Genomic DNA, 57,671 nt, shown 5'->3' on the forward strand with positions numbered 1-57,671 from the left:
GACCACTCGTCGTTAAAATCCGAACGGCTTCGCGTTTGAATTCTTCTGTAAATTCTCGCTGCTTCAATTCTAAGTCTCCTGTCAGTCTTGTCTAACAGAAGCCCTCCACTTTTGAAGGGGAAGTCCACTTCGTGCTCGAGCAGATACTGAAAAAGGTTGCGATCGACGAGATAGAGCTTGATGGAGATGAATGGCTCCAGCTGGCAATCTCGCTCTGTGACATTGCGTCCGGTGCTGCCGCACTCGAAGCCTTCGAGCTACTCCTTTCCGGCACGGCCTCGCGTTTCGCGGATGAGATCGGTGAAGGCCCGTATCGAGCCGAGTTCGCGGCCGCACGGCAAGAACCTGGTTTCTTGGCCGACATTCTCTGGCATCTCTTGGGCGATGACGACGCGTATGTCAGGTGGTCGGTGGCACGCTCTCTCTCTACCGCTGTCGAGCTGGGTTTGCATCAGGAGCTGGAATTGCTGCTCGATCAGTTCGACGTTCGCGAGGTGCCGGCGCTCGCTACGACTGACAAGTCGCTGCCCTTCCAGAACTCACAGGAGTGGCTTCTCATCGGTTTCGCCCGGGCCGCAAAAAGGCACGGCAGCACTCTCGCATTCTTGCGCCCCAAACTGCTGGCGCTCGCCCAGCGGGCTGATGTCCATGTGATGCACAAGGTGCATATCGCACGCTGCCTCGAGAATATCGGTAATGGGGGGCGTCCTGACAAAGTGCTTGCGATCTTGCGTGCGCAAATCGACACGCCTCCGAACCGCACGGTGAAGACAGATGAGTGGCCGGCGCCCGCGGAGGCCACATCCGGTTTTTCCTTTGACTATGAATTCAACAAATCCGAGCTCGCTGACTTGGCGCGTCTCTTTGGCTTGCCTCATGGGACGGTAGCGGACCTTCTTGCGAGCGAGATTGTGGCGCGATGGCCCGAGGCAAAGGACATGAGCTATTTCCCCGGCCATGATCGTTACCGCCGTGATCGCAATGACCAGCACGAGTACTTCAGAGAGCATGTTCAAAAGCACGCACTGTTTAGCGCGGCCACCAAACTGTTCGCTTCCCACCCCGTCGTAGCGAGAACATATGATGACGAAAGTGATAAGTGGCGCGAGTGGCGTGACCGCTACGACATCACCTTCGATGACGGGTCTTGGCTTTCTGATCGCAAGGACGGCACCCCGCAACGGGCGTTTGAGAAACTTCTCGGACCGCGCGAGAAGCAGAAGGAGTCGCTTCAAGCTCCGGACGTTGTGCTAAAAAAGCTCAACATCATCGACCGCGATCCCGCCGACCTTATCCCGCTCTATGGCAGGTGGACATCGCCGGACGGCGTTTCAGTGAATATCACTTCCGCACTGTCGGAGCGGAAAGGAGCAGTTCAACGGTGCACGTCTTTCTCCAAAAAGCCCAGCCACGACTTCTGGCTGCCGGAGTTTTGGGACGGCGGGTACTATGATCGGCACTATCGGCAGGCGAGCCCATTCGAGCCACTAGTTTGGGCACCAGAACATTATCGTCTTGGCATCGATCAAGGCGATGAACTCGCCGCTCACGGAGCGGCGTCAAGGCCGCGACTGGGAATAGATCTAACGAAGCAGCTGTCTTTGACCGAAGGGCCTATAGTCGGCGAGTGGCACGACGCCAGTGGCAGCCTCGCTCTGGAGAGCCAGGTCTGGGGAAAGTGGGAGCCGAACCCTGACCAGCACAAATATCGCCATCAGTCCGGAGGCGAGATCCTATGGGCAACGCCAGCGTGGCTAGAGGCGACGTTGTCGGGCTTGAAGCGTCGTCTGGTCTCGACGATCACACTTTGGAAGTACCGCTCGTCAACATCCTACGACGAAACATCCGGTGCCAAACTCGTCATCGTTGCCTTGAGGGTGGATGATGGCGGCATTCGGTTCTGGCACGCGAAGAAGGCGTCAAGCGTCGACTATTAGCGCAAGTTCCGCGACTTAAGTGGTCATAGAGGTGTGCCTTCTTGTTCATCATCACTTATTCTGCTTAGTACCGCCGCAGCGGCCAAGCGAGGCTCTACCGACATACGTGAGCAGGAAGCCTGAACGATTCCCGTGGCTGCTTCGCTGATGTCGGGGTTGAATGGGGCTGACGTCGCCCTCATTTCGGTCATTGCAGACCTTCCGTCGTTCTGCTTAAAGCGGAGTTAAATGATTTCGCTCGGAGAACTGCAATGCTACCCTTCATTCTACTGGCCGCCTACTGGCCGCGCGGTACTTAGGCGCAGGTAAACTTCCCTTTCCTACATGACATCCCGGAACCGCGTAGGATCGTCACGTTAGAAGCACACTCTTTTATTTTCCGTCGGAACAGCACGTGGGCTGGCACTCGATACAGCCAATCTTATATTTGAAGTGGTGATGAACTGGGGAGTTTAATGGCAGAGCGTAAGGCGATTCCGGCAGCGACAAGATTGCGATTATTTTCCGAGGCATCGGGTCACTGCCAGAAACCGGATTGTCTTGACGCGTTGTTCCCGGTCGAATTGGGTGGAGACAAACACATCGCCGAAATGGCCCACGTAATTCCGCATGGCGAGGCTGGGCCTCGCCATGAAGATCGACCGGCAGGTGACTTCGATCCCGATGCGTTCGAGAACCTAATTTTGCTCTGTCCGACGTGCCACACGAAGATCGATAAGGATCCCGACGGTTTCCCTCGCAACATTCTCTTGGAATGGAAGCAAAATCACCTTGCAAATTTGGCAGCAAAGCAAGGGATTAGGGCCTATGAGGATCGCGCCGAAGTGAGAGCAGCGGTTGTTGGACTGATGGCCGAGAATAAAGCCATCTGGGACAAGTTTGCTCCAGAGCATGGATCGAATTTCGAGTATGATCCAGAGGCCGAAGCCGCAAAGGCGTGGAGCCAGCGAATGCGGAGCGTCATCTTGCCGAACCACTATCGCGTTCAGGCCATCGTTCAGGCGAATTTGGGACTCGCTACTGGTGACGAACGCCGGACATTCGCAGAATATCAGGAGCATGTGCGCGGCTTAGCAGAACGCCATGTTTGCGGTGTGGCCGGCCGTGCGATCCGCTTTCCCGCGGCAATGGAAGGCATATTCTCGTGAACTGGCAGGTCAAATATGCGCTCGCCAACATCGCAGAGCAGCCACCGTTGACCGCAGAGCATGTGGAGGGCGAGCTCATCCGAATTGTAGCTCAGGATCAGCCGGACGTCTTGGCCGTGATATCCGCTGCGCACGAGATCGACGCGGCAACGGCGGCGAGCTACCGGGAAACGTATCCGAAAATAGATTTCCTGTGCGGTTACCGGAAGTCCTGCGTTTGGCATGGTGAGGCAATCGAGTATCTTGAGGGAATCCGTGTAGGCTGGGGAAGTTCCGGAACTTTGATTTCGGCTGCGCTCGACGGAAACGCGAACACGGCTTCCCATAAGACCTACCTGTTCTCTGACCGCTTGCTCCGACAGTATGGTCGGGTGCAGGAGGTAAGCAGGGAGTATGACCGCGTTCATCGGGTTACGCTCAGGGGCGGAACCGTTCTCAGAATCGGTATGATCGCCGACTATGAGCCAACCGCAGACGCCGTTCGCAGCCTCTGGGATGACTTTGGTCCTGTCGATGTGGTTTGGAACATCAATCCCAACGGGAGTCCGTCGCCTGAAGCGATAGAGGCCGGAAATGCGCTTGGGTGCGAGGTGATGAAATGGGAAGAACTGAGGGAACGTTTGAGAACGGCCTGATGACGGCCAGCGAGATTGCCTCGCACCTGCTGGGCAATTGCGGCTCGCTGGAACAGTTCGAAGTCTATATGTTCGGTTCAACACTGCGCGGCATTGGCGAAGATATCGATATTTTAGTTGTTGGTCCCGCCGGCGCCGCGCTTTCCAAACTGAAGCAGGAGTTGCGGGCGGCCAGTGAGTTTCTGCCGCTTCATATCCTCTATATGCAGCCATCCGAGGAACGGCGCACTGAATTTGTGGCGCGAGAACAGTGCGTACACCTCAAAAAGCTGGCGCTCAGAATATGACGCATGCGCGAGGTGACCAAGCAAACGGCGGAATGCTTCATGCACCCGTTCTAGGCTACATACTGCTTCCAGACTAACAGGTTACAACGAAATATGCCCGCCCAATTTAGAGGGCTATAGCGTAGACGTAGTTCTCATCATCACCCGGTGCGGCGCGCCAAATACCGCCGATTTCCCTCTATTGCCGTCGATAAACCGCCGAAACTGCGCCTACGTAACGAACGTGAATAATCGACGGGCGAAAAAGCGTACAAACGGCGGTGTTTGGCAGCGAAAAAGTTCGAATCGCTTCCGGTCGATCGGCCGATTTTTTACTCCTTGCAGGCATCGCATATGGGTTTTGAGTGGCCGCTATGCGCCGCCGTATCGGCTGTTTCAGGATTCGCTGAATCCGACGTTGCGTACAGTCCTGCTGGAGCACTTAGCTGCGCCAATTGCGGACATGTAGCAGCCAATCCAAGAGCCGACCCAACCTCCCCAGATGCGTCAGCGCGAGAGGCCCGCAAGGGAGTGAAAATCCTTTGGAGCCCTCCAGGTCTGCCAACAGCCCGACCCGAAGGGTGAAGCCGTGACTTACCTTCGCTTTTTCCGCCCCTTCCTTCGTTTGCCCAGCGCCGGAATCGATTGTCCACCTCCCCGTCCGGTCCTGTCGGCCCGCAGCTGCAGGGCGACATCTTCAATCTCGCGCGCCGCCGCTGCGACTTCTGCAGCGGCAAGAAAGTGGCCAGCGATCCATCCGTCGATGTACTGACGCACGGCGGCAGTACAGCCGCGCTTGAGGAATGCCAAAACTAGCGCCCAATCCTCCGACCGAAAGCGAATAAGCCGATCCAGAAGTGCGCTTGTTGCCTGCATGCAATGCAGATCAAATTGTCCGAGCTCCTGCCAGAGCCGGTTGAGAAACTCATTCGACACCTCGATATGCGATCGGAGATCGGCGTTTTGAGTTCCGATGAAGTTTGCGACAGCCTTGAAATTTTCCAAGGTGTGTTCGCCCTCCTCACGGATAACCGCGAGCATAGTGTCAGCGGTCAAAGCCAGGTGCCCGTGGCGGCGCCAGGCGAGCTTGACCACGAGATCGACATAGCGGCGCTGATCGATCAGCCCGTTCTCATGCGCGAATGAGAAAATCGCCTGCAACCATACGCTCTTTGCAGCGCAGGCGGCTTCGGCGAACCGGCGATAGTACATGTCCTCGGAGACAAGGAGATGTTCCACGCCCGCCAGGTTAGCGGGATCGAGAACATGACTGCCGAACGACTGGTTGATCAGAACGGCAATGTCGGTTGGATCGTCGGGGGCGACAACGGGCCGAATTTCACAAGCGGCCTCGATCCGCGTGAGTTGCTCAACGATGTAGTCGCGCCGCGCGTCAATGTCCTGCGCCGTGTGCTCCTGGCGGATGTATTGGCCGTCGTGCCAGGTCATCGTCAACGACCGCTCCGCGGTCGTTTCCTGCTCGTCCCTTAGATTCTTGATTTCGTCAATGACGGTTTGCGGAACGATCAGAGTGCCGAAGACGGATTGAAGCACATCGAAGGCATCCATGGTGGATACCGTCCAGGAGGTGTAGGCGTCGAGGACCGCCCCAGCCTGCCGATGAGCCCTAAGCAGCCCACGCGCGGCCAGACGCTCGGATTCCGTGCCTAGGCAGGTGCGAATGTCGAAATCGAGAAAGCGGACATATTCGACGAAGCGAACTGTGTCCCGCCCACCCTTAGCCGTGACGAAGCTGATAGGACAGTTGTGCTTCAGATAGAGGTCGGCGCGATTGCGATTGCTTTCCGCGACACGCCGGACCTGATCCAACGCCGGCTGGATATCGCCATCCTGCATGGTGATCGTGTAGAAGCCCTCGGCGTCCGGGAAGCGGTTCTCGAAGCTCTCCATGACTTCGTGAAGGGCATGAAGATATTTGTGCTTGATCTCGGCAACGCGCCACCGCCGAGTTTCGCCGAAGGCGGCAGGCATCTCGAATTCACCGCCGACACGCAAGCCGATAGCCGCCGCCGCCATCGGATGGGTCGGACTCACGACATTATCCGCCGGACGATCCGGTCCTTCCTCGATGAGAAAGGCATGGCGCTCGTGCCGGTCGGTCTCAAGCCGAACCCATGTATCGACGGCGACAGTTTCCGCAGCCGGGATCAGACCGTCATCAGGGTCCAGCATGATCAGGCCGAAGTAACGGAGAACAGCCTTCTGATCGTTTCGAGCCGATTGGAGCACGGTATAGGCGTACGCCAGCGCCTTCGGCCCCTGACCGATCTTTCGCAGCACCTGGGCCAGAAACATCTTTTGTGCCGGCGACCCCTTGACCGTCGCTAGGTCGATGTCATCCACAATTGCCTTCACCTCGTCGCTGCGATCGAGGCGATGCAGGACAGAAAACAGGGCGATGTAGTTGTCGAGATTGGGCTCAGCCGCAGCGGCCTCCCGCAAGGCGGCTTCAGCTTCCTCCAACGCTCCGCGATTGAAGTGCAGCAGACCTTGGGCATGTAGATAATAGGGAAGCTCCCGCACCGCTTGCGGCAGACGAGCAAAGAAGGCGAGTGCACGCTGGCGAATCGGGCTGTCGTTAACGAAGGCCTGGGCGAGCATACGCAGCTCATTGCTGTCGTGGTCTTCCGAGACTCTGCCATCCAGCAGATCGACGACGACCGCAGCATCGCCACGCCGGTTGGCGTGATATGCGACCATCAGCCGGTCGGCAGCATGGCTATCTTCATCGATGTGCTTCAGGGCTACCTGAAATGCGGCGTCGGCAATGTCCACCAAATCTTCCCTGCGCGCAAAGTCGGCGACGACGACGCTAGCGCGAGGATCGCGCGCCGCGTCTTCGGCAACGATCGCGATCTGCCGCCGACGCTCTTCCGGGTCATCGATGCCGATCCTGATCGCCGCGAGCCTCGCGGTGGTTGTGATGATAGGCTCCTCGGTCGGGGGGATCAGCGACGCATTGTTCTCAAACAGCGCGACGACTTCCGGCCAGTCGGCCCGCGCCGCGTGATAGCGGAATTTCAGCACGACGCTGTCGGCGGTCGCCGGAAGCTTCGGAAGGAGCTCACCTGCAAATGTATCGTCGCCGGCCTCGATGGCGACCATGGTCGCTCGAACCAGAATATCATGATCGTCCGGTGCAAGAGCGAGGCCTTGCCGCGCTACGTCGAGAGCTTTGGAGAACTCGTCGAGCGCCGCCAAGCCCACCACGACGTTGCCGCATAGCGCTGCGTCTTCCGGCCGTAAGGGGCCGTCCGTTCCGCGCTCGCGATCCCATTGGGACGTCAACTTTTCAGTCGCGGCCTCCAGTTTTCGCAGTTCTGGCAAAGACAGAACGCGCATACGTTGGAAGCGCTGGCTGGTCAGGATTTCGTCGAGATCTGCCTCGGCCGCGAATTGAATAGCATGGGTCTCGGTGGGATGCATGGCAAAGGCTGCCCGTGCCGGCTCCCACCATTCTCCTGGCTTTCCGCGGCGCCTGGCGAAATCGACCCAGCCGACTTGCACGGCAGCGGTTCGATGTAACTGTTCAGGAATCAGTTCGAGCGGATCGGACACCGACATGTCGAACCGGGCGGCCTGGACGAGATAGCCGGCAAGCCATTCGTTCGCAGGATCGGCTTCGAGCTGCGCCTTTCCGAACGCGAGGAGCTTTTCCCACTTGCCCTGGAGCAGGAGACCGAAGGCCTTGTTGGCGATCGCCTTCGGTTCGCCGGGCGCATGGTCGAACGATGCGAGCAGCATGGCGGCGGCTTCATCGTCCTTGCCGAGCGCCAGAAGGCAATGGCCGATATTCGCCTTGATACGAAACAGGATGCGACCGGAGGCCGAGGTGCCGACGCGCGCCAGCAGCTTTTCCAGCAGAGGCATGGCGGTCAGCGTCTTGCCGCTGTTGTTGAGCTCGCGATACTCGTCGATTTCGGCATCGAGATGCGCTTCGACGGCGTTTACCTCGACGGTGCTGTCGCCGGGCGGACTGGCAAGCCTGCCGGTCATCTCGGCGAGCATCGACTCCATACGGGCGAACCCGGCGGTGAGATCTTCGCGCGTCGCGCTCTGACCGGCCGTAATCGATTTGGTCTCGGCGAGAATCTCCTCACTGAAGAGCGTGTAGGTCGGATCGAAAGCCTTGCGCGCCGCCGCATCCTCGCTGATCCGCTCCTCAAGCGTGTTCCAGCCCCATACGAAGACGCGCATCACGTTCCGAGCCGCCGCGAGCTCCTTGGTGATCTCGCGCGCGAGCTCCTGCATCGCCACATCGTCCGGCGCAGTGGTGATGATGTAATATTCCTTGAGCGGGGGCTTGAAGGTCAGCGCCTTCGTGACCTCGCCACGAACCTCGTCTTCCGAGAGGGCGTGCCCTTCGCTCTTCAATTTGCACTGGATGCCGACATGCCAGTCCGCATCCCCGTCGCGAATGCCGAAAAGGTCGACGCCATTCTGGCGCTGGCCTCGCCGGCCATTCCGCTGGACCGAGGGATCATTGAGCAGGCCGCGCCATAAGACGACAGACGCGCGCTCGAACGCTTGTTCATCGGCGGGCTTGGGGATTTGGGTGGCGGCGAGCAGCGACATCGGCGACCGTCAGAACAAGAGGCCAGCATCGTCGGGCAACTGCGCCAGCACCGCCGGCACACGGCTGTGGTGCTCGATCCAAGCCCGCGTCCCAGCGCTGATCCAGCCGGCGACCTGCAGGAGCGACGCATAGTCTGCGGCGAGGTGGCGGCCGAAGATCGGCTCGTGATGTGCGATCCGGTTCCGGAAGGTCCGCAGATAGGCGCGAGCGACGAACCTGCCGAACAGACCCGACAACGCGACTTTTACTTCACGAGCTTGCCCAAGCGGTTGTTTGAAGATGAAAGGTGTACCTACGCCGGTCGGCGACAGCAGCGCATCTAGGATCGACCTTGCTCCGTAAGCGGCGCCCGACGTTTGAAGCACCTCGCGAATGCCGGCGTCTTCGATCTCGGAGACGTCCAACTCTATGGTCGCGTCAGGCGCTGGGTCCAGCGATGGCGGAGTAAAGCTGTAGATGAAGGTTCGGCTCATGCATCTGCCAGCTTATAGGCTGACCTGAGAAGGGCGATCGCCTCGTCACGGGTAAAGGGTACGTTGAGAGTTTTCGGGTCGAGAGTTGCGTCGGCCTCAGCCAGATCAAGGAAGCGGCGCATGTCGTCGCGAATTTGATCGGGCAAAGTGATCGATGAATCTCCGGGCAGAAGCTGGGTCAGGCGCAGCACATCATTGCGGTGCTTCTTGATGTTTTTGCTGTCGATCTTCTCCCCGGCTTCGGCTCTTGCGGACAGATCGAGAAATGCCCGCGCTTTGAAAGGAATGAGGAGTGTTTCGTCGATGACGGTCACGCCCTCGATCTTTCGCTTCGCGGACTGCAACGCTTCATAATATCCGTCGTCGAGCAGAATGGCCGAGAGACTGATGATGTCTTCCTCGACCGGGATGGGGGTGAGTTCTGCATTTTCCGGAAGGTCGAGCGTGCCGGGCTTGCGGGAAAACAGCTCGATCATGAAGGGGAAGCCCTGGTCCGAAGGCTTGTGGAAGCGGTAGAATTCCTTTTCGCCAGTGCTACGTTCGCGTGCCTGGTAGCCGCCAGCATCCAGAAATTCTTTGAAAGCAGTGCCGAAGCCGGCATCGACCACCTCAACGCAGAGCACCATGTCGATATCCTTGGTGGCCCTGAAATCGAGGCCAGCTTCATCGAACAGGAGGTCACAGGCCGCGCCACCGATGATGGCGTAGTGGTCCTCATGGCCAGCGAAGTATTTCTGAAATTTATCGATGCCGGTTACCAAGTCAGGTTCTCCAAAAGTCGATCCGCAGCCATGGCGACACGCTCGTCGCGATGACCCCGGAATTGTGCGTACAAGGACAGGACGTCCACTGTATGGGTGTCGGACAAGGCGGCCGGATCGTAGGACCATGTCTCGATGATGCAGTTAGCTTCGTCGCGGTTGGTTTCGGCCAGGTTCGCAGTTTGCGAAATCGCTTTCCAGTCGCTGGCGGCGACGGCGAAAGTGTCGATACGTGGGCTAGCCAGTTCCGTTAGGTGGGATAGTGCCGTTTCCCCGGCCAACTTCAGGTGCGCGTCGGAGGCGTCTCCGCGCACGAATTTCAGGGATCGAACCGGACTGCGCAGAAGTGGCGTGGCTTCCTCCAGGAGGTGTCGCCCTTCTGCCTTGAAGTGAATGCGTCTCTCTTTCCCGTGCCTGACGGTTTCAGCGAGGCCGGCGGCGACCAGATCGTCGAACGCTCGGCCGATCGACATAGCCGAGTAATGCAGACGTTCAGCCAGGAGGGATGGCGTTGTCACGTTCCTGTTGGGGTGCAGGATGTGATAAAAAAGGACGGTTTGGGCGGCAGGGGACAGGTCGTCCGCCTGCCGGTGGCGTGGCGCACGGAAATGCTCGCGCAGATCGAGCGCTAGATCGGGTATGTAGAGCTGGTTGCCGGGAACGATAAAGGGGACACCTTGACCGATGAGCCGCGACCGGTTGTGCGCACTGATAGTCATGGTGGCGAAAGCCACCGTCGCATTGGTGGCATTACGGACGATGTCGATGTGCTTGGCGATGTCGGCGGGAGTGCCCGTGTCTTCGAGCCTCGCGACGATGATGCAATGCCGACCTAGAATGTGGGCTTCATAGAGGGTGTAGGTTCGTCCGATAAAGGATGGCAAGCTGCGCGTGCCCTCGAATGGGCGAACATCGATGCGCTCATGAAGCAGTTCTCCCAGATAGCGCTCCAGCGCTTCCGGAAACTGCGAATCGTTGATGCTGATGTCTCTTTTTAACATTGTCTCGCACACTAACATTGATAGCGTTATTGTGCAATCTTAATGTTATCGGCAGGGGTAGTTGCAAACGTCGAGTTTGGGCCAGGGCACGAGGGGTGACTGTGCCACGGTGGTGGCCAGCATTTTCGATGGTTTGCGTTTGAAAAAAATATGAACGAAGGAAAGCTGACCAATGCCATGACCGGAGAGCTGCAAGCGTCTTTTCCGGCAAAAGGAGGGCCTTAGAGGGCTATGGAGCAGACAAAGTTATCATCATCGCCCGGTGCGGCGCGCCAGATACCGCCGAATGCCCTCTACAACGCGATATCGCCGCCGATCACCGCATACCCACCAACCGGCATGCGAAACCGCCGATTCCACGCTACAGCCCGATAAAGCTTGAAGGCCAGCAAACGGCAACTCCCGACGCCATTGCGGCCGTTCGGGGAGTTTTCGTCGGCACACGAAACCGGTCATCCATCCGAGAGACACGAATGGCGGAATTGGGGCCGGTAGCAGGCTGACCGCTAACTGATCGGCAGACCGCAAGACCGAACGTTGTTGCAGGTCGATCGAGCAACGGCCGGATTTCGCCTGATGTGGACTTGTCCGCCAGCAGCGTGGTAGCCTTATGAAGCTGTCATTCGTCTGCTGACCCAATCCCGGCCAAGCCTGAATACGTTTTGGCGCATACGGTCCGGCGCATTTGAGATGCAGCTTTACGGGATGGCAGGCCATGAACCCTATGCAGCAATCTCGGCCGCAACCGATGAGAAATACGATGGATACGCCGCCAGTGCCGGAAGCATTGCCTCATGCCTACAGACTGTGCGCACCCCGTCTCGGTCACGCACATTGTTCCACAAAACCGACAGGAAGTTTGCCACCACCCGGTCGGCAAAACCCGACTCCATGAAAGCGATAGCGGCTAGATCGCTGTGCCCGTATTTGATTTGCTTCTGGAGCCTAGAGAAGCCGTTGAAGAGGGTTTCGTCCACCGGCTCGGCGAAGTCGGCGAGGGAGGCGGTGATCATCGCCAAGTCATAGGCAAAGGCCCCCTCGCAGAGGGCGACAGCGTCCTCGACGGTTGCATGATCGCCGCTGACCCGGATGCCCAGCGCCGCCATCTTCGCATGGATATGGTGGAAGGGGCGGCCTGCGACCCAATCCGCCAGTGCCTCGGGTAAAAAGCCATCGTCGGACAACGATCGGATGGAGGGGGCCGAGTTCCAGGATATGATCTTCTCGCCCGCCACTTGCAGTAACTGGTCTGCCTGGATCGCCGCGCGAAGCTCAGCCGCATTCTCGGCAAGCCAAGCCTGTAGCTCGGCGATGATCGCTGGCGGCAGCGGCGACTTCCGGATCACCGCTCGCTGGTCGCCGTCCGTATTCGCGGCGATAGCGTCAGCGATCATTTTGAAGACATCGACAAGGGCAGGGCGAACCTCCTCGGGTGCCAGGTGATAGGCCAGCGTGTGCGAGGCGAGGTCTGAAACCCGATCCTGACCTTCCTCTTCCAGAAATGTCATATTCGCGACGAGAAAAGCCGCGATGGCCTGAATCGCCCGTGCCCGGCGTTCGATAAATTTCCGAAATTCAGCCGCGCTTATGAGCGGCTGTATGTTGAGCGCTTCCTGCACCACCACCTCGATCCGGGCCTGGTCCGCGAAAGCCAGGTCGAGCCATTGGGGTTGAATTGGCAGGACCACCGGCGGCGCGTCTTTTTGCCGCTGCTCGTAATCGTCGAACAGGTTGAGGATGCTGCTTTTCGTAGGTTCTGACTTGGAGGTGTCCAGCAGCTCCTTCGCCTCGTTCCAGCGCCAACGGTTTCTATAGTCGTTGCGCTGATCGAATATCGACGGGGTTGCAAAGATCACACTTCCCTCGGTGTGCATTCCGGCGCGGCCCGCGCGACCCATCAGGTTTTGGAAGTCGCGCACCATGATGCTCTCCGCACTTTGGCGTGTGGAGGTGACGATCAGGTACTTAAGAGGGAAATTGACGCCCTGCGCAAGCGTGGAGGTGCAGACCACAAATTTGGCCAGACCCACCTTCATGGCATGCTCGATCGATAGCCGAAGGCCTTGGGGCGTATCCGCGTGATGGGCGAATATCCCGAGGACCGCCGCTTTTGTCGCCACAGCATCGGGTCCAAGATGTGCTTCGGACAGACGTCTGAGTTTCTCGATTTCCGCCGCGTCCGACATATCTATGGGCTTCGGCAAATTTGCGCCGCGATCAAAAATATCGACGGCCCGCCGACAGATGGTCGTCACGCTATCCTTCTTGCCGCAGAAGACCGCGACGCTGCCGTTGCCGACAACATAGAGCCCGAGAAATAAGCCGACTTCGCCGCCCTTCGTTTTGGCAGGAAACCGTTGAACAACCCGTTCGCGCCCGCGAAGGTTCAGGGGAAAGTCGTCAATGATGCGAGGAACCCAGAATTCGCCTTCTTCGGGGTCAGCCGGGCTTACATATTCAAGGCGTCCTCTGGCATCCTGCCAGCTCGCGAAAGCTATGCTTTTCGACGTGGGGAGCAGGCCTGCGCCATCGATGACGGCTTCCAGGTCTCCAACCAGCCATTCCGCAACCGTGTTGGCATTCCCGATCACGGCTGAAATCAAAATGACCTGCGTCGCCTTGGGCAGGGTCAATTTCAGGGACGTAAGGAGAAGCTCATACGTCGGCCCGCGCGTGAGACCATCAAATTGATGGCCTTCGTCGTAGATGACGAGGCCGATGCGATCGACAAGCTCCGGCGCGCGTCGCAGCATGTAAAGCAGCTTCTCCGGCGTCACGATCAGGACCGTATTCACCGCAAGAATTTGCTCTAGCTGGATATCGAATTGAAAAGAGTCCGAAGCCTCGTCCAGACGGATGGGTTCTCCGGCAAATGCCGTCACAAGATCGCCTCTGATGTCGTGACAGAGCGAGCGATAGGGGGCGACGATCACGGCTAACGACGCCCGTTGCGACAAAAAGGCCGAGCGGATGATCAATTCTGTTGCACGGGTTTTACCGGCGCTCGTCGGCATTTGAATGACAGCGGAGCGGCCTTGCAGCAGGCCAGCGGATGCTATTCGTTGCTGAGCAGGCCACAGTTCGATCGGGAAATGAGATTTTCCGAGCGCGGGTTGCCACGCGGCGGCATCGAGACCCGACGCGTCAGGAAGGATCGTGCGCGACGCGTTTCGGAGCTTGGTTGCACAAGCTGCGGCTGCCAAATCCGCGTAGAGCAGCTCGCGGGGCGAGCCGTTTTGATAAGCCACTTCCCGGAGCGCGTCGCAGGCGGCAGACACCTCTGGTACGCCTGATGCGAAGGTCATGAAACCGTTCATGCCGGCGAGGACGGCATTCACCCGATCGGAGCCCGCATCGATCGGCGAAAAGTCGTTGAGCAAAATCTTGTAGACCAGGCGAGCCAACCCAGCGGCAAAGTCCGGCGGTGGTGCATCCATCTTGTTGACGATGACAGTCGCGTTGCCGACGCTGTTGTTGAGATAATAGGCGCTTGCGCAAAGAAGCGAGAATTCGACCGAAATTGTCTCGTCCAGCTTGGCATTAAGGTAGGCGTCGAAGAACGTTGAAGCGAAGCGAAGACCTTCCGATACGGAAAGCTCTTCGCCATCCCAGCTCACCGGCTCGACATCCGGATTGAACCCTTCCACGCCGTCGGCTTTGCGAAACTGATCGGCGGTGACGGCGGCCACGTCACCGAGGATACCCACTGCCAGATCGAATAGCGTCGATGGGTCCTGGTATAGTTCAATGAAATCCTCCGGGGCGACTCGGAACTCGTGCATTTTCGCCCGCGCCCGGGTTGTGGAAAGCACTCTGGTCGCGGTTGCTCTAGGCTTCATTAGCCGCTCTTTCGTAAAGGGCTTGGACAAGTTGCATCAGGGAGGGGCCCTTAATGACGAGCAGCCGCAGGTTTGCTGCGTTCTTGTGCCCGGTCGCGTCGGTCTCCTCCAGCTTCGTTGTCGCGAGGACATCGATGTCCAACACTGCGGCTGCCCCGTTTATGCGACGGAAGGGCCGCTCGGTTTCGTTCTGGAATCGCTGGACGGCCTCAACCTGCGCGGTCTCCCCGCGCACCAGAAGGCGCTGCTTCATCGCATTCAGCGTCATGGCTTCGCGAAGGTGGTCCTTCATCGAGTCCGTGACCGCGTCTTGAAGCCGATTGTTTTTTGTCGCTGACAACCCGGACTTTGACTCGAAGATGTAGAGCTCGTCGTTCGCGTTTTCGCCTTGGTTATTCACAAACTTGAAGCCGACGATATCGCAGCCCTTGGTGGAGTCCTGTCGATTCCAGCGATCCTGATACCGAAGCTCCCGAGGGCACCAATATCCCAATATGAACTCGATAAAGTCGGCGACGAGTATCTCGCTAAAGTCACCTGACCGAAGGCTTGGGCCGGGTGCCACCTTCGCATCGGGAAACAATATCGTGTTTAGAAACTCGGCTTTGCTCTTGCCGGTGCCGTCCACGAGAGCCGGAAGATCAGCGTCAGCGCAGTAATGATGTCGGAAATGTGCCGCCCACGCCGACAGAACGGCTTTGTCGTCAACGGGATCGAGTTCCCAGATTTGGATTTCTTTCCCGCATGCCGTCTGTCGACGTTCAGCCGTGTCCTTGATCCAACCAATGTGCGGCGGCGCAGCCACTTCCTTCAAACCTCAAATCTAGATGCCGAATCATGGCCAGATATTATACAGCAGCTCCGTGGCTGACTAGGATGGAATAGATAGAACAGACAATAGAATTGCGTCGGAATTTTAGATTTATATCCGGATATACCCACGTTGGCCGAGGCGCTTCAGCCGCGCGCAGCGTTGGTACGGATGTGCGGCCTAATTCGCCGGCATCGCGCCACACCTCTATCAGAGCCTTGTCGGTCGAGCGCCCAACATTCTCCAGGCAGTGGAAAGCGAACTGACGATGGTGCTTGGCGAGGGCGCGGCCGCCCTCATGCTTGAAAATCGCCTGCGGTGCATGGTTCGGGCCGATAGGGCCAATGCCGGCGAACGCAGTGAACACCCCGGTAGTTTAAGCGCTCGGGAAATTTCCCTGAACAAGCGTCTGCTTTTGGAAAGCGTGTCAGCGATGCTGGCTGTCCGGACTTGGGGTGCATTCCTGCCGAAGTTCGACGGCCAACTGAACGACAGCTTTTCCAGCTTGGGCGGCCAGAAGCGGACTAGCAGCATGCCACCCCATAGGTGCCATTCGCTCGTGCCTAAATTTAGAGGGCTATAGCGTAGACATAGTTCTCATCATCACCCTGCGCGGCGCGCCAAATTTCCCCGATTATCCTCTGCAGTACGCTATAGCCGTCGGACATACACTTTCTTATCTGGCAGAAGCCGGCCGGCGGGCAAAATGCGTATAAACGGCGGCGTTCGGCAGCGGGGAAAGTTCAACGCCTGGTACGGCAGCAATGCGCCCTTATCCTTGGCATCCACAATGGCGGTAGCCATTCCCATAACCGGCGATCTCTCTAGTCAGTTCTTAAACTCGAGGTGGCCTGCTCCCGACGGCTCACCCGTGTACTGGGTATCAGTCCTTAGGGCCTACCCAGATGTCGAGCGCTCCGGAACAAGTAATAGCGCGTGTAAACCGTTTGAGTTAAAACTATTTGATGCAGCTCCGCGACGACTCACTCCTACTCAGCGCGTCCGATTTGGTCGGACACCTAAACTGCCGCCATCTGACCGGCCTCGACATCGAGCTCGTGCACGGCACACTTTCCAAACCCGCTTTCTGGGATCCGCTATTGCAGATCCTGTGGGAGCGCGGAACACGCCACGAACAGGGCTTCGTCGATCATCTGAAGACAAAAGGATTTAACGTCACCGTGATTGACGGAGTCGGAATCGATGACGGCGCCGTTGCGCAGACCCGTGCGGCCATGATTGAAGGCCATCCCATTATCGTGCAGGGCGCATTCCGGCTTAACGGCTGGGTGGGCCGCACCGACATTCTTCGCCGCATCGAGACGCCAAGCAATCTCGGCGCATGGTCATATGAAGTCATCGACACCAAGCTCGCCCGGGAGACCAAGGGCGGCACCGTCCTGCAACTCTGCCTTTATGCCGAACTCGTGGCATCAGTGCAGGGTCTGACGCCTTCATATTCCTATGTCGTCGCCCCCTGGTCCGACTACGAGCCGCAGATCTTCCGGATGGACGACTATTCGGCCTATTATCGGCGGGTAAGGGACGGGCTCTCTCGCGCGATCGACGAGCACGGCGGGCCGGAGATCTATCCCGACCCGAAAGCTCATTGCGATATCTGCCGCTGGCAGGATATTTGCGATCAGCGGCGGCGCGCCGACGATCATCTTTCTCTCATCGCCGGAATCAGCAAAGTCCAGATCGACGAACTCAAGCGTCAGGGCATCGAGACCGCCGCCAACCTTGCGGTCATGCCTTTACCGCTTGCCTGGAAGCCCACGCGGGGGGGCGCCTATTCCTATGAGCGAGTCCGCGAACAGGCTCGCATCCAGGTGGAAGGCCGCGCGGTCAGCACCATGCTCCACGAATTGCTCCCTGTGGTGCCGGGGTTTGGGCTTGCAAGCCTGCCGGCCCCGTCCTTGGGCGATATCTTCTTCGACCTCGAAGGCGATCCCTTCGCAGGTGAAGGCGGGCTCGAATATCTGTTCGGCTACAGCTTCGCCGACGCGGATGGCACCGCCAGCTACACCGGCGACTGGGCTTTTTCCCGCGAAGACGAGAAGGCGAATTTCGAGTGCTTCATCGACTTCATAATGGCGCGTCTCGAACAGCACCCCGATCTACACATTTACCACTTCGCGCCCTACGAGCCGGCGGCGCTCAAGCGGTTGATGGGCCGCTACGCAAGCCGGGAGGAAGAGATCGACTTCCTGCTGCGCTCCAAGCGCTTCGTCGATCTGTACGGCGTTGTCCGGAACGCCTTGCGGGCGAGCGTCGAGAGCTATTCCATCAAAAAGCTCGAACCGCTGTATGGGTTCACGCGCGACACGAAGTTGTCCGACGCAAACATGGCGCTCGCTAAGGTGCAGGCCTGCCTGGAGCTTGGCGATCTGGAATTCATCGATGATGCCGACCGTACGGTGGTCGCTGGCTATAACAGGGACGATTGCGTTTCGACCTGGCGATTGCGCGACTGGCTTGAGACCCGTCGCGATGAAATGGTCGGAGCGGGCACGGATGTGCCGCGCCCGGAGGCACCGGAAGGCGCGCCGAGCGAGAAGCTCAGCGAGTGGCAGGAGAAGATCAATGCGCTCATCGACCAGCTCACCGGCGATGTGCCGCCCGATCCAGCGGACCGGATACCGGAGCAGCATGCGCGCTGGCTGCTTGCCCATTCGCTCGACTGGCACCGGCGTGAGCAGAAGGCGCTATGGTGGGAGTATTTCCGGTTATCGGAGCTCGGGGCGGAGGACCTGCTCGAAGAGCGGGCGGGCTTGTCCGGCCTTTCCTTCATCGGCGTAACCGGCGGCACTGCCAAGGCGCCGATCCACCGCTACAGCTTCCCGGCGCAGGAGACGGAGCTGCGCGGCGGCGAAAGCCTGCGGAACATGGGAGGTGCCCATTTCGGCACAGTCGAGGAGATATCGCTCGACGAACGTTGGGTCGACATTAAAAAGCGGGGCGACACAGCCGAGGTTCACAGCGAGGCCATCTTCGCTCACAAGGTGATTGATTCCAACGTGCTTGGGAAGGCGCTTGTCCGCATCGGTGAACATGTCGCCGCGAACGGCATGGAGGGCGATGGCCGATACAGGGCAGCCCGCGATCTTCTCATGCGGATGCCGCCGCGGCTCGGCGGGCAGCCGATCCGGCAGGATGGCGAACCCACGCTCGATGCCGCGCTGCGCATCGCACCGCATTTTCAGCCCGGCGTGTTTCCCATCCAAGGGCCTCCCGGTGCGGGCAAGACCCACACCGGCGCCCGCATGATCTGCGCCCTCGTTCAGGCTGGAAAGACCGTCGGCGTGACCGCCAACAGCCACAAGGTGATCCGCAATCTTCTGGATGCCGTCGTGACGGCGGCCGACACGATGGGCGTAGATGTCCAATGTATGCAAAAGCCTGCCGAGAAAGAGGACGACGTCCACCGTTTGCGCTTCACGACCAAGGCACCTGAACTGCTCGGCGCTATCAGCCACGGCGTCCATGTCGGCGGTGGCACCGCGTGGCTCTGGGCGTCCCCCGACGCCGCCGAAGTCGTCGATGTACTCTTTATCGATGAAGCGGCGCAGATGGCGCTTGCCAATGTGCTGGCCGTCTCTCAAGCCGCATCCACCATCGTGCTACTCGGGGATCCGCAACAGCTTGACCAGCCAATGCAGGGTAGCCATCCAGAAGGCACCGATGTCTCATCACTCCATCACATCCTCGGCGGGGAGCAGACCATTGCCGACGACCGCGGGCTATTTCTGGCCGAGACGTGGCGGCTTCACCCGGACATCTGCGCCTATACCTCTGAGCTATTCTACGGCGGACGTCTTCACCCACGGCCAGGGCTGGAAGTGCAGGAGATAAGGTCGGGCGGCCGTGTCTGCGGTGCGGGCCTGCGTTACGTACCCGTGCCGACCGAAGGCAATCAGAGTTCGTCGCCTGAGGAGGCTGACTGCGTGCGCGACTTGGTGGATGAGATCCTTGGTGCGGGGACGACATGGATCGACAAGCACGGGGTCGAAGCGCCTGTTACGCTCAACGAAATCCTCATCATCGCGCCGTACAATGCTCAAGTCTTCGAGTTGCAGGACCGGATCCCCGGCGGCCGCATCGGCACGGTCGACAAATTCCAAGGTCAGGAAGCGCCGATCGTCATATACTCGATGACGACGTCAAGCTATGCAGACGCGCCGCGCGGCGTGGAATTTCTCTACAGCCTCAACCGGCTGAACGTTGCCACCTCCCGCGCTAAATGCATCTGCGTGCTCGTCGCCTCGCCCTCCGTCTTCGAAGCGCAGTGCCGGACGCCGCAGCAGATGCGGCTTGCGAACGCCTTTTGCCGGTATCTAGAGCGAGCAAGCGTGACCTGAGCGGGGTTGCGGGATCGCCTATGAATGTCAATCGGCGCGGAATGTTCCATGCCGAAAAGCAGCCGATTTTAAGGGATACAGTTTATCGAGCTATAGCGTAGACATAGTTCTCATCATCACCCGGCGGCGCGCCAAATTCCGCCAGTTATCCTCTGCAGTACGCTATAGCCGGCGAACATACACTTTTTTATCTGGCAGAAGCCGGCCGGCTGGCAAAAGTGCGTAGAAACGGCAGCGTTAAAGTTCAAGGCCTGGTACGGCGGGAATGCGCCCGCATTCTGATCGTGAGACTGATTTTGCGCCCCGAAAGAAGCGGACGTTACTCATGTTGAGCTGGGATAGCAACGATGCGCCACTAGGCGACATCATAGAGTTCGCAATGAACGGCTTGAACAGTGCAACGAGAGACCGTCAGGCGCTGGTAAGGCAGCAGAAGCGGTCATTGGTTCTGCTTACCCGTCCGCATTAAAGCGACCACATCGACTTGGCCAATTGCGCTTATGGTCACAGTCACCATTTCAACTTTGGCCCAAAACCCTTCGGTCACCGCAATACGACTTCCCGAACAATTGCCTACCAGTATGTGACCTCTTCGTCGCAAACGGCGCGATCATTGCGGCCATTCAAAATGAATAGTCATTGCATTTTCAGATAATAGAATCTGCTTCACTTCTGGCTCGTGTTTTCTCTCTTTTGTAAATCAATAAACGCTAATAAGTCGCTATATTTATAACGAATAGCTTTGCCCACTTTTCGATAAGGTAAGTTCTCAATGCCCTGGACTCGCCAGTTAGCAAGGGTCTTTGGACTTAAACCTAAAACACCAGCGGCTTGCTCAGACGTCAGTAGATGATCAAGCTCATAGTTTGTTGAGGGCAGGGGATGTTCTCGAGCCCTGTCAGTCTGCGTCGTGAGAAAGCTTAATGACATATCGTATTTTCGAACAAGGTGCTCGGTGAGGCTGAGATAGAGCTGCTCAAGGCTAGGCTGCTCATTTTTGCTATCAGGCTTTTTCGCCATATATATGAGCTCACCTAACTTGGATGGTGTACGATTACGAAACGCGATGGAAGTTGTTGTTAACATTACAACAAGAATAGTCGAGTTCGACAATACAGAAATTGAAAAGCATCAATTGTAACGATGTGCAGCTCAGGCGGGTTCTGTATGTTCCCGAACGTTTTTCCACAGGGATTTAATGCTGCTTAACAAGGCAGTTTTGCAGTGCAAATTACGAGTACCGAAGGTGATTGCTATTTGATTGCTAGCGTCAATATGGTGAAAATGAAAACTAGCTACGCCATTGATTTTATGGTGCCGCTTACGTGACTCGAACACGTGACCCCATCATTACGAATGATGTGCTCTACCAACTGAGCTAAAGCGGCCCGGAACTAACGTTCCAAATCCCCGAAGGGATATCGATCAATTATGACCGAACGGTGCGCTGATAACCAATAGCATCAAGGAAAGCAAGGTCCAAAACGCACATTCTGCATGTTTGTCTCAGACCTTTTCAAATGATCCGCTCTCCGTGCATCAATCTTGGGGCAAGGCGCGTCAGGCGCCTTGGCAGATGCGGCTGCGAGCCGCAACATATTCGCGTTCGAGCCGGTCGACGAGTTTGGCTGCAGGCGCGATTTCTTTCACAGCCGCGATTCCCTGTCCGCAGCCCCAGATGTCTTTCCAGGCTTTGGCGCCTTCCTGATGCGCTTTGTCAAAATCCATTTTCGATGGATCGGCTTCGGGAAGATTGTCAGGATCAAGGCCGGAGCCTGCAATTGATGGCTTAAGGTAATTGCCCGAAATACCTGTGAAGTAGTTGGAATAGACAATGTCGGACGAATTGGAATCCACAATCATCTGCTTGTAGCCGTCAGATGCACGGGCTTCTGTGGTCGCGATGAAGGGCGAGCCAATATAAGCGAGGTCCGCTCCCATCGCTTGCGCGGCAAGAATTGCGCCGCCATTGGCAATCGCGCCTGAAAGCAGCAGCGGCCCATCGAACCATTCGCGGATTTCCTGAACGAGTGCGAAAGGAGAAAGTGCACCTGCATGTCCACCTGCGCCAGCGGCGACAGCGATAAGACCGTCTGCGCCTTTACGGATTGCGGAATTGGCGTGGCGGTTGTTGATGACATCGTGAAGCACGATGCCGCCATAGGAATGGATTGCTGCATTGACTTCTGGCACCGCGCCAAGCGACGAGATGACGATCGGCACCTTGTATTTCACGCAAAGGCCAAGGTCATGTTCGAGCCGCTTGTTGGAGCGGTGTACGATCTGGTTGACCGCAAAAGGTGCAGCCGGACGATCCGGATTTTTCGCGTCATGGGCGGCCAGGTCTTCAGTGATTTCGGCCAGCCATTCGTCAAGCTGTGCTTCGGGGCGTGCGTTCAATGCGGGAAACGAGCCGACGACGCCTGCTTTGCATTGTGCAAGCACCAATGCCGGATTGGAAATGATAAACAGTGGCGCTCCGACCACGGGAATGCGCAGCCTGTTTTTCAAAATATCCGGCAATGCCATCTCATCCTCCATAAAATTGACGTTTCCGTAAACGTAATAGTTTTAACATGGCTTTTGCCGACGGCAATATGAAATTAGGAGAGAATCAGACGGAAAATTAAATGTCTGAACCGGTCTCGCAGTCAAAGGTCGGGGGAAAATCACGGTTAAAGTTAAGATTTGGTAACTTTGACAGTTCCTAAGTCTAGCCAAAATGCGGTTCAAACAGCTAAATGCCTTGATTCAGACGTTAATTTCGCTGAGGCTCATGTAAGCATCTGTGTCCGAAAGACCCAGACAGAATACGGAAACCAAGGAAGAGCGGCCCTTTGGAAAGTATCGAACGCGCAATCAGAAATGCATTTGCAAAGGCAGATGCACATAATCCAGCTACCCGCCAACGTATCTACGAGGCTGCGTGGGGGGCGCATGAACGCGCGCTGACGACAAATACTGCACTGAGCGAAGAACAGAAAAAGCAACGTCGCCAGAAAATCAAAGACGCGATTTCCGATATTGAAGCTGAGTTCAAAACAGGGCAGGCCGCGTCTCGGCAGGAACCTAGTCTTAATGCCCCATCTTCGTCTGACCCGCTTCTGGGCGATGATGTCTATCAAGCCGGGCCTGCGCTCGATACCGCTGATATCCGAACCTCTTCCAGGAAGGGCAAGCGAGCTTCGGCTGATCTCGGCTATGAAGCGGGCGTTTCGCGCAAGGATCGCAAGAAGAAGATGCGTTCGCCGCTTGTAAGTGTCGGTATCCCGGTTATGGTTATCGTCATTCTGGGGCTTATTGGCTTTTCGCTCTACAACAGCTTTGCAGATTTCACGCGGGGTAACGGCTCGAGCCCGCTTTTGACCGATAACAGCATGGCACCGATCAAGGAAGGCGAAGACCCGGAAGGGCGCACCTGGATCAATATTTTCACGCCTGCGGATGCGACGCGCATGTCTGTTCAGGGCCGTGCAACAGCTGAGATCAAGCGCGAAGGCACCAACAGTTTCGCGCGGGTTCAGACTTCGGGTGCAAACGACAGTGTGACCTTTGATGTCGGTGAAGGCGTTCTTAATCAGCTTGCTGGCAAGAAAGCGACTTTCGACATTGTTGCGCGCAGCGATGACGGCAAAACCACGCAGATGTCGGTCAATTGCGATTTCGCGGGTCTCGGGGATTGTGGCCGCAGACGCTATGATGTTCGCGATTCTGTCAGTGATTTCCTGTTTGATCAGGAGTTTCAGGCAGGTCAATCAGCTGGACGCGCAGGCAAGATCACGATCAATTCCGATCTGAGCGGTTCCGGCAAGGCCGTGGAAATTTACGCAATCCGCGTCACGACTGCGGTTGCCGAATAATCAACTCAGCAGATTTTCCAGTGTTTCAAGCCGGTCTGCTTCGCGGGGCGGCTTGTCCCAGCGCAGTCGCGAGAAGCGGGGAAAGCGCATTGCGACACCGGATTTGTGTCGGGTTGAGCGGTTGAGCCCTTCAAAGGCGACTTCCACGACCAATCCATGATCCGGCTCCGCGCGAACGGAACGCACCGGACCAAAACGCTCAATCGTGTTTTCGCGCACGAATTTGTCGAGAAGCTTCAATTCCTCGTCGGTAAAACCGAAATAGGCCTTTCCGACGGGTACGAGCATGGGGTCTTCTTCGGGGCCGGTCCAGACCGCGAAAGTGAAGTCCGAATAGTAGCTTGAGCGTTTGCCGTGACCACGCTGTGCATAGACCACCACCGCATCCACTGTGAACGGATCGCGTTTCCATTTGAACCACGGCCCTTTCGGGCGCCCCGGCACATAGGCGCTGTCATGCCGTTTAAGCATAAGGCCTTCGATCACCGGATGTGGTGGGTTAAGACGCAATTTCGCGAGTTCGTCGAAGTCTGAAAACTGAAGGACTGGCGACAAATCAAACCGGCGCTTGTCGAGCTTTTCGACGAATTGAGCGAGACGCGCTCGTCGTTCCGAGAAGGGTAGTGACCGCAAATCTTCGCCCGATTGCTGCGTGCCATCGTGCAGAAGGTCGTATGCGCGGATGAAGGCCGGATATTCGCGCAACTGTTTGGCCGTCACCGTTTTGCGATTAAGCCGCTGCTGCAAATCAGAAAAGGTTGCGGTTTCGATGCCCGTTTCCCCGTGATGGCCTACCAGCAATTCGCCATCAATCGAGCCTTCGAAATCCATGGCCTCCAACACATCGGGAAAAGTGCCGGAAATATCATCGCCAGTGCGCGAATAAAGCCGCCGCACGCCATTTTCTGCAACGGCCTGCACACGAATACCGTCCCATTTCCATTCGGCACTATAGGCTGATGGATCAAGTGCTGGAATTTCGGCCTCATCCAGTGCCGTGGCAAGCATGACGGGCCGGAATGGCGCGTCGGCAGTGGCAGCAGGCTTGGGGCCATGGCCCTCGAGCCATGCAAACAGCGCTGTGAAGGGTTGCGTCTGTCCGTGCCAAAGTTCTTCGATTTCCACGACATCCACGCCACCAAAATCTGCCAGTGCCTGTTTGGCAAGACGAGCGGAAACGCCAATGCGTAAGCCACCTGTGACAAGTTTCAAAAGAGCATAGCGCTCTGATATCCCAAGCAGGTCGAGCCAGCCAGCCACCAGCAACGGCCCCTCACGGCGCGAGGCGTTTTGCAGTTCACGCACGACGACGCTGAGCGGCAGGTTGGCACCCGCCGGGGTTTCGTTCGGGCCAGGCCAGATCAGCGAAATCGTTTCGGCGAGGTCGCCGACATAATCATAGGAATAGGCGAAAAGCGTCGGATCGCTGCGCTCGGCAATCAGCGCCCGCAGCATGGCAGGCTTGACGCTTTGCAATTCCAGATCACGGGTGATGGCGGCAAGTGCAAGGCCACGATCTGGATCGGGTGTGGTACGGAAATAATCGACCAGCAGCCGCAATTTGCCATTGCGCTGCGGCGTGAGGACAAGGCGGTCGAGAAGTTCAGCGAAAGCCCGCATCAATCGCCCTCATCCTCATAGCCGACGAGATGGAGCGGGCGCGCGGGGATGTTTTGCAGTTCGCACCAACGCACGAGTGCTTCTTCACGCCCATGCGTCACCCAGACTTCCGCAGGTTTTATCTCGCTGATCGTTGCGGTCAGCTCATCCCAGTCGCAGTGATCAGATATGATGAGTGGCAACTCGACACCGCGTTGTTTTGCGCGCTGACGGATACGCATCCAGCCAGATGCAAAGGCGGGCAATGGGTCGGGAAAACGCCGTGCCCAGCGGTCGGAAAAGGCCGAGGGCGGCCCAACCACGATCTTTCCAGCAAAATCGGGCGAGGCTTGGCCACGTTCAAGCGTTGCAGGCTCCAGCGGACCAAGATCGATGCCCTGGGTCTGATAATAATCGCAAAGCTTTTGCAGGCCGCCGTGAATATAGATCGGCTCGTCATAGCCCGCATCGCGAATAAGCTTGATAACCCGCTGGGCTTTGCCGAGCGAGTAAGCACCTACCAGATGCTCGCGTTCAGGAAACTGTGAGAGTGACTTCAGCAAAGTCGCAATTTCACGACTTGCTTCCGGATGGCGAAATACCGGAAGCGCAAAGGTCGCTTCGGTGATGAACACATCACAGGCAACCGGCTCAAAGGGCGTGCAGGTCGGATCGGCGGCACGTTTGTAATCACCTGACGCGACAATTCGTGAGCCGTCCTTTTCGACTGCAATTTGGGCTGAACCAAGCACATGGCCTGCCGGGTGGAAGCTGACAGTGACACCGTTTACATTCAGCACCGCGCTTAAATCAGCGGTTTGTGTGCTGCCTGCAAAATCTGCACCATAACGGATAGCCATGATGTCGAGTGTCTGTTGCGTCGCAAGGACATGGGCATGTCCGGCGCGTGCATGATCGGAATGTCCGTGGGTGATCAGCGCGCGATCAACAGGCCGCACCGGATCAATGTAAAAATCGCCGGGCGGGCAGTAAAGACCTTTGGGTGTGGAACGCAGCAACTCGTCAAAACGCATGATTTATTAGATAGGTCAGCAACTTCCTGCTGGAAAGAGTGCGTAAAGTGAACTGCTGACAAAATGAGAACAAAAGTGAACAACCATCTTGGCGACGACCCTTGCCCGCATTAGATTGGGTGTGTGACGCTGAACCTGACACCCACTTCTGAGACCGGTGCCTTTCATCTGCCAGACCGTTTTGTAAAATGGTTTGCAGAAAAGGGCTGGTCGCCGCGCGCCCATCAGCTGGAGCTGCTTTCGCGCGCTGAACAGGGGCAGTCCACGCTGCTGATCGCGCCCACAGGTGCTGGTAAAACACTCGCAGGTTTTCTGCCTGCGTTGGTCGATCTGGAGCGAATGCGTAATAAAGCAATCCCAGGAAAAGTGGGTGCCGGTTCTCCGTCCAGGGTTGCGCCTAAAACAAAACAAGGTGTTCACACTTTGTATATTTCGCCGCTAAAGGCACTCGCGGTCGATATTCATCGAAATCTGACCATACCTGTCGAGGAAATGGGGCTCGACATTACGATTGAGACCCGGACTGGCGATACACCTGCACATAAGCGTCAGCGCCAGAAGCTTGTGCCGCCTGACATTCTGCTGACGACGCCGGAACAGCTTGCACTTCTGATTGCCTCCAAAGGGGCAGATCAGTTTTTCAAGGGCTTGCGTTATGTGGTGCTTGATGAGCTGCACTCGCTGGTCATTTCCAAACGCGGTCATTTGCTGGCGCTGGGGCTTGCGCGTTTGCGCCGCCTGCAACCACAATTGCAAACCATCGGACTGTCGGCAACTGTGGCGCAGCCTGACGAATTGTGTCGCTGGCTGGTCGAACAGGATGGCACAGAGCCGAAATCCGGTCTGGTCACGGTTGTTGGTGGTGCCAAGCCTGAAATTAGCATTCTCGATTCAGAGGAGCGGGTGCCGTGGGCAGGGCATTCCTCCCGCTATGCCATCCCGGATATTTATGAGGCGGTCCGTGCCCATCGCACGACGCTGCTGTTCGTCAATACGCGCAGTCAGGCAGAGATGCTGTTTCGGGAGCTCTGGCGCGTCAACGAGGATACGTTGCCAATCGCCCTGCATCATGGCTCGCTGGATGCCAGTCAGCGCCGCAAGGTGGAACAGGCGATGGCTGCCAACACATTGCGTGCCGTGGTTGCCACCTCGACGCTTGATCTTGGCATCGACTGGGGCGACGTCGATCTGGTCATTCATGTCGGTGCGCCAAAGGGGGCGAGCCGTCTTGCGCAGCGTATCGGTCGCGCCAATCACCGTATGGATGAGCCGAGCCGCGCCATTCTTGTGCCCGCCAATCGTTTCGAGGTGATGGAGTGTCGGGCAGCACTCGACGCAAATTATCTTGGCGCACAGGATACGCCGCCGCTGATCGATGGCGCGCTGGATGTGCTGGCACAGCATGTGCTGGGTATGGCCTGTGCCGAGCCTTTCAACGCCGATCAGCTCTATCGGGAAGTGCAAAGTGCTGCGCCCTATTCAAATCTCTCACGCGAGACCTTTGATCAAATTCTCGATTTTGTGGCCACTGGCGGCTATGCGCTCAAGACCTATGAGCGCTTTGCCAAAATCCGCAAAACTGCCGATGGCACATGGCGGGTTTCTAACCCGCGCATCGCGCAGCAATATCGCCTTAACATCGGCACGATCGTTGAAGCGCCGGAGCTGAATGTCCGGCTCACGCGTGGCGGTAAGGGAGCCAATGCCCGGGCCGTTGGAAGGGGCGGGCGTGTTCTGGGGCGCATCGAGGAATATTTCCTCGAAACGCTGACGCCGGGCGACACATTCCTGTTTGCAGGCAAGGTGCTGCGGTTTGAAGGCATTCGTGAGAACGAATGCATCGCTTCCAATGCTGCGGGACAGGACGCAAAAATTCCGGTTTATGCTGGCGGTAAATTCCCGCTTTCCACCTATCTCGCATCGCAGGTGCGCGCGATGCTGGCAGATCGTTCGCGTTGGCAGTTTCTGCCGCAACAGGTGCGCGAATGGCTGGAAGTGCAGGCATTCAAGTCGGTTCTGCCGCGTGAAGACGAGTTGCTGATTGAGACTTTCCCCAAAGGCGGGCGGTTCTATATGGTCGCCTATCCCTTTGAGGGCAGGCTTGCGCATCAGACGCTTGGCATGTTGCTCACCCGTCGTCTTGAGCGCATGGGCGCGCATCCTCTTGGGTTCGTCGCCACCGATTATTCGCTGGGGCTGTGGGGCCTCAAAGACATGGGCGCGATGATCGGGTCAGGCAAATTAAGCCTTAAGCGGCTGTTCGATGAAGACATGCTCGGCGATGACCTCGAAGCCTGGCTTGATGAAAGCTATCTTCTGAAGCGCACCTTCCGCAATTGTGCCGTGATTTCGGGGCTTATCGAGCGACGGCATCCGGGGCAGGAGAAGACAGGCCGTCAGGTGACGGTCTCGACCGACCTGATCTATGATGTGCTGAGAACCCACGAACCGGACCATATTTTGCTACAGGCAACGCGCGCTGATGCTGCGACCGGGCTTCTGGATATCAAGCGTCTTGGCGACATGCTGGCGCGTGTGAAGGGGCATCTGCTGCATAAGCCGCTGGACCGTATTTCGCCGTTGGCGCTGCCTGTGATGCTTGAAATCGGCCGCGAGCGTGTGGCCGGTGAGGGTGATGAAATGCTGCTTGAAGAAGCAGCCGATGATCTGATCAGAGAAGCAATAGGATGAGCACAGCAGTCTGGGGAAATGGTGAGGCTTATAGTCTGGCGCATGCGGAATTGCGCGGCGTTGCGACGATCTATGATCCGTGTGGTGCGCTTTTCCTGCCGGACCTGCATATGCTGGTCGTTTCCGATTTGCATCTTGAAAAAGGTTCGTCTTTTGCCCGACGTGGCCAGCTCTTACCGCCTTATGATACGGCCGCGACGCTCGATATGCTGGCTGCTGTCATCGCGCGTTATCAGCCGCGAACCGTTATCAGTCTTGGCGACAGTTTTCACGATGCAAAGGCCAGCGAGCGGCTGCCGTCGCTATATGCAATCCGTCTCAAATCGTTGATGGAACGTCGGGACTGGTTCTGGATCACGGGCAATCATGATCCTGATCGGCCTGCTGACTTGCCCGGCGACTGTGTTGAGGAACTTTCAATTGGACCACTGACTTTCCGGCATGAGCCATCGCGCATAGAAGCGAAGGGTGAGGTGGCAGGCCATCTTCACCCGGCAGCGCGCATCGTCCGGCGAGGACGGTCGGTTCGGCGTCCATGTTTTGCAAGCGACGGCGAAAGGCTGATCATGCCTGCGTTTGGTGCTTATACAGGAGCACTCAATGTGCTGGATCGCGCTTTTCGCGGGCTGTTCGTTGATGCAAGCCTGCGCGCCTATATGCTGGGGCAGGGTAAGATTTACCCGATTGCGCATGGTGCGCTGGTTGGCGGCTGAGGCATTTTACGGGCATCGGGTTCCGAAATACGATACCCGCTTTTCGGGATCCGCATTAATCTTTTCTGAAAAGAATACGTCCGGCCCAGCCTGTGAAGACAGCCAGGAACACGGCAAACAAGCCGTAATAGAAGCTGTATTTATGGGCAGCATCATAGATGCTTTGCTCGACACCGGCTTTCACGATTTCGAGGCTTGCATTGGCTTCGCGCAGGAAAACACCATTGCGAAACAACAAAGCCCGCGCCTTGTGACGCCCAACCGGCACATTGGCCGAGAGGTTCAGCGTTGCGCGAAACAGGGTGCGTGAGAGAAACTCAACGCCGCCGATGCGCTGGCTATAAAGCCCTTGTCGCATTTTCATCTCACGCAATTCGTTCCCGAATTTGGGGATGTTGCCTGAGAGGCTGGATGGGTCTTCCGGTCGAAGGTAGAAATTGCGGACACCAACCGAAAGCTGGCGGTATAGCTTTTCTTCTGCGATGTCCTGCAGATTGCGGGTCGATGCGAGTGAGTAGGACAGCGGTACGCCGAGGAAGGTTTCGGAATCCGCATTCACCCAGACACCGAGATAGCGTTCCTTCTTACGCACGACCAGATCGCGCGAAGGGCCTTGCAGCACGACGATAATGTCGTAGCGTCCCTGGCGCTGGATCAATGGATCGGCATTGTCGAGCGCGCCGAAAATCGTGAGATCTGTGCCGCCGAAATTGGAAGTAATGGCAATTGTTTCGGTCGAAAGGCCGATTTCGATTGTTTCTTCAGACGGGTTCTGCAACTGCGGCACGCCGTTGCCATCGCCGCTTGAATTGGTCTGCGCCGATGCTGCCGTTATGCCAAAAAATAATGCAGATAGGAGCGTGAGTTTCCTCATGTCACATATCCGCAATTGAGATCGAGAACAGATTGTCAGGCCGTACGAAAAGGCCGAAAGCGAGACGCAGGCCCACTGCAAGAACCAGCAGTGCCAGCAACAGGCGCAGCTGTTCACCGCGCAGTTTCTGTCCGGCACGCGCACCATATTGCGCACCGATTACGCCGCCAAGCATCAGCAGGAATGCAAGCACAATGTCGATGGACTGGTTGGTCGTTGCCTGCATGACCGTGGTAAAAGCCGTAACGAAAGTGATCTGAAACAGCGACGTGCCGACAACAACATTGGTCGGTACATGCAGCAGATAGATCAGCGCGGGCACCATGATGAAGCCGCCACCGACACCCATCACAGATGATAACAAGCCGATGAAAAAACCGATGCCGAGCACTGGAATGATGCTGACATAGATGGTTGAAGCGCGGAACCGCATCTTGAATGGCAGCTTGTGTATCCACGTATGCTGGCCCGGACGGCGGATTGCGCCTGCCTGTCCTTTTTTCACACGGCGCAGCGCACGTACGCTTTCAACCAGCATCAATCCACCGACCGTGCCCAGAAAGAAGACGTAGAGGATTGAAACAATCAGATCGAGCTGACCGAGATCACGCAGCCACGAGAAAACAAAGATACCGAGCAATGATCCAACGATACCGCCCGCAACCAGAAACAGCCCGAGCTTGATATCAAGCGTTCGTCGTTTGAAATGCGCTAACGCGCCGGAAACCGACGAAGCGATCACCTGATTGGCACCGGTTGCAACGGCAATAGCCGGTGGAATGTTATAAAAGATCAGCAGCGGTGTAATGAGAAATCCGCCGCCCACGCCGAACAATCCCGACAGAAAGCCCACGGCAGCGCCCATGCCGAGCAGAACCAGCATGTTGACCGACAATTCCGCAATGGGAAGGTAAATACCCAATTCCGAACCCGGTTTTCACAACGCACAACACGCAGCCCTTTGCGGTCGCGCTATGCCGCAAGGTCTGTCTCGCTTCCGTCAAAACATGGCCTCATTCAGTTGAATCAGATCATTGCTCTAACAGTTTGATTTGCCGCGCATCTTGTCCGAAAACTATCTCACACATTTCGGAATGCGCTCCTAACGGTCTTGCTCTTTCGGCACGGCGAAGTCAAACCCCGATTGAGATTAGAGTTACTTTGACAAATGATGTGGGATGAAAATGGCACATTGTTGTTTGCGAACAACAAAGTTGTCACCAGGCTTGCCACAAATGCTTCACATTATGGCTGCGAAAACCGCTATTCTATATGTCCCTGACGGTTGCTGAGAATGATCGAAATATGGTCTTTCGGCGTTATGACTGCATAAGTCGATGATGGATAGAATTGCGCTCTTATCGAAATGTGGTTCGATATGTTGTTATCGACAAGGCTACCGTTTTTGATCACATAAAGATAGGAATTGGTGATACTGGCTCCATAAGAACCGGCAAATTTGCTATTCGATGTAAAGCCGAAAGAGCTTGCGCCTTCCGAATAATATTCGCCGTTCGTGACAAGCCAGTCATCGGTCGGATTTGAACGCGACATTGCTGTTTTCTTGCCGTCTGGCGTCGAAAAATTCAGATTGAACGATAGCGCTATGAAAATGTTCTTGAGTTCTGTTGTTCCGGAAAAGACCTTGAACAAGGACTTATAGGGATGGAAATCGTCGGCCTGTATGAATTGTCGTTCCGGCGATGAGATTTCAAAGTCAATCGCGTCGCCTTGAAAGCCTTTGATGTCTTTGTCGAGTGCAAGAGGAATTTTGGCAATAATGCCGTTTTCCATTTCATTATTGACGTGCAGCAACATTATACGGCCCCCGGTTTACTGGTCAGATAATAAACCCTTGGGAATAAATTCAACCTGCTACTTCTCGCAGAACGACGCAACTTCTGTGTATAAAACTGCGCTGGTCCATATTCGTTGTTTGGCAGGGCAGGCATAACGAAAAAGCGCCAGAACATTATTCCGGCGCTCTGATTATCTATTTAACGGCATCTTTAATTGAAAACCGTTTCACAATTTTCGGGATGCGCGTTAATCATTGCTAATAAAGGACTTTGTGAAGTCTATTTGTTCTTTTCAAGAAGAAGCTGCACAAGCTGCTGATTTACTTCACCCGTTGGCTCCTGGCCATTTGCCTTCTGAATTTCAGCGATGGCATTGCGGGTTTTATTTCCCATCACGCCGTCAGCGCTACCCACATCATAGCCATTCTTCTGAAGGATGAGCTGAATGTTACGGACCGCCTTTTTCATATCGACAGGAGCTTGAGCGACTGGTTCGCCATCCGACCAGTTTTGCGGAATGGTGAGCGCGTTGGCAGCCTCATTCATTGGCTTAGCTTTCCAGAGCTCGACCGAGCCCTTCGCACGTTCAAGCTGATCTGGCTTAAGAGCTGCACCAATCTGATCACGCTTGTCAGCCGCATCTTTGTCACCAGCCTTGGCAGCAAGCGCAAACCACTTATAGCTTTCTTCCAGATTAACCGGCGTCCCAAGGCCTTGAGCTGCGAGAATGCCAAGATTGTATTGGCTGTCCTTCACGCCGAGTTCTGCTGCTTCGTTAAACCAGCGAACGGCAGACGTGTTATCAGGTTTACCGTTGGCACCGGAGGCAAACAGTACCGCGAGGTTATGCATCGCGTTTGCATTGCCCTGTTTTGCGGCCTGCTGATACCAGTCGATTGCCTTGTTGAGGTCGCGGGGCATACCAAGCCCCTTCTCATTCATGTTGCCCATGCGGTAAAGCGCAGGTGCAAAACCTTTGCCAGCTGACTGCTCATACCACTTTGCAGCTTCAGCATAGTCTTCTTTGACGCCACGGCCTTCCATGTAGCGATTGCCGATTTCAAACAATGCGCGGGCGTCGCCCGTCATTGCTGCTTCGCGCAAGGGGGCAGGGCCAGCATCATCAGGCACATCGATTGCTGTTGCTTCTGGTTCCTGTGCAGGCGTCGTGTCGGAGATGGCCTCTTCGTGCTGCTCAATTGCAGGCTGCGGAGTAGTCAGGCTGCTTTGCTGCTGCGGCTTGGCAATTGTGGTTTCAGGCACCACAACTTCCGGCATTGGCTGCATTGCTGGGGCCGGTGTCTCAGTTTTCGCGGGTGCGATTGAGGCTGTTGTGCCCTTGTCGATTGCTGGCGTCTCGGTCTTTGCCGTCAATTCTGTCTGCTGGCTTTCTTCGAGGAAGACCGAGCCAACCTGCAAGCCAGCAATGGCAAGCATGATCGCACCGATTGCCAGCAGTATCGGCTTGCGCTGGCGGTTAAAGAGACTGCTGATCGATCCCTTCTTTTTGTCGGTATCGCTTTCGTGCTGCGCTTCAAGCTTGCTGGATTCTTCGGCCGCTTGCTGAGCTGCACGACGTGCCACGCTTATCAAATCCGCCTTGCGGCTGGTTTCTGTCTTGGCTGTGTCCTGCTGGCTTCGCTCTTCACGAACACGCTTCATAATCGTGTTCAGATCAAGCACGCTGTCATTGTCCGGCTGCACGGAATCGAGCGAAGCGCTGAGTTCCGGTTCCTGGCGTGCTTTTGGCGTAAGCTTTGCAAGCTTTTCGCTTGCCACCGGCGCATCGATTGCCGGGCTGGCTGGCTTGTCTTTCTTCTCTACTGCCACAGATGGGAAAGACTGTGGTGCCGCTGAAAACGGATTAACAACCGGCTTTGTCTTGGCGACTACTGGCTGAGGCAGATGAGGCTGTGTTTCGATCTGCTGTTCCAGATTGGACAGGCGATCAACGACTTTGACCAGCGTTTCATGAACAGCTTCAAAAGTCTTACCGTTACGCTCATCGGCATTGCGGGCAAGCGCTTCGAGTGACTTGATATCATTGGCAAGTTGCGCAGCAATCGCCGTGTCGTTCTGCGAACCATGCTTGAGCACATGTGCAACGGCTGTTTCTGCCGCTTCGCGTGCTGCATCAAGAACGGTTTCACGATTGTCAGCGATGGAGCGCTCAATGGAATCCAGACGCGGCTTCAATTCGGCCAGTTCGGCTGAAGGCTTGTTGAGCTGGCGCGCGATGTTTGCAATCTGGTTTTCCAGACCGCGAATGGCTTCGCGCTCAGCGTGGGCAACTTCTTCAGTCTGTGGCGTCTGCAGCAGGCTCAATGAAATTTGCTGCGAGATGTCGTCAAGACGACCTTCAATCGCATGGAGCATACCGCCTTCGGCGTAATGGCTCGCATATTGCGCATCAAGGCGCTTGGTCAGTTCCTTGAAGCGATTGTCGATCTTATCAAGAACAGCGGGATTTGGTTCATGCGCGAGCTTTTCTGCTGCTGCCAGCTTCTGATCGATAGCGGACAGACGGACTTCAACACTGTGATAGTCCGACTGGCTCAAATTCTCCATAACCTTGCCGACCTGATGGGCAAGGAGGTTGATCTGCTGTGCGAGCTGATCAATGGCCTGCTCAGGCAACTGCGATCCTTCGCTCAGTGCATCGATGCGTTGCGAGAGCTCGCCAAGGCGGCGAAACAGTGTGTCCGCATTCTGTTCGGCGACCGAATTATCCAGTTGATGTGTCAGTTCGGTCAGGCGCTGTTCGATGCGTTCAAGACGTAGTGTTTCTTCGCGATCTGAATGCGGATGACGATTGGCAGCGATCACAGCCCGGCTTATTTCATCAAGACGGCTGTCGATCTGGCGCAATGTATTGTTTTCCGACCGCGGCGCGCGTGGCTCTTCGCGCATTTCAGCGAAACGAGGAGCAAGGGGCAGAGATGGACGGGCATCGTATTGTTCAGCCCGGTTCTGCTCTTCTGTGAGGCGGCGCAGATGTTCTGCAATCTCCGCAAGGCCGGTGATGTGCTTTTCAGCCTTTGGCTCAGGCGAGCGTGGACGGGGCGCAGCGTTTCCAATATGACCGAGACGCTTTTCCAGTTCCGCCAAAGTATTGTGCAATTCGTTCATGGCGCTCGACTTCGGCGCGATAGGCGCATGGCGCTCGCGCAAGGCGTTCAGCTCGTCAATGATGGAACGTGAACCGGATGCCTGGTGGTCGTTTGCCATGTGAAATCACTTTTCCAAAAATAGAAACAGCCGAGAGCCGAATTCACCAATGAGTCGAAGCCATATTTGCTGAGGCTATATTCTTACAAACGTGGTAAACAAGTTATTAAAATCTATCATCGATTGCATAAAAACAGCCTCCTTTGGGGAGGCTGCGATTGTTTTAAGTTTCAGAAAAATAGGGATTATTCGACGACAAGTACCGTGCGTGGACGCAAGGTAAGTGCAAGCGCGAGAAACAGCAGGCAGGCAACCGTGACGAAGACCGGGAGGCCGTGTGTCAAATATTGCTGCGCGATGCCTGCAAAGAGCGGGCCGATCAGTGCGCCGACGCCCCACATGAGGCCCATGCTGGCATAAATGCCCACAAGCTGCGCGCCTTTGAACTGACTGCCGACAACGCTCAGCATGATTGTGTAAATGCCGACAAATGCGCCACCCCACACAAACAGCAACGTGTAGGTGAGCCATGGCAGGGTGAGGGCCCATGGCCAGATCGCGGCTCCTGCAGCAGACAAGCCTGCAAGGATGATCAGGAGTGTCTGGCGGCTCATGCGGTCGCCCAGAAAGCCGATTGGAATCTGCAATACAATCGCACCGAACATCATCACCGACATAAGCTGTGTCGCCTGATTTTCGCTCCAGCCAAGATCGACGGCATAAAGCGGCAGGAACGACAGGCCTGCAGATTCAATCGCTGCATTGAGTACGGTTGCCGCCAGCGCGACAGGTGCAAGTGCCAGATAATGCAGCGGGCTTCCGTGCGGTTTGTCGGTGATCGGCGGCGCACTAACCTTTGGGTTGGCGATCAATAGCGCTGCAAGAAGGGCAAGGACTGAACCAACGAGATAAGGCAGGAAACCGCTTGAGCCGACAATCGAGAGAATGAGCGGTCCAAGCGCAAAGCCAAGCGACAATGCCGCTGTATAGATGCCCATGGTCTTAGAGCGGTTCTCATCGGTGCTCAGCGAGTTGAGCCAGGTTTCAGAAACCACGAACAGGGTTTCAGATGCGGCGCCTAACAGAATACGCAGCGGAAACCACAGCCAGATCAATGGAACTGCGGGAAATAGGCCCAGCAGGACTGCAGCCGCAGCAAGTGCGACAATCACCAGCGACCGCATTCCAAGCCACGCGCTCAGTCGCGGCAAAAGGAATGCCATGCAGAGCACGCCGACGGCGTGCATGGCCGCGTTGGCGCCAATGATTGCTTCGCTGAAGCCCATCTCATCGAGATCAAGAGCGATAAGTGCAGCGCTTAGGCTGTAAGTCAGACCGAAGATCATCGCAGTGCTGGTGACTGCAGTGCGCGAGAGCATAACGTTGGAAGGAGCGTGTTCTGTGGTCACTGTGATGATCCGGACGAGCTTGATACTGAAAATACTTAGATATCAAGAAGAGTGGGAACTCAACTACTTAGGAAAAATCTTTCAGCATCGTCATGAATATTGTTGAATCAATCGTTCTTGGGCTAAAGCTCATATCTGTCGCCAGAGGAGATAAATGTGAGCCAACTAGCCTATACCACTGTAGCCCGCCGCCCATCGGTGGAGGAATATTTGCATCTTCGTGCGGTGGCTGGCCTTAGTCCCTTCACGAAAGCCGCCGCTGCCAAAGGGCTCGAAGGCACGGTCTATTCTGTACTTGTTTTGCACGATGGCTCTGCAATCGGAATGGGTCGGTTGATCGGGGATGGCGGTTGCTTTTTTCAGGTGGTGGATATCGCCGTTGGGCCGCAACATCAGGGGCGAGGCTTGGGCAAAGCCATCATGAGCGCCATCATGAACTATGTTAATGCCGAACTTCCGTCTTCGGCCTATGTGAGCCTGATTGCTGATGTGCCAGCGAATAAGCTTTATGAGCAATTCGGCTTTAATGAAACTGCGCCACGATCCCTTGGAATGGCTTATCGCGTGAAGTCAGGGGCGTAATCGTCACTTTGCCGACCAGGGGCGCGGTCCGACAACAACATGATTGTTTGATCCTTTTCAATCGTTTATGCCTCACTTATTCGGAGGATCTTATGAAATCTTTATTCACGTTTGCATTTGTATCGGTTTTGGTTCTCACATCCAGCTCGGCCTATGCTTTGGATGCTCAGAAAGATTGCTCCACATTGAAGCAGGTCATCAAAGAATCGAAGATAAACTTCAAGAATGTTGCAGCTGATGCGGCTCCCCAGGATGTGGATGTTTATCCATCAAAGCTCACATTAACCGGCAGCAATTCTTGCCGTGTTGTTCTGCGCACGAGCGTATCTTCGGTCAGCTGGTTGTGCGTTGTTGAAGATACGACCGTGAAAGCGGTTGCAGCTTTCGTTTCGAAATGCGTGGGCAAGCCTGAAACCCCTGATGCGGCTTATCAGAGGTCTGGCGCTAAAATCTTCCGTTTAAAGCCGCAGGTTCCCGCCGAGATCATTGTTTCGGAACTGGATCGCGGGAATATTGCCCTGCAAGTCAAAGCGCTGCAGAAGAAATAGCATCGGCGGGCCGTGCGAACAGGCGCTCAGGTCTATCGTGTTCAAAGTTGCATTGATGCTTGCCGCGACGTCGCAAGGAATCCGTCGACAAAATCGATGGTTTCGTCACCGCTTCTTAGGCCGAGATGAATGCTTTTCTGAATTCCTGTCTTGCCGATCCTGACGGGGTGAACGCCGAGTGTCTTTGCTTCTTGGCGCACCAGCCAGTTTGGAATGGCGCTGACGCCGCGGCCTGCCGCAACAAGTTGCAGCATCATTTCCGTTGTCTCGACATTTCGATGGTGCCGTGGGCGGCAATTGGCAGGCACCAGAAATTGCGTAAAGACATCAAGCCTTTCTGGTGGCACGGGATAAGTGAATAGGGTTTCCTCCAGCAAATTGGCAGGCTCTGCATTGTCCAGAAGCGATAAAGGATGACCGTCAGGAACGGCAAGCACGAGCTCGTAGTCGAACACTGGCACATAACGGATGCCGGAGGTCTCAATCGGATCTGGCGTAATCAGAATGTCGATTTCGTATCCCGTCAATGCTGCAACGCCGCCGGATGCAAATGATGTCGTTAGCTCCAGATCAACATCCGGCCATTCCACCAGGAAAGGCTTTGTTACACCCATCAGCCATTGATGGCAGGGATGACATTCCATCCCAATCCTGAGGGAGCCTCGCTGCCCGTAGCGATAATCTGATAAGACATCCTCCGCCCGTTCGATCTGCGGCAGAATGCGGTGTGCAAGTGTCACAATATAGCGTCCAGCCTCGGTGAGACGAAGATTGCGGCCATCCTTCTCCCACATGGCTACGCCATAGCGTTCTTCTAGCTTACGGATGGTGTGACTAAGCGCCGACTGTGTCACATTCAGCTTTTCCGCCGCCGCCGTCAGGCTCCCCATGCGATCAACTTCGCGCAGGATTGACAGATGTTGTCTGTCCAGCATGATTATTTCCGCCTTCACTCATCTGTACTTGTCACCAGTACAGCCATCAAATTTCAGCTGGGCGGTGAAATGGCGCAGAAACGACGGCACGGAATACCGGTCGCGAAAGCGGCACTCCGGGACACCCCGCCCGTGAACGTTATCTGACGTGGCAGGTCTCCTGGCTCACGGGTAATCGCTCTCGTCCGTCTTCCCGGGGTAGACCCAGTGACAAAATTGGACGTTTGCTAACCGCTTACAGTTGCGGGGGCAGCTTCGGCGTTTGACCGAATTCCCTCTTAGCTACGGATTTAAATCCGCAGAACCACGACAGTGAACCAATGTCCTATGCCAACTGTCCGGTCAAGCCTTTCGGCCATGGCTCATAACAATTGCGTCACGCATTCATATTCGGGTGCGGTGTTCTGTCAAAGTCGGCCTAATCCGCCAACTTATGAACCTGGCTCATGCTTGTATGAAATGAAATCAATTTTAATCGTTCAACGCCTTCGGCATAAGAGGTTTAACGCTCTTATCCGAAGTCCGTATCAATACAGACTTTGCAGAAGGCCTGAGCAGAAATAGAAACTAAAGAAAGCAAAGACATCAAAGTGAATTTAAATCATAGATTGGGATGTCATGTCGCGATGAATAGAGATTTTACATTCAACATTAAGAGTATTTGCTTTGATGAGGATTACCATCCCTCAGAAAATACTCGTATCACGACCAATTTTGCTAATTTGGCGAGAGGTGACAATCGCCAAGAGAACCTGCGCAATGCACTCAGGATGATTGACAATCGTTTCAACGCTCTGGCGCATTGGGATAACCCGGAAGGCAATCGGTATTCGGTCGAACTGGAAATCATTTCGGTTGAAATGAATATTGGTGCTGAAAGCAAGAACGATGCTTTCCCGGTGATTGAAATACTGAAAACCAATATCATGGATCGCAAGACCGGCGAGCGCATTGAGGGCATTGTCGGGAATAACTTCTCGTCCTACGTGCGAGATTACGACTTCAGCGTATTATTGCCAGAGCATAATAAGAATCGGCTTGAATTCAGCACGCCTGATAACTTCGGAGAATTGCATGGAAACCTCTTTAAATGTTTCCTGAATTCAAATGCTTATAAAGAGAGCTTCAGTAAGCCGCCTGTAATATGTCTGAGTGCTTCAAGCAGCAAGACCTATCGTCGAACTGAAAATCAGCACCCCGTATTAGGGGTTGAATATGAGCAGAACGAGTTCTCTTCGACTGATAAGTATTTCAAAAAAATGGGATTGGAGGTTCGATTTTTCATGCCTCCGAATAGCGTTGCGCCTTTGGCCTTCTATTTTATCGGCGATTTGCTTGCCGATTATACCAATCTTGAGCTGATCGGAACCATCAGTACGATGGAGACTTTCCAGAAGATCTATCGGCCCGAGATTTACAACGCCAACTCTGCGGCGGGTGCCTGCTATCAACCGGATTTGAAGCATCAGGACTATTCGCTCACACGCATTGTCTACGACCGCGAAGAGCGTAGCCGGTTGGCTATCGAACAGGGCAAGTTTGCGGACGAGCACTTCATCAAACCATACAAGACCATTCTTGAGGAATGGTTTGCCAATAGCGTTCATTGACGAACCAAAAAACAAGGTTGCCTAGAATGAAACCATTGTTGCCCACCTCAACGGCTGGCAGCTTGCCAAAACCAATCTGGCTTGCACAACCCGAGAAACTTTGGTCGCCCTGGAAATTGCAGGATGAGGAATTAGCTGCTGGCAAACAGGACGCTCTGCGTTTGTCGCTGGACGACCAACAACAGGCAGGCATTGATATTGTCAGCGACGGCGAGCAGACGCGCCAACATTTTGTCACGACCTTCATTGAGCATCTCAGCGGTGTCGACTTCGAGAAGCGCGAGACCGTCCGAATTCGCAATCGCTATGACGCAAGTGTGCCGACAGTTGTCGGCGCCATCTCACGTCCAAAACCTGTTTTTGTCGAAGATGCCAAATTCTTGCGTCAGCAGACGAAGCAGCCCATCAAATGGGCTTTGCCGGGTCCCATGACCATGATTGATACGCTCTATGATGCTCATTATAAAAGCCGCGAAAAGCTGGCCTGGGAATTTGCCAAAGTCCTCAATGAAGAAGCCAAGGAGTTGGAGGCTGCTGGTGTCGATATCATCCAGTTCGACGAGCCGGCATTCAATGTTTTCTTCGATGAGGTAAACGACTGGGGCGTTGCAACGCTGGAAAAAGCAATGGAGGGACTTCAGTGTGAAACTGCTGTCCATATTTGCTATGGCTACGGTATCAAGGCCAATACCGACTGGAAGCAAACTCTCGGATCAGAGTGGAGGCAGTATGAAGAAACCTTCCCAAAACTGCAGAAATCCAGTGTCGATCTGATCTCTCTCGAATGCCACAATTCACATGTTCCAATCGACTTGATCGAACTCATTCGAGGCAAAAAGGTTATGGTTGGGGCTATTGATGTGGCCAACAACGCGATCGAGACCCCTGAGGAAGTTGCCAATACTCTGCGGAAAGCACTGCAATTCGTGGATGCCGACAAGCTCTATCCCTGCACGAACTGTGGAATGGCACCTTTGTCTCGTCGGGTGGCAACGGGCAAGCTGAGGGCTCTAACCGCGGGTGCAGAAATCATCAGAAGAGAGCTTTCGGCCTAGTGGTGGCTGGGCAGCAGGAGGCCGACATGAATATGGTGGAACGCCGGTTCAACATTGTAGATAAAGCCACGTTTCGTAATGGCATGTCACGGCTGGGTTCGGCGGTAAGTGTCACCAGCACAAAGTTCGGCGGGAAGCGTTACGGCTTTACCGCCTCCGCTGCCTGCAGTGTCAGCGACACTCCAGCGACACTGCTTGTCTGCCTTAATCGGGAGAGCTCGTGTTTTCATGCCTTTGAGAACGCGCGCTATTTCTGCGTCAACACACTGATGCCCGGCCAGGAGGACATCTCGAACCATTTCGGTGGTAAGACGTCGGTGGAGGACCGGTTCGCCTATGGGGAATGGGTGGAGGGACTCACTGGAGTTCCGGTCCTTGCCAGTGCTTCGGTCAGCTTCGAGTGCGAATTAACAAATGCCGTCGATGAGGCCACACACCGCATCCTTTTTGGGCGCGTAATCGATATTCGTGAGAATGAAAAACAAGCGGCGCTGCTCTATTGTATGCGTCGCTACCTCAGTGTTTAAGCAATCAACCGACTTTACTCCAGAACGGTTAAAGGGCAGATCGTTGACAAACAGGTGTCGCGACGTTGAGATCAGTTGACCAGCAGCGCTTGCATCGCTAACTGCTGCCCGCTTCAATTAAGATACTGCCGAAACAAACTCCGACGCGCGATCAGCTTGGGAATAACATTCCCGCAAGCACGGAAACCAGTTCAGACCATCTGGCAGCAATATCGAGCCTCGTTCAGTATGCCAGACTCCGTTATCCTCGATTGCGCATTGCTCCTTGATCATCGGCGGGTGAACAAGTTTCCTATTTTAAGAATCCTTGCAAATTTTGACGAAATGGCCTGCAGAAGAGGACGCTTCTGGCCCATGATTAGATTCACAATTTGGCAGAACCATCACAACGAATGGCCCACCAAAGCGCACGAGTAACCCGGTAGACGTCTATAATTCGCTGAAAAAGGGCAGCGCACAAACAAGTGTAATTTTTGACGTTTACGGAAACGTCAAAGTGCGCTAGTTTCGGCTCGGAATTGGAGTCTCGTCATCAATTTCAGAGCGGCGAGAGCTTCAAAAGTAGCAAAACTGGCTGGTTTTTTGAATTTTTAACCCCATTTTTGTTGCGAAGGGCATGATGTCACGCATTTGAGCATTTGCTGTGACAATCATTCTGAAAGCATATCTTCCTTGGAGGGGAAGCCCGTCCGGGGATCGCGATATGCGAGAGAATAAAACTAAAGCGCGTCGCGCTTTAGATGCAGGTGGGAGCCTGTTCCGCTTCATGCGGAGCCGAGCGGGTAATTGATTTGGAGGATTTCGATGCCGAGCTATCGCGCGCCAGTTGAGGATACAAATTTCGTTCTCAATGACGTTCTGAATTATCAGCGTTATAACAATTTGCCGGGTTTTGCCGATGCATCACCCGATGTCGTCGAGGCGATCCTGTCCGAAGGCGCGAAGCTTGCCGAAGGTACGCTGTTTCCTGTCAATCATACCGGGGATCAGGAAGGCTGCGCCCGCGCATCTGATGGTTCTGTGAAGACGCCGAAGGGTTTCAAAGCAGCATATGACCAGTATCGCGAAGGCGGCTGGCTTGGTCTTGCGGTGCCTGAACAATATGGCGGGCAGGGGCTTCCATATCTGCTGCATACAGCCGTTGGCGAATATATGTCGTCTGCCAATATGGCGCTCACCATGTATCCGGGTCTGACGCAGGGCGCGATTGCCGCGATCCTCACCCACGGAACGGATGAGCAGAAAGACACCTATCTGCCAAAGATGGTGGAAGGCACATGGACCGGCACAATGAACCTGACCGAGCCGCATTGCGGTACCGATCTGGGTCTGCTGCGTTCAACAGCGACACCACAGAATGATGGTTCCTACAAGATTTCCGGCCAGAAGATTTTCATTTCGGCTGGCGAACATGACATGTCGGAAAACATCATCCATCTGGTGCTGGCCCGTATCGATGGCGCACCGGAAGGTGTGAAGGGCATTTCGCTGTTTATCGTGCCGAAGTTCATTCTGGATGCCGATGGCAATCCGGGAGCGCGCAATGGCGTGTCCTGCGGCTCCATCGAAGAGAAGATGGGCATCCACGGCAATGCAACCTGTGTGATGAACTATGACGATGCGATGGGCTTCCTGATTGGCGAGGCACACAAAGGCCTGCGCGCCATGTTCACCATGATGAACGAAGCGCGTCTTGGTGTTGCTTTGCAGGGGCTTTCGATCGCCGAAACTGCTTATCAGAATGCCGCGATCTATGCGCGTGAACGCATTCAGGGTCGTGCGCTTTCGGGTGCCGCGGCACCTGACAAGAAGGCCGATCCGATCATCGTGCATCCGGATATTCGCCGTAATCTCATGAATATCCGTGCTTATAACGAAGCCGGTCGCGCGCTCATTCTCTGGACGGCGCTCAATTCCGATATTGCCCATCGTTCAGGCGATGAAGCAGAGCGTCAGGCGGCTGACGATCTGGTTGGCCTGCTCACGCCGGTGCTGAAAGGCGTTCTGACCGACAAGGGTTTTGAACATGCTGTCATGGCGCAGCAGGTTTTTGGCGGTCATGGCTATATCGAAGAACATGGCATGAGCCAATATGTGCGCGATGCGCGTATTGCCATGATCTATGAAGGTGCCAACGGCATTCAGGCGCTTGATCTGGTTGGTCGCAAGCTGGCGCTGAATGGTGGCCGTGCGATCACTGCTTTCTTCAAAGAAGTGGGCGAGTTCTGTGAAGCCAATCGCGAAAATGAAAAGCTCTCATTCTTCACCAAGCATCTTAAGAAGGGCGTCAACGATCTTCAGGCCGCAACCATGTGGCTGATGCAGAACGCGATGGCAAAGCCAGACAATGCCGGTGCAGCATCGAACGATTACATGCATCTCTTTGGTCTGGTGGCGCTTGGTTACATGTGGGCGCGCATGGCGAAGGTTGCCGAAGAAAAGCTGGCATCGGGTGAAGGCAATAAGGCCTATCTTGAAGCAAAGCTTGTCACAGCGCGCTATTATTTCGAGCGGATCATGCCGGAAAGTGTTGCCCATCTCGCGCGTATCCAGTCGGGTGCAGATAGCATGATGGCGCTTAACGCAGACGCATTTTGAGTTAGAGATCAGGCTAAGTTTTCGAACTTAGCGGGAAGGAGCAAAAATGGCTGAGGCTTATATTTACGATCACGTCCGCACACCGCGCGGACGTGGCAAGAAAGACGGTAGCCTGCATGAAGTGCCTGCCGTTCGTTTGGGCGCGAAGGTTCTGGAATCCTTGCGCGACCGCAACGGCATCGACACGGCAAAGGTTGATGACATTATTTTCGGCTGCGTTGACCCTGTCGGCGAAGCAGGTGCTGTTATTCCGCGTTCTTCGGCTTTTGAAGCGGGTTACGACTTCAAGGCGCCGGGAATGCAGATTTCGCGCTTCTGCGCATCTGGTCTCGATGCCATCAATCTGGCTGCTGCCAAGGTTGCGTTCGGTGCCGACGATCTGGTGATTGCTGGTGGCGTTGAAAGCATGTCCCGCGTTGGCATGGGTATGTCGGGCGGAGCCTGGTACATGGACCCATCGGTTGGCTTTCCGGGCTTTTTCATGCCGCAGGGCGTCTCTGCCGATCTGATTGCCACGAAATACGGCTTCTCACGCGATGACGTGGACGCCTATGCAGTAGAAAGCCAGAAGCGCGCTGCCAAGTCGTGGGAAAAGGGCTATTTCAAGAATTCGGTCATTCCGATCAAGGATCAGAACGGCCTCACCATTCTTGACCATGACGAGCATATGCGCCCCGGCACTGATATGCAGGCGCTTGGCCAGCTCAACCCATCCTTCGTGATGCCCGGCGAAATGGGCGGCTTCAATGCTGTTGGCATTCAGGCGCATCCAGAAGTCGAAACCATCAATCACGTTCACCATGCCGGTAATTCGTCTGGTATCGTTGATGGCGCAGCAGGCGTTCTCGTTGGCTCGAAGAAGGCTGGCAAAGCCTTTGATATCAAGCCGCGCGCGCGTATCCGTGCTTTTGCCAATATCGGCTCTGAACCAGCGCTTATGCTGACTGGCCCGGTTGATGTGACGGAAAAGTTGCTCAAACAGGCCAAGATGAAGCTCTCTGACATCGATCTGTTTGAGTTGAACGAAGCCTTCGCTGCCGTAGTTCTGCGTTACATGCAGGCATTTGATATTCCGCACGACAAGATCAACGTCAATGGCGGCGCGATTGCGCTTGGCCATCCGCTTGGTGCAACCGGCGCGATGATCCTCGGCACTGTGCTGGATGAATTGGAACGCCGCGACCTCAATACCGCACTGGTCACTTTGTGCATCGGTGCAGGCATGGGTACGGCCACCATCATCGAGCGCGTGTAAGGGGAGGAGGCGAATATGGCTTACGTAAATTTCAAAGTTGAAACCGACAATGATGGCATCGCTCTCGTCACATGGGACATGCCTGAAAAGTCGATGAATGTTTTCACCGTCGAGGCGATGCAGGAATTGAACGCCATCATCGACGCGACGACTGCGGACGAAAAGATCAAGGGCGTAGTCATCACGTCGGGCAAAGACACGTTCTCCGGTGGCGCAGACCTGACCATGCTCGAAGGCATGTTCAAGGAGTTCCAGAAGCAAAAGGCAAAGGACAAGCAGGCTGCTGTCCAGTCGCTGTTCGACAATGTAGGCCGGATGGGCGGATTGTTCCGCAAGCTGGAAACCTCAGGCAAGCCATGGGTTTCGGCCATCAATGGCACCTGCATGGGCGGCGCATTTGAAATGTCGCTCGCTTGCCATGCCCGCGTGGCGTCCGATGCACCGGGTGTGAAAATGGGCCTGCCGGAAGTGAAAGTCGGCCTGTTTCCGGGTGCTGGCGGCACGCAGCGCGTTCCTCGCCTTGCCAACCAGCAGGACGCTTTGCAGATGATGACGACTGGTTCAAGCCTGACGGCGCAGCGCGCCAAGGCGATGGGCCTTGTCACCGAAGTCGCACCTGCCAAGAAGCTCGTTGAAACTGCCAAGAAGCTCATCAAGGGTGGTCTTAAGCCAGTTCAGCCGTGGGATGAAAAAGGCTTCAAGCTGCCGGGCGGCGCGATCTATTCCGCTGCCGGTGCGAACCTTTGGCCAGCCGCAACCGCTATTCTGCGTCGCGAAACCTCCGGCAATTATCCGGCGGCACTCGCTATCCTGAAATCGGTTTATGAAGGCCTTCTGGTTCCATTCGATACCGGCCTTAAGATCGAACAGCGCTATTTCACTGAAATCCTTCAGACGACCGAAGCTGGCATGATGATCCGTTCGCTCTTTGTGTCGCTGCAGGAATTGAACAAGGGCGCACGTCGCCCGGTTGAAGAAAAGCCAACCAAGTTCAAGAAGATTGGTGTTATCGGCGCTGGCTTCATGGGGGCAGGCATTGCCTATGTGACAGCCAAGGCTGGCATTCCGGTGGTGCTGATTGATCGTGATCAGGAGTCTGCCGATAAGGGCAAGGCGCATACGGCTGATCTTATCACCAAGGAAATGCAGAAGGGCCGCGCGACGGAAGCCGACAAGGAAAAGCTCCTGTCGCTCATCACCGCAACACCTGATTATGCGCTGCTTGAAGGTGCAGATCTGGTGATCGAAGCCGTGTTCGAGGACCGCGAAGTCAAGCGTGTGGCGACCGAAAAGGCTGAGGAAGTGCTGAAAACTTCTGCGGTCTTTGCGTCCAATACCTCGACCTTGCCAATCAGTGGCCTTGCGAAAGTCTCCAAGCGTCCGAAGAACTTCATCGGTATCCACTTCTTCTCGCCGGTCGACAAGATGATGCTGGTGGAAGTGATCCTCGGCAAGAAGACATCCGACAAGGCATTGGCCGTAGCCCTTGATTATGTTCGTGCGATCAAGAAGACGCCGATTGTCGTCAACGACACACGGGGCTTCTACGTTAATCGCTGCGTGCTGCGCTATATGTCGGAAGCCTACAACATGCTCGTTGAAGGTGTTCCGGCTGCGATGATCGAAAATGCCGCCCGTATGGCCGGTATGCCGGTTGGCCCGCTTGCGCTCAACGACGAAACGGCAATCGATCTTTCGCAGAAGATCCTGAAGGCAACGCTAGCGGACTTGGGCGACAAGGCTGTCGATCCGCGTCATGTAGAACTGGTGGACAAGCTCGTCAACGAGTTTGACCGCAAGGGTCGCAAGAATGGCAAGGGATTCTACGAATACCCGGCCAAGCCTGCCAAGAAGCATCTCTGGGCCGGTCTGAAGGATCTTTATCCGCAGCAGGACCCCGACAAGATCGATGTGAAGGAGCTGAAGGAACGCTTCCTCGTCACCATCGCTCTGGAAGCTTCGCGCGTGATGGAAGAAGGCATTGTGACCGATCCGCGCGAAGCGGATGTCGGCTCAATCCTGGCCTTTGGTTTCGCACCTTATACCGGCGGCACGTTGTCTTATATCGATGGCATGGGCGCGAAGAAATTCGTCAAGCTTGCCAAGGAGTTGCAGCGCAAATACGGCCAGCAGTTCAAGGCACCGAAGCTGCTCCTTGATATGGCAGAGAATGGCGAAAGCTTCTATCAGCGCTTCAACCCATATAAGGGCGAGGCCAAGAAAGCAGCCTGATCTGCGGCCACATTAGCTATTAAAAATACGCGCGGCATTCCGATGTCGCGCGTATTTATTTATGAATAAGAAAATTTTCCCTGTAAAATAGCACATCTTGCGTAAAATCAGGTTTTCAGCTAGGTTTGGCACAATATAGGATGGATGATTAGGTTTAAAATCCTCTTTGGCGGGCTATAGCAATGTTTTCTCATGATAGCGTATGGGCTGCGATCGATGCCTTGGCAGAACGCAATTCTTTAAGTGCGTCCGGTCTTGCGCGCCGTGCAGGGCTTGATCCGACCACTTTCAATAAATCCAAGCGGTATGCCTCTGATGGACGCGCACGCTGGCCATCGACGGAATCGCTAGCTAAAGTCATGGAAGCGACGGGCGCAACATTCGATGAGTTGACCAGGCTCATTCGTGGCGAAGCCTCGACGCCTAATTATGGTGACTATTTGCAGGAGCCTAGCGCTATTCCTCTGCTTGGCATGGCAGAAGCGGGCGGGGGTGGCTATTTCGATGATGCTGGTTTCCCTGCAGGCCAAGGCTGGGATGTCGTGCAGTTTCCAGCCGCACCCACCGATAATGTCTATGCGCTGGAAGTTTCTGGCGACTCCATGTTGCCGCTTTATCGTGATGGCGATACGCTGGTTGTAGCACCCAATGCACCGGTTCGCCGCGGCGACCGCGTGGTTGTTCGTACCAAAGACGGAGAGGTTATGGCTAAAATCCTGCATCGCCAGACACCGCGTACGATTGAACTTCACTCGTTCAATCCAGAATTTCCAAACCGTTCCTTTGAGACCAAGGATGTCGAGTGGATCGCCCGTATTCTATGGGCGAGTCAGTAATGGCAAAACAGCATACAAAGAGCCATGCACGCATTGTTTTTGGTGTTTTCGCAGGCATAACCGGGGCCATTCTTGTGGCCGCATTTGTCGCGCCGTTTTATGGAGCGCTTGATCGCCCGGTCACTGTTGTCGAAAGTGGTGACGGTCAAAGCAAACCGGAATCGGGTTCGGGCAATGGAATTGTCGTCGAGCAGTTCGATTATAACGAGCCTGATAAGGACACAGGAGCAGATAATCCTGCGGCGTCAGAGACACCGGCTCCAGAAGCTGCGCCAAACACTAATGAGCAGAACTCTGCCAGTCAGAGTGGTCAAAGCGGATCGCAGCAGGATGGACTGGAGCGCGAGCCTGCGCGCCCACCTCTGAGTGATCTGGGGCTGGCCTCAACGCCAAAACCACCAGAGCCGCCAGCACCTGCCGCATCTGTAGACGAGGGCGAGCCGATGCAGCTTTTGCAGCGTCCTGTTGCGATTGCCGCGGGTAAGCTCGAGAGCCAGGGCAGGACTGTTGATCTGCAGGGTATAGAACCCATGCCGATTGAACAAACCTGTCAATCGGCCTCTGGCGAAAGCTGGCTTTGTGGCATGCAGGCGCGAACGGCGTTTCGGCAATGGTTGCGGGCACGTGCAGTCATGTGTCGTTTGCCACAAAATGACAGTGGTGCTGCTGTTTCAACGCAGTGCAGTGTTGGCAATGAAGATCCCGCACAGTGGTTGGTTGCCAATGGTTGGGCGAAAGCTGTCGCGGGCGGTGCCTATCAGGAAGCAGGGCAAAAAGCCGAAGATAATCGTTTGGGTATCTTCGGGAACAAGCCTGATGCATCCCTTCAAAGTCTGGAGCCTGATAATGGTGGAGCGTTGGAGAATCCTTCTCCGCTCGCGCCACAGACGGAACCAGTGCCGACTTCGCCGTCACCACAGCAAGGCGAGTTTCCTCCGGCGCCTACGGCACCCGCTCCAGCAAACTGAGTTATAGCTTTGCCAGCAGAAGTGCGAAGCGCCTCTGCAAGGAAATCAGTTCGCCGGACTGATTTCTTCTCCTGCTGCTTCTGAAGCCTGCGATCAGCTTATGTCCCGACCACGGCCTTCTGATCCTGTCTCAAAGGCTTCTTGAGTGGGATCGTGATCACAACGAGACATGAGATAACAAGCACCACGCCAAACCAACCCATCAGCGGCAAACGCTCGCCTACAATGATTATGGCCAGTATCGCAGCGACTACCGGTTCGATCAGTGTGATAGTTGTCGCCATGCTGGCCGGAATACGCGCAAGACCGATCCCAAAGCAGACGTAGCCAAGAAACATTGGCACAATAGCCATATAGATGCCGACTGCTGCATTGTTCCATGACGCCAGAAACGGGCCGCCGGCCACGATCAAAACCGGCATAAGCAATAATCCGCCAAGCCCGAATGTAGCGCCCATGGCGACAGAGGACCGAACGCCATTGAGCATCATGCGGCGCGCAGTCCATGAGTAAAGTGCATATGTGAGGCCACCAAGAAGTCCCAGACAAATGCCTGTAATAACGGAGCTATTTGTTTCTATAGCTGCATGGTCTGCACCTTCTGCGACCGTAATCAACACGATCCCGGCAAGCCCAATCAGCGCGCCAAGCAGCCATTGGCGCGAGAGTCGCGCACCGTCGAACAGATATTCGATGAGAGCGGAAAGCAGCGGTGCTGAGCCGATGGTGACGACCGTTCCGATTGTAACACCAGCCATCCGCATGGATGCGTAAAAAGCCAGTGGGTAAATGGCAACCGCAAGTCCACCTAAAACAAGAAGCGCCCATTGCTTATTCAGAAGGGACAAGCTGCGCACAATCCCGCGTCCGGCGAGCAGTGCCTGCAACAAGCCCCCGATCCCCATAGCTGCGGCACCGATTGCAACTGCACTGACTTCGGGCGCGAAAGTGGCAGCAGTGCCAGTCGTTCCCCATACAACGGATGAGAAGAGAACGGCAGACACACCAATTGTGTAATCACGGGATGAATTGCTCACAATGCCTCCAGCATATCAGAGACGATTGCACGGGCCTCTTGAACGCAGCCGCTATTACCTTCGAGACCTGCCCTTGAGATTGATCCCTCAAGCAGAAAAGACATATGTCTTGCGAGTGCAGCAGCACGATCAGGGACATCGGGCAGAAGCTCTGTCAAATGCGTGATGAGTAGCGCCTCAACCTCTCTTTTGTGATGTTTGACTGCCTGCCGCCCAATATCGTCTGCGGCTAGTTCTGCCGCAGCATTGAGCAGGCCGCAGCCGCGAAAGCCGCGTTCATATTCATGCTCGGCATGGTCCTGATAGGCGTCAAAAACGGCAAGAACTCTGTCTTTGGCCGTCGCCGCATGTTCCAATCGTGCATGATAAAGGCCTAGCCACTCGGCATGTCGTGCTTCGAGATACTGGTTTACCAGATCAGCTTTCGAGGCGAAGTTGTTGTAAAGGCTCTTCTTAGCAACGCCCGCCCTTTCAACAATTGCGTCGATGCCGGTGCCACCGACACCGTTATTATAAAAAAGAACGGCCGCGGCTTTGAGCAGCTTGTCGCGCGCACTTTCCGATGGAGCTTTTTCGATACTCATAGTCCTGCCTCGTCAGTAGTTAGGTCGTACTACCTACTAACGAGGATTGAGTCAACGGAGCTGATTTTGACCAAGGGCAAACGCGTCGAGCGCCATCCGCATCTCATTCGTAGAAAGCGGACCGCCATGGCCTTCCGTTTCGATAACGCGCAGCCGACTTGCAGTCCATGCTTGATGGAGCCTCCACGCGGTTATCGCCGGTCCACTGAAGTCCCTGCGTCCGCAAATCAAAATCGCCGGAATATGTGCGATCCGGCCCATATTCGCCAGAATTTCAGCGCCATTGCGAAGGAAGCCGTCATTGGCCCAGTAATGCGTAACAAGCGTTGCGAAGGCCAGGCCTTGCAGATCATCGAAACGGCTTTCGATCGGCGTCCAATTGGGATCAAGCGAGATATGCGTCGATTCCCATGCATTCCAATTCAGCGCAGCCTGCAAGCGTTCTTCCAGACTGCCATTGGCAAGCCGTCTCGCATAGGCTTCAACAACCCGCTCACCTTCTCGTCTTGAAGAGGCTTTCTCGAACTTTTCCCATTCTTCCGGAAAAAGGCATCCAACGCCTTCGGTGATCCAGTTCACTCCCTCACGGCTCGTGGTCGTGACGGCAACGAGTGCCAATTCAGTCACCCGGTCGGGATGCGCTTGTGCGTAGGCGAGCGCAAGCGTAGCACCCCATGATGAACCTGCGATCAGCCAGGCATTGACGCGAAGATGATTTCTGACTGTTTCAATATCTTCAATCAGCGTCTGGGTCGTATTGAGATGAAGCTGGTCGAGATCATCAATCACCAGCGGACGACTGCGCCCGCAACCGCGCTGGTCAATGCCGATGATAAGGTATTTTTCGGGATTAAAGCGCTGCCGATAGCTGCCCGTGCGCAAGCCGCTTCCCGGCCCGCCATGAAGATAAAGCGCTGGCTTTCCTTCCGGATTGCCCGATGCCTCCCAATAGATTTCATTGCCGTTTGATACAGCCAGCAGGCCTTTGGCGAAGGGGTCGCATTGGGGGTAGATCATTTCTGCTCCGGCTAGAGCGGCTCGCATTTAATCGTAGTCATTGCGCTTGCTCTATCTCTATATTTTTGCGCATGTCGTTTCCGGAAAACCGGTTCCCACTTTTCCGCGACATGCTTAAAGACCGGGCATAAAAAAAGCCTCACCCGGTACGATTCCGGGTGAGGCTTCTCATAAAAATATCAAGCGCTTATGACAAGGTGCCAGCAAGAGCCTTCTGAATGAGTGCGCGGGTTTCATCGATGCCATAAAGAGCAACGAATGAACCAAAGCGTGGGCCGCGTTCCTGACCGATCAGCACTTCATAGAGCATCTGGAAGAAGGAAACCGATACGCCCGGACCGCCTTCAGGGCTCTTCTTGGTGTGATCCTGATAACGCTCGATTGCACGGGCAACGTCCAGAATGGCGTTCTGGATGTCGGTGCCATCAGTACCGGCAGGCAGCGTTGCAAGCTTGGCATCAAGGCCTTCCAGTGCTGCGCGTTCCACATCGTCAGGGGTGCGGAACTGCTTGGTCGGCTTGACGAAATCATTGAAGTAGCGGATCGCATAGCCAACGAGCGCGTCGAGTTCCGGATTGTTTTCCGGCGTAACACCCGGCACATGGCGCGAGATGAAGCCCCAGAGAACGCTTGGGTTTTCTGCATTGGATGCGCTCACCAGATTGAGCATCAGCGCGAATGTAACCGGCAGTTCAACCTTTGGCGGGTTGCCGTAATGGATGTGCCAGACCGGATTGTTCAGACGGTCTTTCCACTCCTGACGGTTATAAGCCGAGAGATAAGTGAAATATTCGTCCACGGCCTTCGGGATCACGTCGAAATAGAGCTTCTTCGCGGTCTTTGGCTTCTGGAAGTTGTAAAGCGCAAGGCTTTCAGTTGGCGCATAGGCCAGCCATTCGTCAATCGCGATGCCGTTGCCCTTTGACTTCGAAATCTTCTGGCCGATCTGGTCGAGGAAGAGTTCGTAGACGAAATGCTCTGGCGCGCGACCACCAAGGATTTCGCAGATGCGGTCGTAAATGCCCGCATTGGTCTGGTGATCCTTGCCGAACATTTCAAAATCGACGCCAAGCGCTGCCCAGCGCATACCGAAATCCGGCTTCCACTGCAGCTTCACATTACCGCCGGTGACGGAAAGCGTGGTTTCAACGCCGTCTTCATCGTCAAAAGTGATGGTGCCAGCCTTGGCATCCACGCTCTTCATCGGCACGTAGAGCACGCGGCCAGACTTCGGCGAGATCGGCAGGAATGGGCTGTAGGTCGCCTGACGCTCTTCACCGAGCGTTGGTAGCATCACCTTCATGATGTCGTCATAGCGCTCGACAGCTTTCAGCAACACTGCATCAAACTTGCCGGACTTGTAGTACTCGGTCGCACTTGCGAATTCGTAATCAAAGCCGAAAGTATCGAGGAATCGGCAGAGCATTGCGTTATTATGCTCGGCAAAGCTCTTGTATTCGCCGCCAAATGGGTTTGGCACGGCTGAAAGCGGCAGTTGCAGATATGGCTCAAGGGCTGCCTTGTCCGGCACATTGTCCGGGATCTTGCGCATCCCGTCGAGATCGTCCGAGAAGCAGATAAGGCGGGTCTTGACCTTGTCTTCCGTCAGAATGCGGAAAGCATGGCGGACCATCGACGTGCGTGCGACTTCGCCGAACGTACCGATATGCGGCAGGCCCGATGGTCCATAGCCGGTTTCAAAGATCACGGTTTCAGGGAAGCCGGTCTTCTCATAGCGCTTGAGGATTTTCTTTGCCTCTTCAAAAGGCCACGATTTCGCTTCCGCAGCCGCCGCGGTCAGTTCCGGGGTCAGCGTAATTTCGGGAAGACGGTGCGAAGTCATGATTTTATCCTGATGTCCTGTGAAGGGCTTTATTTGTTGAAATCTTTTACACTGAAACGTGTCATTGCTCTATGGCGCGGTGGAACTCACACGTCAATCTTTGCCGCGGCAATTCCGACCGAATTTCCTTGCGCAAGTCTTACAGGCTCCCTAATTTTCTTGGAAATTAGCCGAAACTATGATTCCGGTTGAACGATGCAGGAGCATTCGATGAAAAACATTTCACCTCAGGACGCACTCGTTTACATCATGGTGACGACTTCCGCCGCAGATACAACCATGACTGATGCAGAGCTGGCGTCGATCAGCAATGTGGTGTCGCGCCTTCCAGTTTTTCAGGGCTTTGATGCTGCGAGATTGCCAAAGCTGGCGAGTGATTGCCTCGAAATGCTTTCTTATGACGACGGCCTGGAACGAATTCTAGATCTTGCGCATGATGCAATGCCGGAAAAGCTTTACGACACAGCCTATGCACTGGCGGTTGAAGTGGCGGCGGCTGACCTGCATGTCGAGCAGGAAGAACTTGAATTTCTTCAGATGCTTCGTGATCGCTGGGCGCTGGATGAGCTGACTGTTGCAGCCATTGAGCGCAGTGCGCGTGTGCGTTTCCGCAAGCTTTGAATTAGAGATTGTGATTGAAAACGGGCGGGGTAAATCCCGCCCGCGGCATAAGTTAGTCTGGCTTAGCAGACGACAGGAACGCGCCGTGCTTTGCGCCATTCAAGTGCTGTCCGCATCATATGGGCAGCTTCGGCGAATGTGGCATTGTCTTTCCAGCGTTCCGTATGAATAAGATTTGACGGAACGATATCCCTCAATGCTTCAAGCGTATGGCGAGGGACTGTATCGGTGCAGCGCCATAGACGACGGAAAACGACGCTGATACGCGTGATCTTACCATTGATTGCTACGACTGGTTCGGCCGTTTCAAGGTTCCAGTCTTCATAAGCATCCACTGCGTCCTGAAATGCGTGATGCAAATAGATCGGTGCATGACCGTCATGAAGTGGGGGCAGCAAACTAGACATTTCTGTTTCCTCTCTTCCAATGGTGGTTCAGCTACAGGCACTTACGGAACTTTAGAGCGTCGTTCGCCCTCCTGGGCGCATAAAGGTTGCTCTAATACTCTCACACAGGACTCCGCAAATGCGGTTCAAAAGAGCTGATCTCGGCTCTTCAACTGTGTGCCGTATCAATTTCTCCTCACGAAATACGACAACACATAATTAACCATGATCTATGCAAGGGAGGGTGTTTGGCAAGGAGAAAATTTCTTTAAACGAGCAGGAAGGGGAAAATCAGTTCGCTTCCCTTAAGACGGTCAACATTGCTTCTGACCGCTGTTTTGTGGGATTTTCGGGCTCATTCGAAAGTGACGTCCATTCCAAAAAGAGAAACAGTTTTCGATATTTATTGCCACTGTGACAGGATTTTCCCTGCAATTCGCTGAGGCCCGGTGTAGACAAATACAAAGGGAATTGAATTTCAGGGGCAGTGATATGGCTCGGTTTATTGCATCACGCAGGGCATTTCTGGTTGGTTCGACATCGCTTGCGGCTTTGCCGCTGTTGCCCCGTTGGGCGCGGGCCGGAGGCACTCCGCAAAAAGGTGGACGACTGGTCGTGGCCGCAGATTCCGAGCCACGCAATCTGAACCCGGCCATTGTCGCTTCCAACGGCGTTTTCTTCGTGGCGAGCAAGGTGATTGAGCCTCTGGCCGAAGCCTCATTTGACGGTGAGAACGGTCTGGAGCCACGCCTTGCGACCAGCTGGGAAGGCTCTGATGACGGTCTGACCGCAACCTTCCACCTGCGTGATAGCGTCAAATGGCATGACGGTAAGCCCTTCACATCCGCAGACGTTGCGTTTTCGGCGTTGCAGGTCTGGAAACCTCTGCAAAATCTTGGCCGCGTGGTGTTCAAGGCGCTTGAGAAGGTCGAAACGCCGGATGAGCATACGGCAGTTTTCCACTTCAGCGAACCAACACCGTTTCAGCTTATTCGTAATGCGCTGCCAGCGCTGACCGCAGTGCTGCCAAAGCATGTGTTCGAGGGCACGGATATTGCCGCCAATCCCGCCAATGAAAAGCTGATTGGCACTGGCCCATTCAAATATGCCGAGCACAAAACCGGCGAATATTATCGCCTTGCGAAAAATGAAGATTATTGGGGCGAGGGCGAGCCTTATCTCGATGAAATTATCTATCGTGTGCTGCCGGATCGTGCTGCAGCAGCAGGTGCGCTGGAATCCGAGGAAATTGACCTTGCTGCGTTTTCCGCCGTGCCTCTGGCTGATCTCGACCGCATTTCAAAAGTGCCGGGGATCAATGTCATTTCCAAAGGCTATGAAGCGCTGACATATCAGCTGGTCGTCGAAATCAATCATCGCCGCAAGGAACTATCAGACCTTAAAGTTCGTCAGGCAATCGCTCATGCGATTGATCGTGATTTCGTTGTGAAGACGATTTTTCTGGGCTATGCCAAGCCGTCGACTGGGCCGGTTCCGCAATATGACAGCCAGTTTTATACCGGCGATGTTGCCGCTTATCCTTTCGATGCAGCGAAGGCCAATGCGCTGCTGGATGAGGCGGGTTATAAGCGCGGCAAGGACGGCACGCGCTTTGCACTGAAGCTGCTTCCAGCCCCTTATTTCAACGAAACCAAGCAGTTTGGTGATTATCTGCGGCAGGCGTTGGCGGAGATCGGCATTGATGCGCGTATCGTCAACAATGATTCAGCAGCACATCAGAAGGCAGTCTATACCGATCACGATTTTGATCTCGCCATCGCACCGACCGTCTATCGCGGCGATCCCGCAATTTCGACGACCATTCTGGTTGAAAGCGGTATTGCGGCAGGCGTGCCGTTCTCCAATCAGGGTGGTTATGCCAATGCGGAGCTGGATGCGGTGATTGCCAAGGCTGCACATGAAATTGAGGAGGAAAAGCGCACCGCGCTTTATCATCAGTTCCAGCAATTGGTCGAAGCTGATCTGCCGCTAATCAATGTGGCGGAATGGGGCTTTATCACGGTTGCCAATGACCGCGTTAAGAATGTCTCTAACAATCCG

At 55.3% G+C, this 57,671-nt stretch carries 42 protein-coding genes, 1 tRNA gene and 1 riboswitch (1 of these 44 running past the window's edge); of the genes, 21 read left to right on the forward strand and 22 right to left on the reverse strand.

Annotated features, from left to right (window positions below):
* Window positions 1-131: 131 nt before the first annotated feature.
* From ABWV94_RS15065 to ABWV94_RS15080, 4 genes are all read left to right on the forward strand, one after another.
* The gene (locus ABWV94_RS15065; protein ID WP_353414117.1) at window positions 132-1,937 is read left to right on the forward strand and encodes a hypothetical protein; all 1,806 of its coding nucleotides are present in this window, start codon (window positions 132-134) and stop codon (window positions 1,935-1,937) included.
* 455 nt (window positions 1,938-2,392) lie between these two features.
* Window positions 2,393-3,085 (forward strand): HNH endonuclease, encoded by a 693-nt coding sequence (locus ABWV94_RS15070; protein ID WP_353414119.1) that lies wholly within the window; start codon window positions 2,393-2,395, stop codon window positions 3,083-3,085.
* The gene (locus ABWV94_RS15075) at window positions 3,082-3,720 is read left to right on the forward strand and encodes a hypothetical protein (protein WP_353414121.1); all 639 of its coding nucleotides are present in this window, start codon (window positions 3,082-3,084) and stop codon (window positions 3,718-3,720) included. Before ABWV94_RS15070 ends, ABWV94_RS15075 begins: the two co-directional genes overlap by 4 nt.
* A complete protein-coding gene (locus tag ABWV94_RS15080; RefSeq protein ID WP_353414123.1) occupies window positions 3,720-4,007 on the forward strand; it encodes a nucleotidyltransferase domain-containing protein in 288 nt (95 codons plus the stop codon). Before ABWV94_RS15075 ends, ABWV94_RS15080 begins: the two co-directional genes overlap by 1 nt.
* A 573-nt stretch (window positions 4,008-4,580) precedes the next feature.
* On the opposite strand, the gene ABWV94_RS15085 is transcribed toward ABWV94_RS15080, so the two are convergent.
* The 6 genes from ABWV94_RS15085 to ABWV94_RS15110 all read right to left on the reverse strand — a co-directional run bounded on the left by ABWV94_RS15085 (window position 4,581) and on the right by ABWV94_RS15110 (window position 15,462).
* Complete coding sequence (locus ABWV94_RS15085) at window positions 4,581-8,582, reverse strand: tetratricopeptide repeat protein (protein ID WP_353414125.1); 4,002 nt, start codon at window positions 8,580-8,582, stop codon at window positions 4,581-4,583.
* Window positions 8,583-8,591: 9 nt separating this feature from the next.
* Window positions 8,592-9,056: a hypothetical protein gene (locus ABWV94_RS15090; protein WP_353414127.1), complete on the reverse strand. Its 465-nt coding sequence runs from the start codon at window positions 9,054-9,056 to the stop codon at window positions 8,592-8,594.
* Window positions 9,053-9,817, reverse strand: coding sequence for a hypothetical protein (locus tag ABWV94_RS15095; RefSeq protein ID WP_353414129.1), 765 nt, complete (start codon window positions 9,815-9,817; stop codon window positions 9,053-9,055). Before ABWV94_RS15095 ends, ABWV94_RS15090 begins: the two co-directional genes overlap by 4 nt.
* A complete protein-coding gene (locus tag ABWV94_RS15100) occupies window positions 9,811-10,818 on the reverse strand; it encodes a winged helix DNA-binding protein (RefSeq protein WP_353414131.1) in 1,008 nt (335 codons plus the stop codon). Before ABWV94_RS15100 ends, ABWV94_RS15095 begins: the two co-directional genes overlap by 7 nt.
* A 722-nt stretch (window positions 10,819-11,540) precedes the next feature.
* Window positions 11,541-14,600: a DEAD/DEAH box helicase gene (locus ABWV94_RS15105; RefSeq protein WP_353414133.1), complete on the reverse strand. Its 3,060-nt coding sequence runs from the start codon at window positions 14,598-14,600 to the stop codon at window positions 11,541-11,543.
* Window positions 14,601-14,646: 46 nt separating this feature from the next.
* Window positions 14,647-15,462 carry a Hachiman antiphage defense system protein HamA gene (locus ABWV94_RS15110; RefSeq protein WP_502905185.1) on the reverse strand — a complete coding sequence of 272 codons (816 nt, stop codon included), beginning with the start codon at window positions 15,460-15,462 and terminating at the stop codon, window positions 14,647-14,649.
* 971 nt (window positions 15,463-16,433) lie between these two features.
* On the opposite strand from ABWV94_RS15110, the gene ABWV94_RS15115 reads away from it, so the two are divergent.
* Entirely contained in the window at window positions 16,434-19,829 is a 3,396-nt protein-coding gene (locus tag ABWV94_RS15115; RefSeq protein ID WP_353414137.1) for a TM0106 family RecB-like putative nuclease, read from the forward strand.
* Between the two features lie 325 nt (window positions 19,830-20,154).
* Complete coding sequence (locus ABWV94_RS15120) at window positions 20,155-20,298, forward strand: hypothetical protein (protein WP_353414139.1); 144 nt, start codon at window positions 20,155-20,157, stop codon at window positions 20,296-20,298.
* A gap of 197 nt (window positions 20,299-20,495) precedes the next feature.
* On the opposite strand, the gene ABWV94_RS15125 is transcribed toward ABWV94_RS15120, so the two are convergent.
* The 3 genes from ABWV94_RS15125 to ABWV94_RS15135 form a co-directional block, all read right to left on the reverse strand.
* Entirely contained in the window at window positions 20,496-20,849 is a 354-nt protein-coding gene (locus ABWV94_RS15125; protein WP_353414141.1) for a helix-turn-helix domain-containing protein, read from the reverse strand.
* Window positions 20,850-21,141: 292 nt separating this feature from the next.
* Window positions 21,142-21,217 (reverse strand) — tRNA-Thr (locus ABWV94_RS15130).
* Window positions 21,218-21,389: 172 nt separating this feature from the next.
* Window positions 21,390-22,358, reverse strand: coding sequence for an NAD(P)H-dependent flavin oxidoreductase (locus ABWV94_RS15135; protein WP_112813552.1), 969 nt, complete (start codon window positions 22,356-22,358; stop codon window positions 21,390-21,392).
* A 308-nt stretch (window positions 22,359-22,666) separates the two neighbouring features.
* On the opposite strand from ABWV94_RS15135, the gene ABWV94_RS15140 reads away from it, so the two are divergent.
* Window positions 22,667-23,689 carry a hypothetical protein gene (locus tag ABWV94_RS15140; protein WP_353414143.1) on the forward strand — a complete coding sequence of 341 codons (1,023 nt, stop codon included), beginning with the start codon at window positions 22,667-22,669 and terminating at the stop codon, window positions 23,687-23,689.
* On the opposite strand, the gene ABWV94_RS15145 is transcribed toward ABWV94_RS15140, so the two are convergent.
* Together ABWV94_RS15145 and ABWV94_RS15150 are read right to left on the reverse strand one after the other, a co-directional pair.
* Complete coding sequence (locus ABWV94_RS15145) at window positions 23,690-25,309, reverse strand: cisplatin damage response ATP-dependent DNA ligase (RefSeq protein WP_353414145.1); 1,620 nt, start codon at window positions 25,307-25,309, stop codon at window positions 23,690-23,692.
* Complete coding sequence (locus ABWV94_RS15150) at window positions 25,309-26,322, reverse strand: ligase-associated DNA damage response exonuclease (protein WP_353414147.1); 1,014 nt, start codon at window positions 26,320-26,322, stop codon at window positions 25,309-25,311. Before ABWV94_RS15150 ends, ABWV94_RS15145 begins: the two co-directional genes overlap by 1 nt.
* A gap of 123 nt (window positions 26,323-26,445) precedes the next feature.
* On the opposite strand from ABWV94_RS15150, the gene ABWV94_RS15155 reads away from it, so the two are divergent.
* Together ABWV94_RS15155 and pdeM are read left to right on the forward strand one after the other, a co-directional pair.
* Window positions 26,446-29,013 carry a ligase-associated DNA damage response DEXH box helicase gene (locus tag ABWV94_RS15155; RefSeq protein WP_353414149.1) on the forward strand — a complete coding sequence of 856 codons (2,568 nt, stop codon included), beginning with the start codon at window positions 26,446-26,448 and terminating at the stop codon, window positions 29,011-29,013.
* Window positions 29,010-29,726: a ligase-associated DNA damage response endonuclease PdeM gene (pdeM, locus tag ABWV94_RS15160; RefSeq protein ID WP_353414151.1), complete on the forward strand. Its 717-nt coding sequence runs from the start codon at window positions 29,010-29,012 to the stop codon at window positions 29,724-29,726. The genes ABWV94_RS15155 and pdeM overlap by 4 nt, the downstream gene beginning before the upstream one ends.
* Window positions 29,727-29,781: 55 nt before the next feature.
* On the opposite strand, the gene ABWV94_RS15165 is transcribed toward pdeM, so the two are convergent.
* The 5 genes from ABWV94_RS15165 to ABWV94_RS15185 form a co-directional block, all read right to left on the reverse strand.
* Window positions 29,782-30,600: a TIGR02186 family protein gene (locus ABWV94_RS15165; protein ID WP_151562834.1), complete on the reverse strand. Its 819-nt coding sequence runs from the start codon at window positions 30,598-30,600 to the stop codon at window positions 29,782-29,784.
* 1 nt (window position 30,601) lies between these two features.
* The gene (locus ABWV94_RS15170; protein WP_231195638.1) at window positions 30,602-31,483 is read right to left on the reverse strand and encodes a sulfite exporter TauE/SafE family protein; all 882 of its coding nucleotides are present in this window, start codon (window positions 31,481-31,483) and stop codon (window positions 30,602-30,604) included.
* 380 nt (window positions 31,484-31,863) lie between these two features.
* Window positions 31,864-32,418: a hypothetical protein gene (locus ABWV94_RS15175; RefSeq protein WP_113496742.1), complete on the reverse strand. Its 555-nt coding sequence runs from the start codon at window positions 32,416-32,418 to the stop codon at window positions 31,864-31,866.
* Window positions 32,419-32,678: 260 nt separating this feature from the next.
* Entirely contained in the window at window positions 32,679-35,627 is a 2,949-nt protein-coding gene (locus ABWV94_RS15180; RefSeq protein ID WP_353414154.1) for a peptidoglycan-binding protein, read from the reverse strand.
* 185 nt (window positions 35,628-35,812) lie between these two features.
* Window positions 35,813-36,946, reverse strand: coding sequence for an MFS transporter (locus ABWV94_RS15185; protein ID WP_064321912.1), 1,134 nt, complete (start codon window positions 36,944-36,946; stop codon window positions 35,813-35,815).
* Between the two features lie 180 nt (window positions 36,947-37,126).
* On the opposite strand from ABWV94_RS15185, the gene ABWV94_RS15190 reads away from it, so the two are divergent.
* Complete coding sequence (locus ABWV94_RS15190; protein WP_502905186.1) at window positions 37,127-37,558, forward strand: GNAT family N-acetyltransferase; 432 nt, start codon at window positions 37,127-37,129, stop codon at window positions 37,556-37,558.
* A 47-nt stretch (window positions 37,559-37,605) separates the two neighbouring features.
* Window positions 37,606-38,106 carry a hypothetical protein gene (locus ABWV94_RS15195; protein WP_353414158.1) on the forward strand — a complete coding sequence of 167 codons (501 nt, stop codon included), beginning with the start codon at window positions 37,606-37,608 and terminating at the stop codon, window positions 38,104-38,106.
* A 41-nt stretch (window positions 38,107-38,147) separates the two neighbouring features.
* Here the strand turns inward: ABWV94_RS15195 and ABWV94_RS15200 are convergent, their stop codons facing one another.
* Window positions 38,148-39,041, reverse strand: a complete 894-nt coding sequence (locus tag ABWV94_RS15200; protein ID WP_079213676.1) for a LysR substrate-binding domain-containing protein — start codon at window positions 39,039-39,041, stop codon at window positions 38,148-38,150.
* Between the two features lie 133 nt (window positions 39,042-39,174).
* A riboswitch (cobalamin riboswitch) is annotated at window positions 39,175-39,365 on the reverse strand.
* A gap of 302 nt (window positions 39,366-39,667) precedes the next feature.
* On the opposite strand from ABWV94_RS15200, the gene ABWV94_RS15205 reads away from it, so the two are divergent.
* The 8 genes from ABWV94_RS15205 to ABWV94_RS15240 all read left to right on the forward strand — a co-directional run bounded on the left by ABWV94_RS15205 (window position 39,668) and on the right by ABWV94_RS15240 (window position 50,122).
* Window positions 39,668-40,651 carry a DUF1852 domain-containing protein gene (locus ABWV94_RS15205; RefSeq protein ID WP_353414160.1) on the forward strand — a complete coding sequence of 328 codons (984 nt, stop codon included), beginning with the start codon at window positions 39,668-39,670 and terminating at the stop codon, window positions 40,649-40,651.
* A 26-nt stretch (window positions 40,652-40,677) separates the two neighbouring features.
* Window positions 40,678-41,706 (forward strand): methionine synthase, encoded by a 1,029-nt coding sequence (locus ABWV94_RS15210; protein ID WP_353414518.1) that lies wholly within the window; start codon window positions 40,678-40,680, stop codon window positions 41,704-41,706.
* Window positions 41,707-41,732: 26 nt separating this feature from the next.
* Window positions 41,733-42,233 (forward strand): flavin reductase, encoded by a 501-nt coding sequence (locus tag ABWV94_RS15215; protein WP_353414162.1) that lies wholly within the window; start codon window positions 41,733-41,735, stop codon window positions 42,231-42,233.
* Window positions 42,234-43,037: 804 nt separating this feature from the next.
* Window positions 43,038-44,831 carry an acyl-CoA dehydrogenase C-terminal domain-containing protein gene (locus tag ABWV94_RS15220; RefSeq protein ID WP_353414164.1) on the forward strand — a complete coding sequence of 598 codons (1,794 nt, stop codon included), beginning with the start codon at window positions 43,038-43,040 and terminating at the stop codon, window positions 44,829-44,831.
* A gap of 46 nt (window positions 44,832-44,877) precedes the next feature.
* Window positions 44,878-46,086, forward strand: a complete 1,209-nt coding sequence (locus ABWV94_RS15225) for an acetyl-CoA C-acetyltransferase (RefSeq protein WP_007879756.1) — start codon at window positions 44,878-44,880, stop codon at window positions 46,084-46,086.
* A 15-nt stretch (window positions 46,087-46,101) separates the two neighbouring features.
* Window positions 46,102-48,318: an FAD-dependent oxidoreductase gene (locus ABWV94_RS15230; protein ID WP_353414166.1), complete on the forward strand. Its 2,217-nt coding sequence runs from the start codon at window positions 46,102-46,104 to the stop codon at window positions 48,316-48,318.
* Between the two features lie 182 nt (window positions 48,319-48,500).
* Window positions 48,501-49,154 (forward strand): S24 family peptidase, encoded by a 654-nt coding sequence (locus ABWV94_RS15235; protein ID WP_064321904.1) that lies wholly within the window; start codon window positions 48,501-48,503, stop codon window positions 49,152-49,154.
* Window positions 49,154-50,122, forward strand: a complete 969-nt coding sequence (locus ABWV94_RS15240) for a thermonuclease family protein (protein WP_353414168.1) — start codon at window positions 49,154-49,156, stop codon at window positions 50,120-50,122. Before ABWV94_RS15235 ends, ABWV94_RS15240 begins: the two co-directional genes overlap by 1 nt.
* A 98-nt stretch (window positions 50,123-50,220) precedes the next feature.
* On the opposite strand, the gene ABWV94_RS15245 is transcribed toward ABWV94_RS15240, so the two are convergent.
* The 4 genes from ABWV94_RS15245 to ABWV94_RS15260 form a co-directional block, all read right to left on the reverse strand.
* On the reverse strand, window positions 50,221-51,159 hold the full coding sequence (locus ABWV94_RS15245; protein WP_312468362.1) for a DMT family transporter: 939 nt from the start codon (window positions 51,157-51,159) through the stop codon (window positions 50,221-50,223).
* Window positions 51,156-51,743 (reverse strand): TetR/AcrR family transcriptional regulator, encoded by a 588-nt coding sequence (locus tag ABWV94_RS15250; RefSeq protein WP_312468361.1) that lies wholly within the window; start codon window positions 51,741-51,743, stop codon window positions 51,156-51,158. The genes ABWV94_RS15245 and ABWV94_RS15250 overlap by 4 nt, the downstream gene beginning before the upstream one ends.
* A gap of 51 nt (window positions 51,744-51,794) precedes the next feature.
* Window positions 51,795-52,760, reverse strand: coding sequence for a prolyl aminopeptidase (gene pip / locus ABWV94_RS15255; RefSeq protein WP_312468360.1), 966 nt, complete (start codon window positions 52,758-52,760; stop codon window positions 51,795-51,797).
* 187 nt (window positions 52,761-52,947) lie between these two features.
* Window positions 52,948-54,603, reverse strand: a complete 1,656-nt coding sequence (locus ABWV94_RS15260; RefSeq protein WP_064321899.1) for a lysine--tRNA ligase — start codon at window positions 54,601-54,603, stop codon at window positions 52,948-52,950.
* Window positions 54,604-54,813: 210 nt separating this feature from the next.
* On the opposite strand from ABWV94_RS15260, the gene ABWV94_RS15265 reads away from it, so the two are divergent.
* The gene (locus tag ABWV94_RS15265; protein ID WP_007879733.1) at window positions 54,814-55,224 is read left to right on the forward strand and encodes a tellurite resistance TerB family protein; all 411 of its coding nucleotides are present in this window, start codon (window positions 54,814-54,816) and stop codon (window positions 55,222-55,224) included.
* Between the two features lie 62 nt (window positions 55,225-55,286).
* Here ABWV94_RS15265 and ABWV94_RS15270 read toward each other — a convergent pair whose 3' ends face one another.
* On the reverse strand, window positions 55,287-55,631 hold the full coding sequence (locus tag ABWV94_RS15270) for a BRA0787 family protein (RefSeq protein WP_007879732.1): 345 nt from the start codon (window positions 55,629-55,631) through the stop codon (window positions 55,287-55,289).
* Window positions 55,632-56,102: 471 nt separating this feature from the next.
* Here ABWV94_RS15270 and ABWV94_RS15275 point away from each other — a divergent pair, with 471 nt between their 5' ends.
* Window positions 56,103-57,671 carry the 5' portion of an ABC transporter substrate-binding protein gene (locus tag ABWV94_RS15275; protein WP_353414172.1) on the forward strand. It continues 45 nt past the right edge of the window, so only the first 1,569 of its 1,614 coding nucleotides appear in the window; the start codon lies at window positions 56,103-56,105; its stop codon lies off the right edge, out of view.

It is taken from the genome of Brucella sp. NBRC 12953, assembly GCF_040369775.1.
GTDB classification, from domain to species: domain Bacteria; phylum Pseudomonadota; class Alphaproteobacteria; order Rhizobiales; family Rhizobiaceae; genus Brucella; species Brucella pseudogrignonensis.

Excerpts from the sequence above, each read along its gene's own strand:
- ABWV94_RS15070 (WP_353414119.1), top strand. The coding sequence starts at position 2,393 with ATGGCAGAGCGTAAGGCGATTCCGGCAGCGACAAGATTGCGATTATTT.
- ABWV94_RS15080 (WP_353414123.1), top strand. The coding sequence starts at position 3,720 with ATGACGGCCAGCGAGATTGCCTCGCACCTGCTGGGCAATTGCGGCTCG.
- ABWV94_RS15085 (WP_353414125.1), bottom strand. The coding sequence starts at position 8,582 with ATGTCGCTGCTCGCCGCCACCCAAATCCCCAAGCCCGCCGATGAACAA.
- ABWV94_RS15090 (WP_353414127.1), bottom strand. The coding sequence starts at position 9,056 with ATGAGCCGAACCTTCATCTACAGCTTTACTCCGCCATCGCTGGACCCA.
- ABWV94_RS15100 (WP_353414131.1), bottom strand. The coding sequence starts at position 10,818 with ATGTTAAAAAGAGACATCAGCATCAACGATTCGCAGTTTCCGGAAGCG.
- ABWV94_RS15105 (WP_353414133.1), bottom strand. The coding sequence starts at position 14,600 with ATGCACGAGTTCCGAGTCGCCCCGGAGGATTTCATTGAACTATACCAG.
- ABWV94_RS15115 (WP_353414137.1), top strand. The coding sequence starts at position 16,434 with ATGCAGCTCCGCGACGACTCACTCCTACTCAGCGCGTCCGATTTGGTC.
- ABWV94_RS15120 (WP_353414139.1), top strand. The coding sequence starts at position 20,155 with ATGTTGAGCTGGGATAGCAACGATGCGCCACTAGGCGACATCATAGAG.
- ABWV94_RS15125 (WP_353414141.1), bottom strand. The coding sequence starts at position 20,849 with ATGGCGAAAAAGCCTGATAGCAAAAATGAGCAGCCTAGCCTTGAGCAG.
- ABWV94_RS15135 (WP_112813552.1), bottom strand. The coding sequence starts at position 22,358 with ATGGCATTGCCGGATATTTTGAAAAACAGGCTGCGCATTCCCGTGGTC.
- ABWV94_RS15145 (WP_353414145.1), bottom strand. The coding sequence starts at position 25,309 with ATGCGGGCTTTCGCTGAACTTCTCGACCGCCTTGTCCTCACGCCGCAG.
- ABWV94_RS15150 (WP_353414147.1), bottom strand. The coding sequence starts at position 26,322 with ATGCGTTTTGACGAGTTGCTGCGTTCCACACCCAAAGGTCTTTACTGC.
- pdeM (WP_353414151.1), top strand. The coding sequence starts at position 29,010 with ATGAGCACAGCAGTCTGGGGAAATGGTGAGGCTTATAGTCTGGCGCAT.
- ABWV94_RS15165 (WP_151562834.1), bottom strand. The coding sequence starts at position 30,600 with ATGAGGAAACTCACGCTCCTATCTGCATTATTTTTTGGCATAACGGCA.
- ABWV94_RS15170 (WP_231195638.1), bottom strand. The coding sequence starts at position 31,483 with ATGCTGGTTCTGCTCGGCATGGGCGCTGCCGTGGGCTTTCTGTCGGGA.
- ABWV94_RS15175 (WP_113496742.1), bottom strand. The coding sequence starts at position 32,418 with ATGTTGCTGCACGTCAATAATGAAATGGAAAACGGCATTATTGCCAAA.
- ABWV94_RS15180 (WP_353414154.1), bottom strand. The coding sequence starts at position 35,627 with ATGGCAAACGACCACCAGGCATCCGGTTCACGTTCCATCATTGACGAG.
- ABWV94_RS15185 (WP_064321912.1), bottom strand. The coding sequence starts at position 36,946 with ATGCTCTCGCGCACTGCAGTCACCAGCACTGCGATGATCTTCGGTCTG.
- ABWV94_RS15200 (WP_079213676.1), bottom strand. The coding sequence starts at position 39,041 with ATGCTGGACAGACAACATCTGTCAATCCTGCGCGAAGTTGATCGCATG.
- ABWV94_RS15205 (WP_353414160.1), top strand. The coding sequence starts at position 39,668 with ATGAATAGAGATTTTACATTCAACATTAAGAGTATTTGCTTTGATGAG.
- ABWV94_RS15210 (WP_353414518.1), top strand. The coding sequence starts at position 40,678 with ATGAAACCATTGTTGCCCACCTCAACGGCTGGCAGCTTGCCAAAACCA.
- ABWV94_RS15215 (WP_353414162.1), top strand. The coding sequence starts at position 41,733 with ATGAATATGGTGGAACGCCGGTTCAACATTGTAGATAAAGCCACGTTT.
- ABWV94_RS15220 (WP_353414164.1), top strand. The coding sequence starts at position 43,038 with ATGCCGAGCTATCGCGCGCCAGTTGAGGATACAAATTTCGTTCTCAAT.
- ABWV94_RS15225 (WP_007879756.1), top strand. The coding sequence starts at position 44,878 with ATGGCTGAGGCTTATATTTACGATCACGTCCGCACACCGCGCGGACGT.
- ABWV94_RS15230 (WP_353414166.1), top strand. The coding sequence starts at position 46,102 with ATGGCTTACGTAAATTTCAAAGTTGAAACCGACAATGATGGCATCGCT.
- ABWV94_RS15235 (WP_064321904.1), top strand. The coding sequence starts at position 48,501 with ATGTTTTCTCATGATAGCGTATGGGCTGCGATCGATGCCTTGGCAGAA.
- ABWV94_RS15240 (WP_353414168.1), top strand. The coding sequence starts at position 49,154 with ATGGCAAAACAGCATACAAAGAGCCATGCACGCATTGTTTTTGGTGTT.
- ABWV94_RS15250 (WP_312468361.1), bottom strand. The coding sequence starts at position 51,743 with ATGAGTATCGAAAAAGCTCCATCGGAAAGTGCGCGCGACAAGCTGCTC.
- pip (WP_312468360.1), bottom strand. The coding sequence starts at position 52,760 with ATGATCTACCCCCAATGCGACCCCTTCGCCAAAGGCCTGCTGGCTGTA.
- ABWV94_RS15260 (WP_064321899.1), bottom strand. The coding sequence starts at position 54,603 with ATGACTTCGCACCGTCTTCCCGAAATTACGCTGACCCCGGAACTGACC.
- ABWV94_RS15265 (WP_007879733.1), top strand. The coding sequence starts at position 54,814 with ATGAAAAACATTTCACCTCAGGACGCACTCGTTTACATCATGGTGACG.
- ABWV94_RS15270 (WP_007879732.1), bottom strand. The coding sequence starts at position 55,631 with ATGTCTAGTTTGCTGCCCCCACTTCATGACGGTCATGCACCGATCTAT.